This window comes from Phenylobacterium deserti (genome assembly GCF_003254705.1).
Classification (GTDB): domain Bacteria; phylum Pseudomonadota; class Alphaproteobacteria; order Caulobacterales; family Caulobacteraceae; genus Phenylobacterium; species Phenylobacterium deserti.
The window spans coordinates 111916-164789 of sequence record NZ_QFYR01000001.1 but is presented as its reverse complement, the minus strand read 5'-3'; the positions used below and the strand labels follow the sequence as shown (position 1 = coordinate 164789).

General features: G+C 68.2%; 66 protein-coding genes, 1 pseudogene and 1 riboswitch (2 of these 68 only partly in view). Of the genes and pseudogenes, 25 read left to right on the top strand and 42 right to left on the bottom strand.

Annotation, left to right across the window (positions count from 1 at the left end):
• From cuyB to DJ018_RS00805, 4 genes are all read right to left on the bottom strand, one after another.
• Positions 1 to 223 carry the 5' end (the start) of a cysteate racemase gene (gene cuyB / locus DJ018_RS00820; RefSeq protein ID WP_276309798.1) on the bottom strand. The gene continues 479 nt to the left of window position 1, outside the view, so only the first 223 of its 702 coding nucleotides appear in the window; it begins with the start codon at positions 221 to 223; the stop codon falls past the left edge of the window.
• On the bottom strand, positions 220 to 1236 hold the full coding sequence (gene cuyA / locus DJ018_RS00815) for a D-cysteate sulfo-lyase (protein WP_111512909.1): 1017 nt from the start codon (positions 1234 to 1236) through the stop codon (positions 220 to 222). The genes cuyB and cuyA overlap by 4 nt, the downstream gene beginning before the upstream one ends.
• Positions 1237 to 1307: 71 nt before the next feature.
• Positions 1308 to 2321 carry an SMP-30/gluconolactonase/LRE family protein gene (locus DJ018_RS00810; protein ID WP_111512908.1) on the bottom strand — a complete coding sequence of 338 codons (1014 nt, stop codon included), beginning with the start codon at positions 2319 to 2321 and terminating at the stop codon, positions 1308 to 1310.
• An 83-nt stretch (positions 2322 to 2404) separates the two neighbouring features.
• Positions 2405 to 2845 (bottom strand): hypothetical protein, encoded by a 441-nt coding sequence (locus DJ018_RS00805; RefSeq protein ID WP_111512907.1) that lies wholly within the window; start codon positions 2843 to 2845, stop codon positions 2405 to 2407.
• Positions 2846 to 2960: 115 nt separating this feature from the next.
• A riboswitch (TPP riboswitch) is annotated at positions 2961 to 3068 on the top strand.
• Positions 3069 to 3129: 61 nt separating this feature from the next.
• Between DJ018_RS00805 and thiC the strand changes: the two genes are divergently transcribed.
• The gene (gene thiC, locus DJ018_RS00800; protein ID WP_111512906.1) at positions 3130 to 4974 is read left to right on the top strand and encodes a phosphomethylpyrimidine synthase ThiC; all 1845 of its coding nucleotides are present in this window, start codon (positions 3130 to 3132) and stop codon (positions 4972 to 4974) included.
• Positions 4975 to 4985: 11 nt separating this feature from the next.
• Here thiC and DJ018_RS19055 read toward each other — a convergent pair whose 3' ends face one another.
• Together DJ018_RS19055 and DJ018_RS00795 are read right to left on the bottom strand one after the other, a co-directional pair.
• Complete coding sequence (locus tag DJ018_RS19055; RefSeq protein WP_165842760.1) at positions 4986 to 5129, bottom strand: hypothetical protein; 144 nt, start codon at positions 5127 to 5129, stop codon at positions 4986 to 4988.
• A gap of 8 nt (positions 5130 to 5137) precedes the next feature.
• Positions 5138 to 5539 carry a DUF805 domain-containing protein gene (locus DJ018_RS00795; protein ID WP_165842759.1) on the bottom strand — a complete coding sequence of 134 codons (402 nt, stop codon included), beginning with the start codon at positions 5537 to 5539 and terminating at the stop codon, positions 5138 to 5140.
• A gap of 182 nt (positions 5540 to 5721) precedes the next feature.
• Here DJ018_RS00795 and DJ018_RS00790 point away from each other — a divergent pair, with 182 nt between their 5' ends.
• Positions 5722 to 6930 carry an FAD-dependent oxidoreductase gene (locus DJ018_RS00790; protein WP_240609422.1) on the top strand — a complete coding sequence of 403 codons (1209 nt, stop codon included), beginning with the start codon at positions 5722 to 5724 and terminating at the stop codon, positions 6928 to 6930.
• Here DJ018_RS00790 and DJ018_RS00785 read toward each other — a convergent pair.
• The 6 genes from DJ018_RS00785 to DJ018_RS00760 all read right to left on the bottom strand — a co-directional run bounded on the left by DJ018_RS00785 (position 6915) and on the right by DJ018_RS00760 (position 11312).
• Complete coding sequence (locus tag DJ018_RS00785) at positions 6915 to 7577, bottom strand: DUF6766 family protein (protein ID WP_111512903.1); 663 nt, start codon at positions 7575 to 7577, stop codon at positions 6915 to 6917. The genes DJ018_RS00790 and DJ018_RS00785 overlap by 16 nt on opposite strands.
• 33 nt (positions 7578 to 7610) lie before the next feature.
• Positions 7611 to 8165 (bottom strand): GNAT family N-acetyltransferase, encoded by a 555-nt coding sequence (locus DJ018_RS00780; RefSeq protein ID WP_111512902.1) that lies wholly within the window; start codon positions 8163 to 8165, stop codon positions 7611 to 7613.
• A gap of 75 nt (positions 8166 to 8240) precedes the next feature.
• Entirely contained in the window at positions 8241 to 9317 is a 1077-nt protein-coding gene (locus DJ018_RS00775) for a nucleotidyltransferase family protein (protein ID WP_133254191.1), read from the bottom strand.
• Positions 9310 to 10344, bottom strand: coding sequence for a PqqD family peptide modification chaperone (locus DJ018_RS00770; protein ID WP_111512900.1), 1035 nt, complete (start codon positions 10342 to 10344; stop codon positions 9310 to 9312). The genes DJ018_RS00775 and DJ018_RS00770 overlap by 8 nt, the downstream gene beginning before the upstream one ends.
• A 163-nt stretch (positions 10345 to 10507) precedes the next feature.
• Positions 10508 to 10897, bottom strand: a complete 390-nt coding sequence (locus tag DJ018_RS00765; protein ID WP_133254189.1) for a hypothetical protein — start codon at positions 10895 to 10897, stop codon at positions 10508 to 10510.
• Between the two features lie 217 nt (positions 10898 to 11114).
• On the bottom strand, positions 11115 to 11312 hold the full coding sequence (locus DJ018_RS00760) for a hypothetical protein (RefSeq protein ID WP_111512898.1): 198 nt from the start codon (positions 11310 to 11312) through the stop codon (positions 11115 to 11117).
• A gap of 163 nt (positions 11313 to 11475) precedes the next feature.
• On the opposite strand from DJ018_RS00760, the gene DJ018_RS00755 reads away from it, so the two are divergent.
• Entirely contained in the window at positions 11476 to 12765 is a 1290-nt protein-coding gene (locus tag DJ018_RS00755) for an MFS transporter (RefSeq protein ID WP_111512897.1), read from the top strand.
• Here DJ018_RS00755 and DJ018_RS00750 read toward each other — a convergent pair.
• The 3 genes from DJ018_RS00750 to DJ018_RS00740 form a co-directional block, all read right to left on the bottom strand.
• Complete coding sequence (locus DJ018_RS00750) at positions 12762 to 12959, bottom strand: hypothetical protein (protein WP_111512896.1); 198 nt, start codon at positions 12957 to 12959, stop codon at positions 12762 to 12764. The genes DJ018_RS00755 and DJ018_RS00750 overlap by 4 nt on opposite strands.
• Positions 12960 to 13038: 79 nt before the next feature.
• Positions 13039 to 13227, bottom strand: coding sequence for a hypothetical protein (locus DJ018_RS19050; protein WP_111512895.1), 189 nt, complete (start codon positions 13225 to 13227; stop codon positions 13039 to 13041).
• A gap of 137 nt (positions 13228 to 13364) precedes the next feature.
• Entirely contained in the window at positions 13365 to 14093 is a 729-nt protein-coding gene (locus DJ018_RS00740; protein ID WP_111512894.1) for a hypothetical protein, read from the bottom strand.
• A 162-nt stretch (positions 14094 to 14255) separates the two neighbouring features.
• Here DJ018_RS00740 and DJ018_RS00735 point away from each other — a divergent pair, with 162 nt between their 5' ends.
• Positions 14256 to 15062: an SDR family NAD(P)-dependent oxidoreductase gene (locus DJ018_RS00735; RefSeq protein WP_111512893.1), complete on the top strand. Its 807-nt coding sequence runs from the start codon at positions 14256 to 14258 to the stop codon at positions 15060 to 15062.
• Positions 15063 to 15064: 2 nt separating this feature from the next.
• Positions 15065 to 15640, top strand: coding sequence for a YbhB/YbcL family Raf kinase inhibitor-like protein (locus tag DJ018_RS00730; RefSeq protein WP_111512892.1), 576 nt, complete (start codon positions 15065 to 15067; stop codon positions 15638 to 15640).
• 61 nt (positions 15641 to 15701) lie between these two features.
• Here the strand turns inward: DJ018_RS00730 and DJ018_RS00725 are convergent, their stop codons facing one another.
• A complete protein-coding gene (locus tag DJ018_RS00725) occupies positions 15702 to 16961 on the bottom strand; it encodes a Gfo/Idh/MocA family protein (RefSeq protein ID WP_205853689.1) in 1260 nt (419 codons plus the stop codon).
• A 231-nt stretch (positions 16962 to 17192) separates the two neighbouring features.
• Entirely contained in the window at positions 17193 to 17585 is a 393-nt protein-coding gene (locus DJ018_RS00720; protein WP_111512891.1) for a hypothetical protein, read from the bottom strand.
• A 123-nt stretch (positions 17586 to 17708) separates the two neighbouring features.
• On the opposite strand from DJ018_RS00720, the gene DJ018_RS00715 reads away from it, so the two are divergent.
• Positions 17709 to 18506, top strand: a complete 798-nt coding sequence (locus DJ018_RS00715) for a helix-turn-helix transcriptional regulator (protein ID WP_111512890.1) — start codon at positions 17709 to 17711, stop codon at positions 18504 to 18506.
• Here DJ018_RS00715 and DJ018_RS00710 read toward each other — a convergent pair.
• From DJ018_RS00710 to DJ018_RS00700, 3 genes are all read right to left on the bottom strand, one after another.
• Positions 18503 to 18883 carry a BlaI/MecI/CopY family transcriptional regulator gene (locus DJ018_RS00710; RefSeq protein WP_111512889.1) on the bottom strand — a complete coding sequence of 127 codons (381 nt, stop codon included), beginning with the start codon at positions 18881 to 18883 and terminating at the stop codon, positions 18503 to 18505. The two genes, DJ018_RS00715 and DJ018_RS00710, sit on opposite strands and share 4 nt — an antisense overlap.
• 4 nt (positions 18884 to 18887) lie before the next feature.
• Positions 18888 to 19376: a MotA/TolQ/ExbB proton channel family protein gene (locus tag DJ018_RS00705; RefSeq protein WP_111512888.1), complete on the bottom strand. Its 489-nt coding sequence runs from the start codon at positions 19374 to 19376 to the stop codon at positions 18888 to 18890.
• A 65-nt stretch (positions 19377 to 19441) separates the two neighbouring features.
• A complete protein-coding gene (locus DJ018_RS00700) occupies positions 19442 to 19852 on the bottom strand; it encodes a hypothetical protein (RefSeq protein WP_111512887.1) in 411 nt (136 codons plus the stop codon).
• A 123-nt stretch (positions 19853 to 19975) separates the two neighbouring features.
• On the opposite strand from DJ018_RS00700, the gene DJ018_RS00695 reads away from it, so the two are divergent.
• From DJ018_RS00695 to DJ018_RS00665, 7 genes are all read left to right on the top strand, one after another.
• Positions 19976 to 20890, top strand: coding sequence for a class I SAM-dependent methyltransferase (locus tag DJ018_RS00695; RefSeq protein WP_111512886.1), 915 nt, complete (start codon positions 19976 to 19978; stop codon positions 20888 to 20890).
• Positions 20887 to 21612 (top strand): 16S rRNA pseudouridine(516) synthase, encoded by a 726-nt coding sequence (locus DJ018_RS00690; RefSeq protein ID WP_276309797.1) that lies wholly within the window; start codon positions 20887 to 20889, stop codon positions 21610 to 21612. Before DJ018_RS00695 ends, DJ018_RS00690 begins: the two co-directional genes overlap by 4 nt.
• A complete protein-coding gene (locus tag DJ018_RS00685; RefSeq protein ID WP_111512885.1) occupies positions 21609 to 22301 on the top strand; it encodes a polyamine aminopropyltransferase in 693 nt (230 codons plus the stop codon). Before DJ018_RS00690 ends, DJ018_RS00685 begins: the two co-directional genes overlap by 4 nt.
• Positions 22302 to 22394: 93 nt before the next feature.
• Complete coding sequence (locus DJ018_RS00680) at positions 22395 to 22754, top strand: response regulator (RefSeq protein ID WP_111512884.1); 360 nt, start codon at positions 22395 to 22397, stop codon at positions 22752 to 22754.
• 95 nt (positions 22755 to 22849) lie between these two features.
• The gene (locus tag DJ018_RS00675) at positions 22850 to 23041 is read left to right on the top strand and encodes a hypothetical protein (protein ID WP_111512883.1); all 192 of its coding nucleotides are present in this window, start codon (positions 22850 to 22852) and stop codon (positions 23039 to 23041) included.
• A gap of 39 nt (positions 23042 to 23080) precedes the next feature.
• Positions 23081 to 23560, top strand: a complete 480-nt coding sequence (gene greA, locus DJ018_RS00670) for a transcription elongation factor GreA (protein WP_111512882.1) — start codon at positions 23081 to 23083, stop codon at positions 23558 to 23560.
• A 91-nt stretch (positions 23561 to 23651) separates the two neighbouring features.
• Positions 23652 to 24611, top strand: coding sequence for a CsgG/HfaB family protein (locus DJ018_RS00665; RefSeq protein ID WP_111512881.1), 960 nt, complete (start codon positions 23652 to 23654; stop codon positions 24609 to 24611).
• 70 nt (positions 24612 to 24681) lie between these two features.
• On the opposite strand, the gene sugE is transcribed toward DJ018_RS00665, so the two are convergent.
• From sugE to DJ018_RS19360, 5 genes and pseudogenes are all read right to left on the bottom strand, one after another.
• Positions 24682 to 24996 carry a quaternary ammonium compound efflux SMR transporter SugE gene (gene sugE, locus DJ018_RS00660; protein ID WP_111512880.1) on the bottom strand — a complete coding sequence of 105 codons (315 nt, stop codon included), beginning with the start codon at positions 24994 to 24996 and terminating at the stop codon, positions 24682 to 24684.
• 83 nt (positions 24997 to 25079) lie between these two features.
• On the bottom strand, positions 25080 to 25478 hold the full coding sequence (locus DJ018_RS00655) for a response regulator transcription factor (protein WP_111512879.1): 399 nt from the start codon (positions 25476 to 25478) through the stop codon (positions 25080 to 25082).
• A gap of 101 nt (positions 25479 to 25579) precedes the next feature.
• Positions 25580 to 27202: an EAL domain-containing protein gene (locus DJ018_RS00650; RefSeq protein ID WP_111512878.1), complete on the bottom strand. Its 1623-nt coding sequence runs from the start codon at positions 27200 to 27202 to the stop codon at positions 25580 to 25582.
• 170 nt (positions 27203 to 27372) lie between these two features.
• On the bottom strand, positions 27373 to 27594 hold the full coding sequence (locus DJ018_RS19365) for a cold-shock protein (RefSeq protein ID WP_240609489.1): 222 nt from the start codon (positions 27592 to 27594) through the stop codon (positions 27373 to 27375).
• Positions 27595 to 27771: 177 nt separating this feature from the next.
• A pseudogene (locus DJ018_RS19360) lies at positions 27772 to 27969 on the bottom strand (cold-shock protein); the annotation flags it as partial.
• A 188-nt stretch (positions 27970 to 28157) separates the two neighbouring features.
• Here DJ018_RS19360 and DJ018_RS00640 point away from each other — a divergent pair.
• Positions 28158 to 28745, top strand: a complete 588-nt coding sequence (locus DJ018_RS00640) for an LOG family protein (protein WP_111512876.1) — start codon at positions 28158 to 28160, stop codon at positions 28743 to 28745.
• A 28-nt stretch (positions 28746 to 28773) separates the two neighbouring features.
• Here DJ018_RS00640 and DJ018_RS00635 read toward each other — a convergent pair whose 3' ends face one another.
• Both DJ018_RS00635 and DJ018_RS00630 read right to left on the bottom strand, forming a co-directional pair.
• Positions 28774 to 29097: a hypothetical protein gene (locus tag DJ018_RS00635; protein ID WP_133254188.1), complete on the bottom strand. Its 324-nt coding sequence runs from the start codon at positions 29095 to 29097 to the stop codon at positions 28774 to 28776.
• A gap of 70 nt (positions 29098 to 29167) precedes the next feature.
• Positions 29168 to 30508, bottom strand: a complete 1341-nt coding sequence (locus DJ018_RS00630; protein WP_111512874.1) for an Nramp family divalent metal transporter — start codon at positions 30506 to 30508, stop codon at positions 29168 to 29170.
• Between the two features lie 109 nt (positions 30509 to 30617).
• Between DJ018_RS00630 and DJ018_RS00625 the strand changes: the two genes are divergently transcribed.
• Positions 30618 to 30983 (top strand): DUF6152 family protein, encoded by a 366-nt coding sequence (locus tag DJ018_RS00625; protein ID WP_111512873.1) that lies wholly within the window; start codon positions 30618 to 30620, stop codon positions 30981 to 30983.
• A gap of 1 nt (position 30984) precedes the next feature.
• Entirely contained in the window at positions 30985 to 31467 is a 483-nt protein-coding gene (locus DJ018_RS00620) for a hypothetical protein (protein WP_111512872.1), read from the top strand.
• On the opposite strand, the gene DJ018_RS00615 is transcribed toward DJ018_RS00620, so the two are convergent.
• The gene (locus DJ018_RS00615) at positions 31420 to 31995 is read right to left on the bottom strand and encodes a GNAT family N-acetyltransferase (RefSeq protein WP_111514606.1); all 576 of its coding nucleotides are present in this window, start codon (positions 31993 to 31995) and stop codon (positions 31420 to 31422) included. The genes DJ018_RS00620 and DJ018_RS00615 overlap by 48 nt on opposite strands.
• Positions 31996 to 32072: 77 nt before the next feature.
• Here DJ018_RS00615 and DJ018_RS00610 point away from each other — a divergent pair, with 77 nt between their 5' ends.
• Positions 32073 to 32861 carry a metal-dependent hydrolase gene (locus tag DJ018_RS00610; protein ID WP_111512871.1) on the top strand — a complete coding sequence of 263 codons (789 nt, stop codon included), beginning with the start codon at positions 32073 to 32075 and terminating at the stop codon, positions 32859 to 32861.
• Here DJ018_RS00610 and DJ018_RS00605 read toward each other — a convergent pair whose 3' ends face one another.
• Entirely contained in the window at positions 32862 to 34616 is a 1755-nt protein-coding gene (locus DJ018_RS00605) for an ATP-binding protein (RefSeq protein ID WP_111512870.1), read from the bottom strand.
• Positions 34617 to 34939: 323 nt separating this feature from the next.
• Here DJ018_RS00605 and recA point away from each other — a divergent pair, with 323 nt between their 5' ends.
• Together recA and alaS are read left to right on the top strand one after the other, a co-directional pair.
• Positions 34940 to 36007, top strand: a complete 1068-nt coding sequence (recA, locus tag DJ018_RS00600; RefSeq protein WP_111512869.1) for a recombinase RecA — start codon at positions 34940 to 34942, stop codon at positions 36005 to 36007.
• Between the two features lie 242 nt (positions 36008 to 36249).
• Positions 36250 to 38892 (top strand): alanine--tRNA ligase, encoded by a 2643-nt coding sequence (alaS, locus tag DJ018_RS00595; protein WP_111512868.1) that lies wholly within the window; start codon positions 36250 to 36252, stop codon positions 38890 to 38892.
• A 6-nt stretch (positions 38893 to 38898) separates the two neighbouring features.
• On the opposite strand, the gene DJ018_RS00590 is transcribed toward alaS, so the two are convergent.
• Positions 38899 to 39957 (bottom strand): SGNH/GDSL hydrolase family protein, encoded by a 1059-nt coding sequence (locus tag DJ018_RS00590; RefSeq protein ID WP_240609421.1) that lies wholly within the window; start codon positions 39955 to 39957, stop codon positions 38899 to 38901.
• 116 nt (positions 39958 to 40073) lie between these two features.
• Positions 40074 to 41294, bottom strand: a complete 1221-nt coding sequence (locus DJ018_RS00585) for an NADP-dependent isocitrate dehydrogenase (protein ID WP_111512867.1) — start codon at positions 41292 to 41294, stop codon at positions 40074 to 40076.
• A gap of 178 nt (positions 41295 to 41472) precedes the next feature.
• On the opposite strand from DJ018_RS00585, the gene DJ018_RS00580 reads away from it, so the two are divergent.
• A complete protein-coding gene (locus DJ018_RS00580; protein WP_111512866.1) occupies positions 41473 to 41904 on the top strand; it encodes a DUF1801 domain-containing protein in 432 nt (143 codons plus the stop codon).
• A 31-nt stretch (positions 41905 to 41935) separates the two neighbouring features.
• On the opposite strand, the gene bla is transcribed toward DJ018_RS00580, so the two are convergent.
• Positions 41936 to 42994 (bottom strand): class A beta-lactamase, encoded by a 1059-nt coding sequence (bla, locus tag DJ018_RS00575; RefSeq protein WP_111512865.1) that lies wholly within the window; start codon positions 42992 to 42994, stop codon positions 41936 to 41938.
• Here bla and DJ018_RS00570 point away from each other — a divergent pair.
• The 4 genes from DJ018_RS00570 to DJ018_RS00555 all read left to right on the top strand — a co-directional run bounded on the left by DJ018_RS00570 (position 42993) and on the right by DJ018_RS00555 (position 45560).
• Positions 42993 to 43790 carry an RNA methyltransferase gene (locus DJ018_RS00570; protein ID WP_111512864.1) on the top strand — a complete coding sequence of 266 codons (798 nt, stop codon included), beginning with the start codon at positions 42993 to 42995 and terminating at the stop codon, positions 43788 to 43790. The genes bla and DJ018_RS00570 overlap by 2 nt on opposite strands.
• Positions 43791 to 43859: 69 nt before the next feature.
• A complete protein-coding gene (locus DJ018_RS00565) occupies positions 43860 to 44333 on the top strand; it encodes a nuclear transport factor 2 family protein (protein ID WP_111512863.1) in 474 nt (157 codons plus the stop codon).
• A 152-nt stretch (positions 44334 to 44485) separates the two neighbouring features.
• The gene (gene rpsD, locus DJ018_RS00560) at positions 44486 to 45103 is read left to right on the top strand and encodes a 30S ribosomal protein S4 (RefSeq protein ID WP_111512862.1); all 618 of its coding nucleotides are present in this window, start codon (positions 44486 to 44488) and stop codon (positions 45101 to 45103) included.
• 85 nt (positions 45104 to 45188) lie between these two features.
• Positions 45189 to 45560, top strand: coding sequence for a hypothetical protein (locus tag DJ018_RS00555; protein WP_111512861.1), 372 nt, complete (start codon positions 45189 to 45191; stop codon positions 45558 to 45560).
• Here DJ018_RS00555 and DJ018_RS00550 read toward each other — a convergent pair.
• Together DJ018_RS00550 and grxD are read right to left on the bottom strand one after the other, a co-directional pair.
• The gene (locus DJ018_RS00550) at positions 45557 to 45976 is read right to left on the bottom strand and encodes an acyl-CoA thioesterase (RefSeq protein ID WP_111512860.1); all 420 of its coding nucleotides are present in this window, start codon (positions 45974 to 45976) and stop codon (positions 45557 to 45559) included. The genes DJ018_RS00555 and DJ018_RS00550 overlap by 4 nt on opposite strands.
• Positions 45973 to 46317, bottom strand: a complete 345-nt coding sequence (grxD, locus tag DJ018_RS00545; RefSeq protein WP_111512859.1) for a Grx4 family monothiol glutaredoxin — start codon at positions 46315 to 46317, stop codon at positions 45973 to 45975. The genes DJ018_RS00550 and grxD overlap by 4 nt, the downstream gene beginning before the upstream one ends.
• 180 nt (positions 46318 to 46497) lie before the next feature.
• Between grxD and DJ018_RS00540 the strand changes: the two genes are divergently transcribed.
• Positions 46498 to 46860, top strand: a complete 363-nt coding sequence (locus DJ018_RS00540) for a hypothetical protein (RefSeq protein WP_111512858.1) — start codon at positions 46498 to 46500, stop codon at positions 46858 to 46860.
• A 3-nt stretch (positions 46861 to 46863) separates the two neighbouring features.
• On the opposite strand, the gene DJ018_RS00535 is transcribed toward DJ018_RS00540, so the two are convergent.
• From DJ018_RS00535 to DJ018_RS00500, 8 genes are all read right to left on the bottom strand, one after another.
• Positions 46864 to 47097 (bottom strand): BolA family protein, encoded by a 234-nt coding sequence (locus DJ018_RS00535; RefSeq protein ID WP_111512857.1) that lies wholly within the window; start codon positions 47095 to 47097, stop codon positions 46864 to 46866.
• A gap of 58 nt (positions 47098 to 47155) precedes the next feature.
• Positions 47156 to 47557: a VOC family protein gene (locus tag DJ018_RS00530; RefSeq protein ID WP_111512856.1), complete on the bottom strand. Its 402-nt coding sequence runs from the start codon at positions 47555 to 47557 to the stop codon at positions 47156 to 47158.
• A gap of 9 nt (positions 47558 to 47566) precedes the next feature.
• On the bottom strand, positions 47567 to 48799 hold the full coding sequence (locus DJ018_RS00525) for a serine hydrolase domain-containing protein (protein ID WP_111512855.1): 1233 nt from the start codon (positions 48797 to 48799) through the stop codon (positions 47567 to 47569).
• Between the two features lie 62 nt (positions 48800 to 48861).
• Positions 48862 to 49698, bottom strand: a complete 837-nt coding sequence (locus DJ018_RS00520; protein ID WP_111512854.1) for a DUF3313 domain-containing protein — start codon at positions 49696 to 49698, stop codon at positions 48862 to 48864.
• A gap of 77 nt (positions 49699 to 49775) precedes the next feature.
• Positions 49776 to 51983, bottom strand: coding sequence for a phosphoribosylformylglycinamidine synthase subunit PurL (gene purL / locus DJ018_RS00515; RefSeq protein WP_111512853.1), 2208 nt, complete (start codon positions 51981 to 51983; stop codon positions 49776 to 49778).
• A 71-nt stretch (positions 51984 to 52054) separates the two neighbouring features.
• Positions 52055 to 52477 (bottom strand): VOC family protein, encoded by a 423-nt coding sequence (locus DJ018_RS00510; protein WP_111512852.1) that lies wholly within the window; start codon positions 52475 to 52477, stop codon positions 52055 to 52057.
• Positions 52478 to 52542: 65 nt separating this feature from the next.
• On the bottom strand, positions 52543 to 52731 hold the full coding sequence (locus DJ018_RS00505) for a hypothetical protein (RefSeq protein ID WP_111512851.1): 189 nt from the start codon (positions 52729 to 52731) through the stop codon (positions 52543 to 52545).
• A 123-nt stretch (positions 52732 to 52854) separates the two neighbouring features.
• A protein-coding gene (locus DJ018_RS00500) for a CocE/NonD family hydrolase (RefSeq protein WP_111512850.1) crosses the window boundary here: on the bottom strand, positions 52855 to 52874 show its 3' portion. 1909 nt of this gene lie beyond the right edge of the window; only the last 20 of its 1929 coding nucleotides appear in the window; its start codon lies off the right edge, out of view — the gene reads right to left on this strand; the stop codon is at positions 52855 to 52857.

Genomic DNA, 52874 nt, shown 5'->3' with positions numbered 1-52874 from the left:
CGGCGCCGGCGCCCGCAAGGGCGCCCGCCATCTCGGCCAGCACGTCGCCCGCGTCCGAACCGGGCGTGTTGCGGTCGGGCACCTTCGGGTTGATGTCGACCAGCACCCGGATGTGGTCCTGGTCGCGCTCGGCCGGCGTGTAGGCCTGGATCTTGGCGAGCAGGTCCAGCGTGGCGGCCGGACCCATGCCGCCCAGGACGCCGAGGGTCAGGCTCTCCCTCAAAGCTGTCCCTCCAGCTCCGACTGGTAGCCGAACAGGCCCTGGGAGCCGCCGGTGTGCAGGAAGAGAACCGTTTCGCCGTCGAACTCGCCTTTGCGAGACAGGTCGATCAGCCCCTTCATGGCCTTGCCGGTGTAGACCGGATCCAGCAGCAGGCCGTCCGTCCGGGCGGCCAGCTTCAGCGCGTCGATCACGCCCTCGTCGATCAGGCCGTACCCGGCGCCGACGTAGTCGCAGTTGGCGATCACCATCTCGCGCGTCACGCGCTCGCGATAGCCGAGCAGGTCGGCGGTGTCCTGCGCCAGCTTGAAGACGTTGGCTTCCTGCACGTCCTTGGGCGCGCGCACGCCAATGCCCAGCACCGGGATGTCCGCGCCCATGACCGCCAGGCCTGCGACCAGGCCGGCGTGCGTGCCGGCGCTGCCGGTGGCGGTGACGATGCGGTCGATCTCGATGCCTTCGGCGTTGGCCTGGGTCAGGATCTCCATGGCGCATTCCACATAGCCGAGCGCGCCGATGATGTTGGAGCCGCCGCCGGGGATCACGTAGGGCGTGCCGCCCGCGTCGGCGACCTCGGCCGCCACTTCCGCCAGCATGGCGTTCATGTCGGTTCCGCCCGGCACAGTGCGGATCTTGGCGCCGAGCAGCTCGTCCAGCAGGACGTTGCCGGAACGGTTGTAGTCCGTGGCCTTGGAGCAGGTGCGCTCCTCCAGAATGACCTCGCAGGCCATGCCGAACTTGGCGGCCGCGGCCGCGGTCTGGCGCACGTGGTTGGACTGCACCGCGCCTTGCGTGACCAGGGTGTCGGCGCCGTTGGCCAGCGCATCGCCCAGCAGGTACTCGAGCTTGCGGGTCTTGTTGCCGCCGCCGGCGAGGCCCGTGCAGTCGTCCCGCTTCACATAGAGCATGGGACCGCCGCCGCCGGGCGTCATCAGCGCCTCGCTCAGCCGCGGCAGCGGCTCGAACGGGGTAGGCAGATGGGCGAAGCGAACGGGATTGTAGCGGGCGAGGTGCATGTGGGAACTCCGTAGTCCCCCGACCTAGCGCCCCGCCGGCCACGCGGCAACCGCGCGGCCGGCCGTTGGCCTCAGCGCTTGGCGGCCGCCGGCAGGCGCGACTGCGCGCCGACCACCTTCACCGGCGCACGGCTGATCCGGTGATTGTTGCTGAAGTAGACATGGCCGTCCGCGCCGAAGGCGGCGTTGGAAACGGTGTCGTCTGTGTCGATCGAGCCGATCCGGCGGCCGTCCGGCGTGAAGATGATCAGGCTGCGGCCGCAGCTCGCCCAGACGTTGCCGTGCTGGTCCACTTCCAGGCCGTCGCCGCCGATGTTGTTGGTGGTCTTGCTGTCCACGAACACCCGCCGGCCGGTGGGCATGCCCTTGGCGTCCAGGTCGAAGGCGTACCAGCCGGAGGGATCGGTCGCGTAAAGCGTCTTGCCGTCCGGCGAGAGGCCCACGCCGTTGACCTTCAGCGTCTTGTCGATCAGCCGCACCGTCCCGTCCCGCTCCAGGCGGTAGAGGCCCCAGTAGTCGAGCTCACGCCAGGGCGAGTCGTCGACGCCTTTCAGGCCATACGGCGGATCGGTGAAGTAGATGGCGCCGTCCGGCGCCAGCACCAGGTCATTGGGGCTGTTCAGGCGCTTGCCTTCGAACCGGCTGGCCAGCACCCGGCGCGCCTTGGTCTTCAGGTCCACGGCGGCCACGATGCGGTTGCCGCTGTCGGCCATCAGCAGGCCGCCCCGGCCCAGGGCCATGCCGTTGCCGCCGGGCTCGCGCAGCATGGCGGTCGGCGGACCGGCGTATCCGGCGGGGTCCATGAACACCGTGTGCCCGTCGCGCTTGGACCAGCGGTGGGTCTTGTTCTGCGGCACGTCCGAGAACAGCAGGTAGCCGTCCTCGCCGCCCACCCACGCCGGGCCCTCGGTCCAGGTGAAGCCGTCCGCCACCTTCTCGACCCGCGCATCCGCAGAGATCAGCGCCTCGGCGGCGGGATCGGCGATGGTCACCTTGCCGACGACCGGCATCTCCTGGGCGAACGCGGGCGAAGCGGCGAGCGCGGCCGCGCCGGCGAGGACGGTGCGGCGGGATGGGGCGGTCATGCAGGGTCTCCAGAGGGTGAGCCGCGGCATGTTGCCCATTATTGCGCCAGACGCCAGAGCTGCGCCGCAGCTCCAGCCTCGCCTCAGGGGCGGATCTTGTCGGGCAGCGCCGCCGCCTGCTCCGGAGTCAGCCGTGCCAGGGAGTCCACGATGCACCGCGTGGCGAATCCGCCGCCGTTGCGGGCGATCGACAGATCCAGGTCAATGGGCCGGCAAACCAGCGCCGAGCCGGGCGGCTGCTGGGTGACGATCGGATCCGAGGAGATGGCGGCCGCCAGGCACGCGCCGCTCATCCCGATCCGGTAGACGCCCTTTCCGGCCACCTCGATGAACATGGTGCGGTCGTCGCCCACCGTGTGGGAGCGGATGTCCCGCGTGTAGAAGCAGTCGCTGCTGGCCAGCCGCGCACCCGAAGGCGGAGCAGGGCCCAGGTCCACGCTTGCCGCCGGTCCGCGCCCCGGGTTCGTGCAGGCGGCGGTCAGTGTCACGGCGGCGCCCAGGGCGGCGACGAATTCGAACTTCATCGAGGATCTCCTCCTGAGCCGAAAACCTATCATGGCAGGGCTCGTTCCAGACGCCTCGCATTTGATCGGAGCCCCGCAATTGCGGTTGGCGCGAACGCCGTTCGGGCGTAGCTTCCCGCTCTCCTCGGGGGGCCGCGCCTAGGCGGCTGAGAGGTGGGCGAGCCCACGACCCGTCGAACCTGATCCGGGTCATGCCGGCGAAGGGAAGGGATCTTGCGCCACACCTCCTATCGGCGCCCGCATTCCGTCCACGCCGGCCTGGCTGAACCCTGAAGGCCGCCGCGATGAACAAGCCGATCACCGACAAGCTCCAGCCCGCCGCCATCCCGACCGGGGAGCGTCCCGGCTCGCGCAAGGTCTACCAGTCCGGGACCCTCTGGCCGGACATCCGCGTGCCCTTCCGGGAGGTGGCGGTGCATCCGTCGGCGAACGAGCCGCCGCTGACCCTCTACGATCCGTCCGGCCCTTACACCGACCCGACGGTGCGGATCGACATCGAGCAGGGCCTGGCCCGCACCCGCGAGCCCTGGGTCGTCAGCCGCGGGGACGTGGAGATCGTCGAGAACCCCCGCGCCGTGAAGCCCGAGGACAACGGCTTCGCCAAGGGCGAGCACCTGGCGCCCGAGTTCACCGCGCCGCGCCGCGTCTACCGCGCCAAGCCCGGCGCCAACGTGACCCAACTCGAGTACGCCCGCCGGGGCATCATCACGCCCGAGATGGAGTACGTCTCGATCCGCGAGAATCAGCGGCGCGAGGCCGGGGCTAAGTTCATCCGCGATGGCGAGGATTTCGGCGCCGAGATCCCGGACATCTGCACGCCCGAGTTCGTTCGCGACGAGATCGCACGCGGCCGCGCCATCATCCCGGCCAACATCAACCACACCGAGCTCGAGCCGATGATCATCGGCCGCAACTTCCTGGTGAAGATCAACGCCAACATCGGCAACTCGGCCGTCCTCAGCCACGTGTCGGACGAAGTCGACAAGATGGTCTGGGCGATCCGCTGCGGCGCTGACACGGTCATGGACCTGTCCACCGGCCGCAACATCCACAACATCCGCGACTGGATCGTCCGCAACTCGCCGGTGCCGATCGGCACGGTGCCGATCTACCAGGCGCTGGAGAAGGTCGGCGGCGTCGCCGAGGACCTGAACTGGGAGGTGTTCCGCGACACCCTCATCGAACAGGCCGAACAGGGCGTCGACTACTTCACCATCCACGCCGGCGTGCGCCTGGCCTATGTGCCCCTGACCGCGGGCCGGGTGACCGGCATCGTCTCGCGCGGCGGCTCGATCATGGCCAAGTGGTGCCTCGCGCACCACAAGGAGAACTTCCTCTACGAGCACTTCGAAGAGATCTGCGAGATCATGAAGGCGTACGACGTGTCGTTCAGCCTGGGCGACGGCCTGCGCCCCGGCTCGATCGCCGACGCCAACGACGCCGCGCAGTTCGGCGAACTGGAGACCTTGGGCGAACTCACCCAGGTCGCCTGGAGGCACAATGTCCAGGTGATGATCGAGGGCCCCGGCCACGTGCCGATGCACAAGATCAAGGCCAACATGGACAAGCAGCTGAAGACCTGCGGCGAGGCGCCCTTCTACACCTTGGGCCCGCTCACCACCGACGTCGCGCCGGGCTACGATCACATCACCAGCGCCATCGGCGCGGCCATGATCGGTTGGTTCGGCACCGCCATGCTCTGCTACGTCACGCCCAAGGAGCACCTGGGCTTGCCGAACCGCGAGGACGTCAAGGTCGGGGTCATGACCTACAAGCTGGCGGCCCACGCGGCCGACCTCGCCAAGGGCCACCCCGGCGCGCGCCTGTGGGACGACGCCATCAGCCGCGCCCGGTTCGAGTTCCGCTGGGAAGACCAGTTCAATCTCGGCGTCGATCCCGAGACCGCGCGCGAGTACCACGACGAGACCCTGCCGAAGGAGGCGATGAAGACCGCCCACTTCTGCTCCATGTGCGGCCCGAAGTTCTGCTCAATGAAGATCAGCCAGGACATCCGCGACGCCGCGCGCCAGCAGAACGACGTCGATATCAACGCCGGCATGGCTGAGATGAGCCAGAAGTTCCGCGACACGGGCGGTGAAATCCTGGTCCCGGTGGAGCCCGCCGAATAGGCGGGCTCAGGTCAGCTCAGTCGGCCGATCAGGACCGGAGCGACATAGATCGCCACCAGGATCAGCAGGCCGATGACGAAGGCGCGTCCGATCAGCTTGGATCGGCGCTCCTCTTCCGGGGTGCGTTCGGGCGGCGGCGTGGGCGTTTCGGTCATGCCCTGGCTCATAGCACTCCGGGCGCGGGCTGGGAGGGCTGAGATGGGGCGGCAGTAGGATCGTCCTCGTCGCGACGACCCGGTATCAGCGACAGCACGAACCAAAACAGAAGCCAGCTGATGCCCGGCGCCAGCAGCAGAAAGGCCCAAAAACCGGACTGACCAATGTCCCGCAGCCGGCGAACGCTAGCTACGACGAATCCGGTGATGCAGTAGAGCAGGACGAACAGAACGGCGCCCAGCTGGATGCCTCGGATAATCGTCTGGCCCAGAGGCGAGCCGCTCAGGAAAGACAGCGGCAAGAAGAACAGGATCGCGTCGAGCAGCAGGAATGCGCTCATAAGCAGTCCGGTGACGGCATATTCACCGCGCCCGATGGTTTCGCGATCTCCAAAGAATATCGTCCGCACAATCGCATCCTCCGAGGCGCTCCATCTACGGTAGCAGCGCCAAGCGCGGCGCACCATCGGTGCGGCATCGGAGTGCCATAACTTCAGGCGCCCTGTGAGGCGGGCGCTGCGGTGCTGAGCGTCGTCTTGCGAACATGCCGCCGCCCGGGCCAGTCTGCACCTTCGGGCGGGGGAGTTTCAGAGTGAACAAGCCGGTTATTGCGCTGACGGAGCGCCGCGCATTTTTGCGGACCGCGGCGGCGGCGGGAGGGCTTTCCGCCCTGGGCCTTGCCGGCTGCGCCACGACCCAGGCTTCGCCGGCAGCGCCCGTGCTGGCCAAGCCCGGCTTCCGGCCCGTGCCTCCGCTCGGAGCGCTTCTGGCCAAGCCCGACCGCATCATGGGCATCACCGTCTGCCTACGCCCCTTCCGCGCCGCCGGTCCGCGTCTCGACACGGAAAAGGTCGGGGACAAGCTGGTGGTCCACAACTACGGCCACGGCGGCAGCGGTTGGTCCCTGTCGTGGGGGTCGGCCAACGTGGTGGTGAAGAAGGCGCTGTCTGGCGGCGAGAAGGACGTCGCCATCATCGGCTGCGGAGCCCTGGGTCTCACGGCAGCCATCACCGCTCAGCGCGCCGGCGCCCGGGTCACCATCTACGCCAAGGAACGGATGCCGGAGGTCCGATCGGCCCGGGCGACGGGCGTCTGGTCACCGGACAGCCGGATCGCGCTGGCCAGCGCTGCATCGCCCGACTTCCCGGCGCTCTGGGAAGAGATGTGCCGCGCTTCTTTCCGCACCTACCAGTCCTACCTGGGCCTGCCCGGCTCGCCCATCGAGTGGACCGACCGCTACATCCTCCGGGACAACCCGCCGCCGACGAGCCCCGCCACCGATCCCATGGGCTTCGCCCACTACGAGAGCCGCGTGCACGACCTGCTGCCCAGGTCCGAGACCCTGCCGCCGCAAGCCCACCCGTTCCCGGCGCCGTACGCGCGGCGGCTTTCCTTGCCGATGTTCAACGTCCAGGCGTTCGGCCGACTGCTGATGAGCGAGTTCCTGCTGGCTGGCGGCCGGATCGAAACGGTTGAGTTTAACGCGCCTGCCGACCTCGCGCGGCTGAAGGAGAAGGTCGTCATCAACTGCACCGGCTATGGCGCTCGCGCCCTTTGGAAGGATGAGACCGTGGTCCCCGTCCGTGGCCAGATCGCCTGGCTGATCCCGCAGGCCGAGGTGAACTACGGCCTCGTCTACAAGGGCGTGTCAATGCTGGGGCGTCGGGACGGGATCGTCATCCAGAAGAACGGCGCGGACGAGTCCTGGGGCTACAACGACGCCAACGAGACCCCGGACCGGGCCGAGGCCGAGGCGGCGTTGGCGACCATCGCCAGCCTCTATCCTCAGGTTCCCGTCTGACTGTGCGGCGCGGAGACCGGCTTGCTCTCAGGCGAGCCCTTCTCGCGCAGGAAGATCGCCAGGACCACCAACACCGCGGTCGACAGGAACTCGCTCTGCCAGTTCTGGAAGCTTTCGAACCAGAACTGCGCGCTGCTAAGGTGCTCCATCAGCCCCGGAACCGGCAAGTGATGCTCCAGCGCCTCCTCCTGCTCGTGTCGGGCGCTGTTGACGAAGTGCAGCACGAACGAAAGCACGAACAGGGTCAGCAGGGCCAAGCCCAGCGAATGGGAATAGAGGCGTAAGGCCAGGCCGCCTTTGCGGACGGGCGCCGGAGCGCTTGCCTTGTCCCCGTCGAGAGCGGGATCGCGATCCTGCGGCGCGTCTTCGTCCGGGTCCTTGGACTCAGGCGAACCGCGCTGGAACAGGTAGGCCGTCAGCATGACGTAAGCCCACATCTGCAGGAACTCGCTCTCCCAGTTCTCGAAGAGCGCGGACAGGAACGCGCCAGTCCGCAGATACTCGCCGAAATGCAGCAGGATCTGGCCGTGCTGGATCCGTTCTTCGTTCTCTTGCGCAAACCCTGTGACGGCCTGCCCGATCAGGCTGGCGAGGAAAAGGGTCACGAGCGCGACGGTCAGACCGTTGTCTCTGAGCCAAGTCTTCATGTCATTTGAAGGCTTGGCTGTGAGGTAAGTTCCTCAAGCCAACTGTTTGTAGAAGTAGACGGTGTCGCACAGGCCGCCGCCCGGCAGCAGGGCGTAGCCGGGGATGGTCCCCACCCGCGTCCACCCGCAGCGTTCGTAGAGCCGTTCGGCCGTCTCGCTTGCGGTGTCCAGGACCAGCAGCGTCTTGCCTGCGGTGGCAGCCGCCGAGTCGGCGGCTTCCATCAGCGCTTGGCCGACGCCACGGCTTCGGGCGCTTCGATGCACCAGCAGCTTCGAGATGTCCGCCCGATGGGGCTGGTTTGGCGGCTGCTCCAGCACGACCTGCACGGTCCCGATGGCCGCGCCGTCATGGCCGTCCAACGCGGCCAGCAGGATACGCTCGCCACGCCCGACGCTTTCCACCACGCCAGTCCAGTAGGCCTGCGCAGCCGATGCAGGGAAAGGCAGCATGAAGCTCACCGAAGCGCCGCCTTCGACGCAGTCGCACAGCACGGCGCTCAGCTCGTCCAAGTGCGCCTGCGCCGCCTCGGGCGACAAGGCTTCCACCACAACGGGGCCGCGGGTCGCGGTGAGCGCAAGCGTGTCCATGACCCTTGGCTAGGTCTCGCAAGGCCCCTCGTCCAGAGCTCGAACGTCGAGAAAGCCGGCTCCAGGGCTGCTCGCCTAGATCTTGCCCATCTCCGCCGTGAAGATCCGGCCGATGCGGTTGAGCCGGCTCTCCGGCGGCGCAGTGCGTTCACCGTCGCCCAGCACGCGTCGGCGGCCGCTGCGATTGTCCTGGCCGTGACGGCGAACGTCACGCCACTCGAGAGCCGCCGCCGCTGCGGCGAGAGGAAGACGCAAGGCAGGCCGGGCGTACTGAATGCGCCAGCGCCGATAGGTCCATCGCGCCCGGTGGGTATCGGCCCAGGCGGGCAGGGGCGCGCCGGCGAGCCTGGAGGCCGCCACCAGCTGCGCCGCCAGGGCCGCCCGCACGAGGGGCGTTCCACAGGCGTCCTGCAGCCAGGCCCAGTCCTCCGCGGAGAGCTGCGGCGCAAGCGCGGCGAGATCCGTCAGATGCCTCAGGTCGAAGCCGCCTCGCCAATAGTCGCCGTCGTGGAACTGGTCGTGCAGCACCAGATAGAGGATCTGGCTGGCGGCGTCCGGCGTCTGCGCCCATCCGCTGTCGAGGGCGATCGTTCTCCTACGCGCCGCAAGGGCGGGAGCGCCGGCCACACCCGGCGGCCCGGGCGGACGCTGGTGAAGGTCCAGGTATCCGACGTCGATTTCCGGCCGGCCGAATTCGGCCACCACATGCACGGCGGAGCCTTCATAGCGGTTCAGAACGGAGAAGCCGGCCGCCTGAAGAGCAGCCATGGCGGGCTGCACCTGCGCGGGCTCCACCAGGACGTCCACATCGCTGAGCAGTCGGTCGAACGTCGCGTCCCGCGGCAGGCCGGCCCAGCGGGCGGCGCCTTTCAGCAGCACGGGCATGATGCCGGCGCCATTGAGCGCGGCGACGCCGTCGTTCAGCTGGCGCCAGAGCCGCCGGTTGCGTTCGCGGTTGCGGCCCAGAACTTCGTCCAGAAAGCCGCCCACCTCCGCCGGCACAAGCTGGCGAACAGGCGCGAGGGCTATCGCGAGCTGCGGGGTGATCAGGCTGCGGTTCGCCAGCGACATGACCGCCGTCCAGTCGCAGTTGTGCGGCGGCCGGCCCGCCATGCAGGCGGCAAGATGATGCAGCGCCTGGAGTCTACCCACGGGTCAGTCCCTCGAGCGCGGACACGCCGTCGGCCAAGTCCGAATAGATCAGTCGCAGGCAGCGGGCGCCGTTCAGCTGCGCGGCGAACCGCTCCAGAACGTCGCCCTTGAGACGCCCGTCGCCGGCGAAGGCGCTGCCCAGCAGTTCGGTAAGCGCGAACAACGGCTCCACCGGCTCCAGCATCGCGCTCGCGGCGGGGCGCCGGGCCAGAAGGATGACCCACGACAGTTGCTCCACCTCGCCCGCACCGAAGCCGCTGACCGGCGCGTATCGCACCCGCTGCTGATCGCCGCGTACGTCGATCGGCAGGTCCGCCAGCATGGGCAGATAGGGTGCGGCCAGCTCCCAGGCTCCTGACTTGGAGGCTGGGCTGAAGGGCACGCCTTCCAGCCGCTCGCCATTGACCACGCGCACCACGTCGTCGGACCCATAACCCAGCCCCCGCGCAGCCAGGGCCAGCGTCAGGGTCGTCTTGCCGGCGCCGGGCGCGCCGGAGATCAGCAGGCCTTGCCGGTTTGCCGACAGCAGGGCGGCGTGGATCAGGAAGTCTCCGTCGCCCACCGATTTCGCCAGTCGGTCGGTGAGCACCGCCTTGATCTCCGGGACGATCCGCTCGGGCGCAAACACGCCCAGCGGGGCGCCGTCGGCCAGCAGCACATAGGCGCCAGCCTGTTCCACGATGTCGAAGCGCGGCGTGCCTGGCGAAGGGGGGGCAGCGAACTGTCCGAAAACGGCTTCGAGGCGGCTCGGAAGCGGATCGCCGGCCGGCGCATGGATCGCCACGGTGCACGCCAGGCCTGCGATGCGCAGATGCGATTCCCGTCCAGGGCTTTGCGCCTGCTCGACGATCTGCGCTGGGATCAGAAGGCCGGCGTGCAGCCATCCGGCGACGCACTCGGCCACAAAGGACTGCGCATCCTGCGCCGAAACTCCGAAGGTTTGGAGCTCCTTCGCCACCTGGCCCGGCGTGCCGCCGTCGGCCAGTCCACGCCAGATCAGGTCGGCGGTGGCGTTCAATTCGAACAACTGCTGGGCCCGTTCGCAGAACAGGGCTGCGCTGGCCCCAAGCGCCAGATGGCGAACGCTTGGGGCTGGCAGGAGCTGAGCGGCTTCCCACGCAGGCGTGGGGAGAACGCGGACGTGGTCCGCGGCTGGCCTTCCGGCCATTTGCGCCCCCAGGTTCGGAGTCTTAGCCGCGTTCGCCGCGACGAAGGATTGCCGGGCTCGCCGGCGGCACGACCGGGGCAGGCGGTGGTGCGGCCGCGGCCGGAGGCGGCGGCGCGATCACCGGGGCCGGAGCCGCCGGGGGCGGAACGGCCGCGATCGGCGGGGCCGCGCCAGGGCGGATGGCGCTGGCGCCGACGCCCAAGCCGAGCAAGGCGCCCAGACCTGCGAGCAGGTCGCCGCCGCCACCGCCGCCACCGCCGCCGCCGGACTGGGCGATCGCGGACGACGCCATGCTGGTGGACAGCAGCATCACCATGGCCGGCGGCACCGCGCCGGCGGCCTTGCCCAGAAACGCGCGACGGTCGCCGTCGACGTCGTTCTCGCTCGTCTTAGGAGCGTTGTCTTCGCTCATCATCCCACCCTCAGCCACACATCCAGGTGCTCCCCCGGGGTGCGTCCCACCGGTTTGGAGCAGTCAAGCTGGGTGGAAAATACCTCTCGGCAGTCAGGGTTCCCGACCGGCCTCGTCTTTCGTCAGGATTTCTGGTGGGGCGACAGGCACTTACGTCGCAATGAAAAAGGCCCGCGCGAGGCGGGGCTTGTCTACTCGGCAGGCGTGCAGGCGTTCTCTAGTCGGCCTTGACGGCCGTTTTGGCCGGCCAGACCCGCACGATCACCGCGACCGTGACCGAGCCCAGGACGGCGGCGGCCGCGCCCGCCCACTGCACCGGCGACATGCCGACGGAGGCGAAGTGGCCAGCCATTGCGCCGGACGTGAAGACCAGGATGGCGGAACCCCACTCGGCGGCTTCCTTGGTGGTGATCATGCGCGGCTCCCCGGCTCGACGTCTGCTGCAGTGCGATGATGTGCATCTGGATAGCCAATGGGGACTCGCTTGCGCCATGCGGCACGGGCGCGCATCGCAAAACCCTCTTCGCTGAAGCGCGTACCTCGGCCATGGTGCCGCGCACCAGAATGGGGGAAACCAGATGACGGCGAGCCATACGGCGGAGGACCTCGGTCCCGGCACCCTGCGGCGGGTGACGCGAAACCTCATGCCGCTGTTCTGCCTGATGTACCTGATCGCCTACATCGACCGGCAGAACGTCTCCTACGCCAAGCTCGAGATGGTGGGCGCTCTCGGCCTGTCCGAGGCCGCCTACGGCCTTGGCGCGTCGCTGTTCTTCCTCGGCTACTTCCTGTTCGAAGCGCCTTCCAACCTGATCCTCGCCCGGGTCGGCGCGCGTGTTTGGTTCACCCGGATCATGGGGACCTGGGGGCTGGTGACCATCGCCCTCGGTTTCACCCAGAACCCGGCGATGTTCTACATCCTGCGTTTCCTGCTGGGCGTCACGGAGGCGGGCTTCTTCCCCGGCGTCCTGTACGTCCTGACGCTTTGGTACCCGCACACCCACCGCGCGCGGATGGTCGGCGCCTTCATGATCGCCAGCGCGGTGGCCAACGCGGTGGGCTCCCTCATCGGCGGCGCGCTCCTGGACCTCGACGGCCTCATGGGTCTGGCTGGCTGGCAGTGGGTGTTCATCGCCACCGGTCTGCCCGCCGTGCTGCTCGCCCCCTATGTGCTCTGGAAGCTGCCCAGCGGCCCCGAGAGCGCCAAGTTCCTCAACGACGCCCAGCGCGGCTGGCTGGCCGAGACGCTGCGCACCGAGCCCAAGCAGGAAGCCGAAGGCTCGCCCTGGAAAGCGCTGACCGACCCGCGCGTGCTGATGCTGGCCGGCCTCTACATCGGCCTGCCGCTGGGGGCCTACGGCCTCAGCTACTGGCTGCCGACCATTGTGAAGGGCTTCGGCGCGTCCAACGTCGAGAACGGCTTCATCAACGTCATCCCATGGATCCTGGTGGGCCTGGCGCTCTGGTGGGTGCCGCGCCACGCGGCAAAGCACGGCGCCAATCGCTGGCACATCGCCGGCCCCGTGCTGATCGGCGCGGCCACGCTGGTCCTCAGCGTCATCGTCCCGGGCAACGCCGCGAAGTTCGCCTTCCTGTGCATCGCCGCGGCCGCCATCTTCTCGGGCCAGCCGGTGTTCTGGAGCGTGCCGCAGCGGATCCTAACCGGCGCTCATGCCGCCGCCGGGATCGCGGCGATCAACTCGGTGGGCAACCTCGGGGGCTTCATCGCGCAGAACGCGGTGCCGGCGATCTATGACGCCACCGGCAGCCAGCTGGCGCCGATGCTGTTCCTGGCTGCGTGCCTCGTGGCCTCGGGGCTAGGCTTCCTGGCGCTGGTGCCGCGGCTGATGCCGCGCGGGCCGCACTAGGCGGCGACCTCCTCGTCGGCGCAGGGGATCACCGCCAGGCGCGTGGCCCCCTGCCAGAGCTCGACTGCCGGCGTGGCGCTGTCGCACATTGCGTGCGCCAGCCGCTTGGCCTCCGCCAGGGTCTCGGCGTGCAGCCATTCGCCGGCCGCGATGCGGCCAGACGGGTTCAGCTTGTAAGCGCGATAGGTTTGCACGGCGGGGGAGGGCCTCTTCGGGCCCGCCCGTTTACGCGCATCGAGCGTCCTGGCCGATGCGGCAGGAGGAAGCTTCGCCTCAGCGATCGGAGCGCGAGCGCTCCTGCTTGGCCTTCTCCAGCTCCGCCGCCCGCGCCCTCAGCTCGCGCGCCTGCTGCTGGAGCCGCCGCTTGTCCGGTCCGTAGCTGACGACGGCGGCAAGCTGTTCTGCGGCCTCCGCTTCCTTGATGAGGTCTTCTTCCAGGCCCATGAACGCCGCAACCACCATTCAAAAGACAGGTTCCCAAAGTAGAGGCGCTGTCCACAGAACAACCTAGGGCCGCGTAGCTCGTCCATCCGGGGCGGCAACGGAAAAGCCCGCCGGCGCCAGGCGCCGACGGGCTTGCTCTCCAGAAGCTGTTTGGCTCAGGCCAGCCAGTCGGTCGCGCCGCTGACTGGACCCAGCACCAGGGCCGCGCCCGGCATGTCGCCATAGTCGTCCTCGAAGCCGGCGCCGTCCGAGCCCGCCTCCCAGGTGCCGCCCGCCGGGAACGGGAAGGGCAGGATGTGGTACTCCCCCTCTTCCACGACCCCGTCGCCGGGCATGGGGAAGGGCAGGATGTGGAACTCGCCGTCCTCGATCACGCCGTCGCCCGGCATCGGGAACGGCAGGATGTGGAACTCGCCTTCTTCCACCGGCACGCCGGAGCGGTCGAACACCGACAGGTCGGGCGCGGCGCCGGGCGCAAACACCGTCACCCAGGCGTCTTCCTTGCCGTCGCCGTCGATGTCGACGCCGATCCGGTCGCCGCCGTGCTCGCCGCCGCCGATCACCCGGTCCAGAAGCTGAGCCTTGTCGCCGAGCTGGCGCAGGTCGAGCTTGTCGCCCTCGGAGAAGTCGAGGATCACGCCCAGGCGCTCACCCGCGCCGGCTTCCAGCACAAAGACGTCGTTCCCGCCGCCGCCGGAGATGAAGGCGCCATGGCGCAGGTCCAGGCTTTCGTCGGCGTCCGTGCCGGTCAGCAGGAACAGGCGGCCGTTGCCGTGCGGCTCGCCCACGGCGATGCCGGGATTGTCGTGGCCGGCGACCATCGGCGTCTCTTGCGAAACGGGCGTCGCGGGGCGTTCCCAAAGGGTGCGGCTGAAGAGCAGCATCTGTGGCTCCAAACTCTACGGTAGGAGCCTCATAGCTCGTCTAGCGTCGGCGAGTCTAGTAATTACTGAACTCAATCTCACTGGGGCTTCAGGTCGCCGTCGCGGCGCGGAACTTGGGCGCCGCCGCAGGGTTGCACGGACAACCCAGCCTGGAGCCCCCAAATGGACAGCCAAGACATCCGCCCGCTCGCCGTGATCACCGGCGGCTCGAATGGCATCGGCTATGAACTCGCCAAGCAGTTCGCCGAGCACGACTACGACCTACTGATCGCCGCCGAAGACCCCGCCCACCTGGCGGAAGCCGCCCAGTCCCTGCAGGCCGCCGGCGCGCAAAGCGTGCAAACCTGCGCCGTCGATCTGGCTACCGAAGGCGGCGTCAAGCAGCTCTACCAGGACATCCAGGCCCTGGGCCGCCCCGTCGACGTGCTCTGCGTCAACGCCGGCGTCGGCCTGGGCGGCCCCTTCGTCGAGACCGACCTCGAGAAGGAGCTGCGGATGATCAACCTGAACATCACCGGCTCGGTGGCGCTCACCAAGTACGTGCTCAAGGACATGGTCCAGCGGGACAAGGGGAAGATCCTCTTCACCTCTTCCATCGCCGCCACCATGCCTGACCCGTTCGAGGCGGTGTACGGCGGCACCAAGGTCTTTCTGCGCTGGTTCGGCGAGGCCCTGCGCAACGAACTGAAGGACACCGGCGTCGGCGTCACGGTGCTCATGCCTTCGGTCACCGACACCAACTTCTTCGAACGCGCCGAGATGATGGACACCAAGGCCGGCCAGATGGAGAACAAGGACGACCCCGCCATGGTCGCCAAGGCCGCCTTCGACGGCCTCATGGCCGACAAGGACCGGGTGATCCCCAGCCTCAAGAACAAGGCCATGGCCGCCACCGCCGAGATGCTCAGCGACACCGCCGCCGCCCAGGTCCACCGCGGGCTGTCCGAGCCCGGCTCCGGAAAGCACTAGCCATGCTGGAGAAGATCCCCTCCGCGGTCGGCCGGGCGCTGCGCAGCGCCCGCGCCGGCTATGGCAAGGTCGTGAGCGAACAGCCGGCCTTCGTCGGGGCTCCGCAGTCGATCGACCTGGAAAGTCCGGAGTTCGAAGACGGCAGCTCGATCCCGCCAAGGTTCACCGCTGACGGCGACCAGATCTCGCCGCCGCTCGCCTGGCGCAGCTTGCCGGAAGAGACCCAGGGCCTCGTTCTGATCGTCGAGGACCCTGACGCCCCGGCCAACGATCCGCTGGTCCACCTGCTGGCCTGGGACCTGCCGCCGGAACTGGAGGTCCTGCCGGAAGGCGAGTTCAAGAGCCCCCGCCACGCGGGGCTGGACGAGGTGCTTGGCCGCAACTCGTACCTGCAGACCGCCTGGCTGCCGCCCGATCCCCCGCGCGGGCACGGGCCGCACCTCTATGTCTTCCAGCTCTTCGCCTTGGACCGGAAGCTTTCCTTCGACCACGCCCCCAGCCGCGGAGCGGTGGTGGAGGCGATGAGCGGCCACGTTCTGGCCAAGGGCGTCCTGGTCGCCACCTACGAGCGCACCTGAAACGAAAGCGGCCGCCGGGATCGCCCCGGCGGCCGCTGTTCTTTGAGCCTCCTTAAGACCCTTAGCCCGGCGGCTTGGGCTGCTCGTCCTTGTCGGCCTGGGCCGCGTCGATGCGGCGCTTGTAGGTCCAGTTGATCTTCACCGCCTGGCCGGTTCGCGCGCTCTCATAGATGGCGTGGATCAGGCGCACGTCCTGCATGCCTTCCTCGCCCGGCGTCTTCACCTCGGTGTTGTTGCGGACCGCCTTGGCCATGTGGTCGATCTCGCGGGCCATCTGGTTGACCTCCTGGATCGCCAGCTGCTGCTGCCCCTTCTGGTCCTTCACCATCACCCGATGGCCGTCGTACTCGGCGGCGGGGTCCATGGTCACCCGCGCCTTGGTCCCCAGGATCTCGAACCGGCTGGCGTCCTGGTAGCTGTAGGAGGTCGAGCCGTTGGCGATCAGCCCGCTGGGGAAGCGCAGCTGCCAGCAGGTCACGTCCTCCACTTCGCGGAAGCGCGGGTCGCCCTCGGGGCTGTCGATCCACCCGCGAACCTCCACAGGCTCCTCGCCGGACAGATAGCGTTGGGCGTTCAGGCCATAGATGCCGACGTCGGGCAGGGCGCCGCCGCCCGCCAGCGACTTCTGCAGCCGCCATTGGTCGGCGGGGTCCTTCGGGTCCGCATGTCGGCCGTTGTCCGTGGAGATGACCCGCAGGTCGCCCAACTCGCCCGCCCGGATGCGGCGCATGACTTCCAGGTTATGGGGCTCGTACTGCTCGCGGTAGGCGATCATCAGTTTCTTGCCCGCCCGGCGCCCGGCGTCGATCATCCGCTGGCATTCCTCCGGCGTGTTGGCCATCGGCTTCTCGCACAGCACGTGCTTGCCGGCCTGGAACGCCCGCGTGGTGAATTCCGGGTGCAGGGAGTTCGGCAGGATCACATAGACCACCTCGACTTTTGGGTTCTGGGCGATGCGGTCGAAGTTCGAATAGTCATAGATGCCGTCCGGCCCGATGCCATGCTGGGCGGCCACGCGCTGGGCCTTCTCCGGGCTGCCGCTGACCACCGCCACCAGCTTGGCGGCCTTGGACTCGCCGAAGGCCGGGATGATCTGGCCCATGGCGAACTTGCCCAAGCCGACGACGGCGAAGCCGACCTTGCGGTCTTCCGGCCAGGGCGGGCTTTCCTCCAGCTTCGGTTGCGGGCGGCCAACGGCCCGGTTGGGCAGTCCGCCCACGCCCTGGGCGACGGCGGCGCTGGCGGTCAGGGCTGCGCTTGCGCCCGCCGCAGTGGCGCTCAGCAAGGAACGCCGGGAAACGGCGGAAGATGACTCGGACACAGCAGCAGGCTCCTGGAGGGTGATGCCCGCCGAACCTGAAGCGCCTCAGGGTTGTTCCGCTCACCTGAAATAGAAAACGGGTTCCAGCAGGGTGAGCCGCGTCTAGCTGAACCGCTGACGAACGGGTTCCGCTGCGGAGGCGACCGGACCTGCTGAGGCGTCCGGCCGCTTCATGCAGCGGCCGGACCACCCGCAGGAGCTTCGCGCTCTGGCAGCTTCGCTGCGCCGACCTCAAACAGCTGCGGCCCGCCTGACCGGCAGCGCTCGCGCTTCCAGCCCGGCAAGGATCGCCACCGCTGCCGCTTGGCCCAGCACGAAAGCGTAGCCGAACGGGGTGGGGCTCTCGAGCGTCAGCACGACCAGGCTCGCCGCGACCCACGCGGCGTTGCCCAGAACCGCCAACCAGATCAGCCCGGACGGCACGCGGGCTTGCCGGCTCATCCAGCCGAACAGGGCCGCCACGGGGAAGAGGCTGAGGCCCGCGCCCATCAGCAGGGTGGGCGAAAGCCCTGTCCAGCCGGCGAGCGGCTGGGCTGCGCCTGCCATCAGGGCGCCGGCGGCCGCGCATGTGAGCGCGTCGAGGCCGAGAACGCGGCGAAGCTGGGTCTGGTCGGTGTGGGTCATGGCCGTCTCCTTGTTGGCGAGGAGAGGCTGCGCCCGCCGCTTTGGCGGGTCGATTACCCGGCAGGTAATGGCCGGGAGGTCGGCGACCGCCTAAGCCTTGGCCGTGAGGAGGAGGATCAGCCCATGAGCCTTGGAAAGCCTGGCGTCGGCGGCAAGCTGAGGGAATGGCGCGAGCGGCGCAGGCTCAGCCAGCTGGATCTCGCCCTGGACGCGGATATCTCCACTCGCCACCTCAGCTTCCTGGAGACCGGCCGCGCCCAGCCGAGCCGCGAGATGGTGCTGCGCTTGGCTGAACAGCTCGACGTGCCGCTGCGCGAACGCAACGCCCTGCTGGTTGCGGCGGGCTTTGCGCCCGTCTTCCCCGAGCGTCGACTGGACGATCCCGCGCTGGCGGCCGCACGGCGTGCGGTGGACGTCATCCTGGCGGGGCACGAGCCCTATCCGGCGCTCGCTGTGGACCGGCAGTGGAACCTTGTGGCCGCCAACCGCGCCGTCGCTCCACTGCTGGACGGCGTCGCGCCCGAGCTCCTGGCGCCGCCGCTCAACGTCCTGCGGCTCTCCCTCCATCCGCAGGGCCTCGCGCCGCACATTCTCAACCTCGCCGAATGGCGTGCTCACCTGCTGGAGCGGTTGCGCAGCGAGACTGTGCTCACTGCCGACCCGCAGGTCGAGGCGCTGCTCGCGGAGCTGGAATCTCTGCCGCGGCCACCTGCCTCGGACCGGCGCCACGAGGATTTTGGCGGTGTCGCCGTGCCTCTGCGAATGGAGCTCGGCGGCCGCGTGTTGTCCTTCATCAGCGCGACCACCGTCTTCGGCACCGCCGTGGACGTCACCTTGGCCGAGCTGACGCTGGAAACCTTCTTCCCGGCGGACGATGAGACGGCCGCGGCGCTCCGGGCCATGGCGCCGCGTCCGGCCTAATCCTCGGTGTCCATCTCCCGGATCAGGCGCTTCAGCTGCGCCATCTCCTCCGGCGACAACTGCTGTTGCCGCGCGAAGTGCGCCACCATGGGGGCCAGTCGGCCCCCGAACAGCCGGTCCAGAAGCCCCTGGCTTTCCTCCGTCAGGTAAGCCTCGCGGCTGATCAGCGGCCGATAGAGCGTCCGCCCCTCGGACCGCTCCGAGACCAGGGCCTTCTTCTTCAGCAGCCGGTTGATCAACGTCTTGACCGTCGCTTCACCCCAGCCCTGGGCTGGGGCGACCTGTCGGACGATCTCGTCGGCCGACAGGGGCCCCGAAGACCACAGCGCCTCCATGACCTGGCTTTCGCCGGCCGAGATCCTTGGCGTGTCGGTCATGACCTCAGGCGAACTGGGCGGCGGCCCGGCGCATCCGGCCTTCAAGGTGACGCTCGCACAGCACGGCCACCGTGGCGGCGAACAGGCCGATCCCCACCTCGAGCGTGGCTTCCGCATAGCCTGGCGCCAGCACGCTCATCGGCGGGGTGGGGCGGCTGTTGGCCAGGCCCATGAACCCGCCCAGCAGCGTGTAGCTGGCGCCCAGAAGGCCCAGCAGCGGTCCCACGCCCTTCAAGGCCCGGAAGTAGGTGAGACTGGAGCCGGTCACGTCCACCTTGCGGGTCAGCCGGATGGCCCACAGCACCACCGCCGCGACGGTGGCGATCAGCAGGCCCGCCATGATCGCCTGGTTCGCAGGCGCGGCGTCGGCGAAGACATCGGACATGGTCAGTCGTTCAGCGGGAGGGACAATGCGGTACGTCTCCTCCTGCGCCAGGGCGGGCGCCGCCATCGCGGCGGTCACGAACACGAGCAACGGCAGTCTGCAGCGCATGGCGCTCCTCCGAATTACATGTGTAGTCCAGTGAACTTACATGTGTAATCCGAGGAGTCAACGGCTCAGCCCTCGTCCTCTCCCGTCTCCTCGCCGGTGGCTCCGGCCACCAGCTCGCGCCACACCGGATCGCTGTCGTCGACAAGGTCGACGTCTTCCAGCAGGGCGACGGCGCCGCCTCCGTCCGGCAGGATCAGGCCAAGCACCTCCATGGTCTCGCCCTCGTCCGTGTCGTGCGCCTCGGCCTGGACGGCGACGGCGGCCTCCTGCCCGTCCTCGCTCCACCAGATCACCGGCTGGGGCAGTTCCATTTCGATCGGGCGCGCGTTCTCCGTCTCGTTCAGTGCAAAGACGGCCTTGCGGCTCTGGACGTCCTCCAGCGTCGCGATGACCCCGACGAAGGCGGGCAGCCGGGTCCAGTCGTCCACGTCGAAGCCGCCGTCCTCGAAGTCCGGCCCATCGGTGTCGTGTGTCATGTGCTGCTCCTCAACTTCGGACATGCTAGCCGCAGTCGCCCGCGGCGGCCCAGCGGGATCGCTTGCTGGACTTCTCCGCCACCCTGCCGCTAATCGCCCGCACCTTCTGCGAGATCCTTCGTCTTGAGCTCCAATCCTACCGCCATCGTCTACGGCGCGCCGCCCGCCGATCTGGCCGAGCTTCCGGCCGGCGCTGTCCAGGTCTCTCCCTTGATCCCGGGCGCTGCGGCGCTGGAGGCGCTGGAGCCGGGGAGCCTGTCTGGGGCGGTGATCCAGGCGCCGCCTGGCACGGTGGAGCGTCGCTATGTGCTGGCCCAGGCGCTTCGCGCACTGGCGCCCGGTGCGCCGCTGACTGCCCTGGCGCTCAAGGAGAAGGGCGGCTCGCGCCTTCGCAAGGAGCTGGAAGCCTTTGGCTGCGAGGTGATCGAGAGCGGCCGCCGTCACCACCGGATCTGCGAGACCCGCCGTCCCGAGGCGCCCACCGGCCTCGACCAGGCGATCGCGGACGGCGGGCCGCGGCTTTCCAGGGAACTCGGGCTCTGGACCCAGCCTGGCGTTTTCAGCTGGGATCGTCCCGATCCCGGCAGCCGCCTCCTGATGTCCCTTCTGCCTCATCTGTCCGGGCATGGCGCCGACCTCGGCTGCGGCACCGGCCTGCTGGCTCATACGGTGCTGGCCAACAGCGGCGTCACCGCCCTCGAGCTGGTCGACATCGACCGTCGGGCCGTCGAGGTGGCGCGGCGCAACGTCGATGACCCGCGCGTCCGTTTCCATTGGGCCGATGCGCGCCGGGCGCCGGACCTGGGCGGATTGGACTTCGTGGTGATGAACCCGCCCTTCCATGACACCGGCATCGAGGACAAGGGGCTGGGGCAGGGTTTCATTCGTCGGGCCCACCAGATCCTGCGGACCGGCGGGCGCGTGTGGCTCGTGGCCAACCGGCACCTGCCTTACGAGCAGGTGCTGTCCGATCTGTTCGCCCAGGTGACGCCGCGCGGCGATGCCGCCGGCTTCAAGGTCTATGAGGCGCGCAAGTGAGCACCGTCCGCGTCGACCGCCTGCTCGCCAACATGGGCTACGGCTCTCGCAAGGAGATCCAGCAACTCGCCCGCGCCGGCCAGATCGTGCTCGACGGCGCGCCGTTCACCGATGCGGAGAAGCGGATCGCGGTTACGCCGGATCTTCCCAGCCGCATGCGCGTGCAGGGGCGGGCGGTCGATCCGCCGCCCGGCATGGCGCTGATGATGCACAAGCCGCTGGGCGTCACCTGCTCGCACAAGGAAAGCGGGGCGCTGGTCTATGACCTGCTGCCGGGCCGCTGGCGCGATCGCGATCCGGCCCTCTCCACCGTCGGGCGGCTGGACAAGGACACTTCCGGCCTCCTGCTGTTCACCGACGACGGCGCCCTGCTGCACCGTATCATCTCGCCCAAGAAGCATGTGGCCAAGCGCTACGTCGCCACCCTGGCCCGCCCGCTCGCCGGCGACGAGGCTGCGCGCTTTGCGGCCGGCGACCTGATGCTGGAGGGCGAGGACAAACCCCTGCTGCCCGCCGAGCTCGAACCTCTCGATGAAACCACCGTCCGGCTGACGATCCACGAAGGCCGCTACCATCAGGTCCGCCGCATGTTCGCGGCGGTGGGCAATCACGTCGTAGCGCTGCACCGCGACCGCGTCGGCGGGCTGGACTTGCCGGCCGACCTCGAGCCGGGCGCCTGGCGGCTCATGACGGCCGAGGACATCGCGGCGGTGTTCGCATGATCCGCTGGGAGCATCTCGACACCGCCCAGGTGCCGGGCGGCGATGAGCTGAAGCTCATGCGCCGCGGCGCCGAGTACTCGATCATGGCCGGCCCCATCGAGCTGATGAACAGCCGCATGAGCGGCTCCGAACAGGCGCTCGCCACCTTGTCGTGCGAGCGGATCGCCGGCCGCAAGGCGCCCCGCCTGCTGATCGGGGGCCTCGGGATGGGCTTCACCCTGCGCGCCGCCCTGGCGCACGCGCCCGCCGATGCGCAGATCACCGTGGCCGAGCTCGTCCCGGCGGTGGTCGCCTGGGCCCGTGGGCCGCTGGCCCACATCTTCGAAGGCAGCCTGGAGGATCCGCGCGTCACCGTCTTCGAAGGCGATGTCGCCGAGGCCATCGGGCAGGGCGGCTGGGACGCCATCCTCCTGGATGTCGACAACGGCCCCGGCGGCCTCAGCCGGGAAGAGAACGACGGCCTTTACGACCCCCGCGGCCTCGGCGCAGCTAAGCGGGCCCTGCGCCTGGGCGGCGTACTGGCGGTGTGGTCCGCCGCGCCCGACGCCCCCTTCAGCCAGCGGTTGCGACGGGCCGGCTTCCAGGCCGACGAAGTGCGCGTCAACGCCCACCGGAAAGGCCGCGGCGCCCGCCACGTCGTGTGGCTCGCATCCGTCGGGCAGCCGACGAAAAATCGCGCATCACCTTAATTCCACAAAAGAAAACGCGGCCGTGGGACCTTTCCTTTCTCTCGTTTGTTAGAGGGCGGACGGAGAGCTGGCGGGTCTCAAAAGAGAAGCTTGATGGCGAGCGTGTTGGTTGTGGAAGACGAGCCGCTGATCGCCGAGATCGTGAAAGAAGCGATCAGCGATCAGGGTCATTCGGTGGTGACGGCGAGCTGCGCAAGGGAGGCCTACTCCCTGCTGGAGCCGGAAGCGCGCAGCTTTGCGGCGATCGTGACGGATGTGGATCTCGGCGCCGGGCCGAACGGCTTCGCCCTGGCGCGCCGCGCCCGCGAGCTGAACCCGGACATCCAGGTGGCCTACATGACGGGCTCCGCGGCCAACCTTAGGCACTTCGAGGCAGACAAGGCGCTGATGTTCCCCAAGCCCTTCAGCCCGACCGAAATGGCCGAGCAGCTGGACCTGCTGATCGGCAGCTGACGCTTACCTGCGCCAGTCTGCCCTAGGTAATTCCACTATATGGCGAGTTGGCCCCTGCGGGCGCACTTGAAGAGCCTCAGTTCACTAGGCTTGCCATGTACCAGCTCAAGGTCTTCCACGAAGGCTCGACGACGCCCACGGCGACGCTCGCCATCACCCGGGCGTCGGAGGTGCTGACCCGCATTCCCGAGGTGCTGGCCCAGCACGCCGACTGCGCGCGCATCGACGTGATCTACGATGGCCAGAAGCTGTTCGCGGTGGACTGCGAGGGCAATCACCTGTCCTGACGCCTTTCCCTGATGGGCCGGAGCGCCTAAGTCCGGGGCATGGCCGTCGCGTTCACCAAGGAAGAGGACTACGAGTCCCAAGCCGCAGACCTGCCGGACCGGCCGGTCTCGCCTCATCCCAACCTCGTCACCTCTTCGGGGCTGGCGGCCATCGAGGCTGAACTCGCCGCCGCACGCGCCGCCTATGCGGCCGCCCAGGCGCAAGGCGGCGTCAGCGCCGACCGCACCGCCATGGCCCGCGCCACCCGCGACCTGCGCTACTGGTCCCAGCGCCGCGCCTCGGCCCAGCTCACCGAGCCTGAGCCTCAGGCCGACGTCGCCCAATTCGGCCGCACCGTCGAGATCGAGCGCGAAGACGGCCGTCGCCAGGCTTTCCGCATCGTCGGCGAGGATGAGGCCGAGCCCGCCAAGGGCTCCATCTCCTACGTCTCGCCCCTGGCCGCGGCCCTGCTCGGCAAGTCCGTGGGCGACGTCGTCGAGGTCAACGGCAGCGAGATCGAGATCGTCGCCGTCCGCTAGGGCGCCCTCGCAAATCGACGATATGCGGGTTGATTTCGCTCTACGGTGAAGCTAGACGCCCCGGCTCGACGATTTTCCCCGGGGGGATTCTATGCGCAAACTCACCACCGCGGCCCTCGCCGGGCTCGCGCTTCTGGCTCTCGCCCAGCCCGCCGCCGCCCAGTACGGCATGGACAAGAAGGGCCCCAAGAACGCCGCCACGCCGGAGCTTCCGAAGTGCGACAAGCCGCTGGGCCGCGTCGCCATCCAGGAGCCGGAGAACCGCTGGTGGACCGAGCTTGGCCTGTCCAACCCTGAATCGCTGATCAAGCTGTTCGCCATGCGCTCCAACTGCCTCCGGGTGGTGGACCGCAATGCAGGCCTGGCGATGCGCAACGCCGAGGCCGAGCTCGGCGCCGGCGGCGATCTGCGCCGCGGCTCCAACATCGGCCGCGGCCAGGTGGCCGCCGCCGACTTCTTCATCGTGCCGGACCTGGCGAACTCCAACGCCAACAGCGGCGGCAACGCCATCGGCGCTGTGGCCGGCGCCTTCGGCTCGCGCCTGGGCGCGGCCGGCATGCTGGCCGGCGGCCTGCGCACCAAGAAGAGCGAAGCCCAGGCGCTGATCACCCTGGTGGACGCCCGCACCACCGAGCAGCTCTACATCGCCGAAGGCGTGTCCCAGAAGACCGACATCGGCTTCGACCTGTCCGGCGGCGGCTGGGGCGGCGGCGGCTTCGGCGGCGCGTCCGGCGGCGGCTATTCCAACACCGAAATCGGCAAGGTGGTCACGGCCGCCTACTTCAACGCCTTTGTGGACCTCGTCGGCTACCTGCAGCGCAACGCCCCCACGGGCGCGGAGGCCAGCCAGGCCGCCGGCATGCAGGCCTACAAGGTCAAGCAGGTGATCGTCATGCGCAAGACCGCCTCTCCGCAGGCCGCCAAGGTGCGCGACTTCGCGGTGGGCGACATGGTCTACCCGACCGGCCAGAAGAACGGCATCTGGTGGGAAGTGGACGACGAGAACGGCAACCGCGGCTGGGTGTCCTCGGCCATGATCGGCCCGGGCTAGGACGCCTCCTCCAACCCGAGAAGCGGCCCGGCGCACCCATGCGCCGGGCCTTTTTCGTTGCAGCCGGCCCTCAGGACGCGACCTTCATCAGCACCAGCCCGCCGACGATCAATGCCGCCGCCGCCACCCGCATCGGGCTCAGCGGCTCGCCCAGCAGCGCCGCGCCCACCACGAACGCGCCCACCGCCCCGATCCCCGTCCAGACCGAATAGGCTGTGCCCATGGGCAGGCTTCTCATCGACCAGGACAGCAGGCCGAAGCTGGCGAACATGGTGGCGAAGGTGATCAGGGTCGGCGTCAGCCGGGTGAAGCCGTGCGACTGCTTCATGAAGAACGCCCAGACGACTTCCAGCAGTCCGGCGATGAACAATGCGAACCAGGCCATGGGCCCTCCTGTTTCCAAAGGGGCCGGGCCGTCCCGGACATCGGCCCTGACGGATCAGGGGGAGGGCGTGGCCTCGCGGGCGGCTAGTTAGGCGGCGCGTCCTGCGGGGGCAAGTCCCGGGCGCCAATATCCAGAACCTGGACGGCGCGCTCGGCCAGTTCGGCCGGTCGGAACGGCTTGGGGAACATTTCGCCGCCGTCCACGCCGAAGCGGCCCATGTGGGCGGCGTGGCCGGTGATATAGATCACCCGAAGCGAGCCGTTCAGCTGCCGCGCTCGCCGGGCGACGTCGAACCCCGTGGTGCCCTCGCCAAGGTTGATATCGGTGATCAGCAGCTCGTATCCGCCGGCTTCGGCTTCCAGGATCTCGTAGGCGGCGCGGTCGGACGCCGCCGAGCGAAGCTCCAGACCGCGCTCCGCGAAGGCGTCTTCGATCAGTTCGCGGATGTCGGCCTCGTCCTCGACCAACAGAATTCGCGCCATTCCGTCCTCCGGAAGTGTCGCCTACCCGACAGCGGCGCGGATCGCAACATGGCTAACGCGGGTTCCACGCTCTTGGCGCATAGAAGGCCGTCTGGAGGCTCTCAGCGGCTCAGCGCAGGCCGCATCCGCGCCTTGAACGGGGCCCGTTCCAGTTGCGGCTTGGGCGCGTCGAGCGCAGCGCCATACAGCCAGCCTTGGGCGAAATCCACGCCGGCCCGCCGCACGGCGTCCTCCGCCGCGGTGGTCTCCACCATCTCTGCCAGGGTCCGCACGCCCAGTTCGCCACACATCTGGACCAGATGCTTCACGAAGGTGGCTTCCCGACCGCCGTGCTGCAGGTCGCGGATGTAGCGGCCGTCGATCTTCAGCACGTCGAGAGTCAGTTGCTGCAGGTAAGCCAGGCTTGCGGCGCCGGCGCCGAAGTCGTCCAGGCAGATCTCGCAGCCTTTCGCCCGCAGCGCCTGCAGGTGCCGGTCGGCAAGCGCCAGGTCGTCCAGCGCGGCGCTTTCGGTCAGCTCGAACATCAGCCGGCCCCGGCTCTTCGGGTAGGCGTCGATCAGGGCGCTGGCCTGCTCGATGAACCGTGCGCTGGCGATGGTCCGGCCGGAAACATTGACGGCCAGTTTGATGCCGCCTTCGCGGGCCAGGGTCTGAACCGCGCGCTCGAGGATGGCGAGGTCCAGCGCCTCGATCAGCTCCATCTCCTCGGCCATGCGGATCAGCGGGAAGGGGCTCTCCTCGTCGCCGAACCGTACCAGGGTCTCGTAGTGGTGCAGGGCGCCGTCAGCCAGCCGCACCACCGGCTGGTAGACCAGGCGAAACTGCTTGTCCCGGATCGCCGCGCCCAGGGCACCCACCTCGTCTAGGGTCTTCTGCATGGCCCGGCTCAGCGCCTCGCTGAGGGTCGAGGGGCCGCTGGCCCCGGGCCCGTCCCGCAGGAAGGTGTCCAGCGAGAAGCGGAGCGCCTTCATGGTGTGCCGCGATCCGCCCTCCGTCTCAGGGTCGCTGCGCAGGGGGATCACGTCGGCGCGCGGGCGGATCGGACGCTCCGGATCCACGTCCATCAGCTTCCCGACCCGCTTGACCAGGGTGTCGGCCCCTTCGCCCCGGGCGCGAACCAGGGCGAACCGCTCGCCGCCCAGTTCGGTGGCCGCCTGGCCCCCGTGGGCCTGGGCGCGCAGCACGCCCGCCAGGCGCGCTTCCAGCTTCCGGCGGCTCTCGCCTTCGGCGGCTTCACGCGCGGCCGCCAGTCCGGCCAACTCCACCAGCGCCAGCTCCAGGTCGGCGCCCGTCGCCTTGGCCGTCTGCAGCAGTGCGGTGGTCAGGTCTTCGAACGCCTGCCGGTCGTGCATCTCGCCGGGCGGCGGCGCGCGTTCCGGGGCTGCGAACGAAAAGGCGCAGGACAGGGCGTCCCCATTCTCGGGGACACGGAAGGCGGACAGCACCGCAGCGCGGGGCGTTCCGTCGTCGGCGCGAAGGCGCGCCAGGATGGGACCGCCACGCTGGCCAGTTTCCAGGCCGTCGAACAGCGCTTCCAGCATCGGCCAGTCAGCTTCTTCGACCATGGCGCGCCAGGGGCGGCCGATCAGGTCGTCTTCGTGGCTTCCGGAAACAGCTTCGCTGGCGCCCAGCGCATAGGTGATCACACCGCTCGGCGAAATCTCGATGAGCAGGTCGGCGCTCGCAAACGCGAAGCCGAGCAGCCGGTGTGACCCGATGGTCAAGAAAGGGGCTCCTGTCAGCCTTGGCTGAGGAGCTTAAGCAGCACGGCCTTAACCCGGGGTTTCAGCCAGCTGCACGCGCGGCGATCGCAACGCGCGAGATCGTCCCGTCGCAACGGGCGGCCTCAAAAGGAAAGGGCCTCTTCCGCCTGGCGGAAGAGGCCCCGAAGCCTTTAGCCCTGAACCCGAAGGTTGGTGGCCGAGGTCTTGCCGCTGCGGCGGTCTTGTTCGAGGTCGAACGAGACCGACTGGCCTTCGTTGAGGCCGCGCAGGCCAGCCTGCTCGACGGCCGAGATGTGGACGAAGATGTCCTGGCCGCCGTCTTCCGGCTGGATGAAGCCGAAGCCCTTGGTGGGGTTGAACCACTTCACCGTGCCCGAGCCCGAGCCGGCGATTTGGCCGGCCGGACGACCGCCGCCGCCGCCGCCGCCGAAGCCGCCACGGCTGCCGCCGCCGAAGCCGCCACGATCGCCGCCGTAGCCGCCGCGGTCACCGCCGCCGAAGCCGCCGCGATCGCCGAAGCCGCCGCTGCGCGGAGCACGCGCCGGAGCCGCGCCTTGGCCGGTGACGACCAGCGCGCCAGCGGAGAGCTTGCCGGACCGGCGGTCCTGCTCAAGCTCGTACGAAACCTGATCGCCTTCGTTGAGGCCACGCAGGCCCGCTTGCTCGACTGCCGAAATGTGGACGAAGACGTCGGAGCCGCCGTCATCCGGTTGAATAAAGCCAAAGCCCTTAGCGGTGTTGAACCACTTGACCGTGCCGCTCGCCATTCGCGTGACCTAACCGAGATAGAAGTCTGCGCCGTTTCCTTAACGACGCCCGGCCATCGAGTGTGAGGGCCGTGGAAGGATATGTAGCTGGCGAATGGGCGCGAGGCCAGCCACACAGTGACTCAACAGCGCAATCGGCCTATCAGAGCGCCCCTTTTCGCCCTCAGCTTGGTCACAGAAGGCCTTTCGTGAACAGCATCTGCATCTACTGCGGGTCCGCCGCCGGGACCGATCCGGCCTTTCTGGAAGAAGCCGTCACCGCCGGAACCCTGATCGCCCGCCAGGGGCTCACCCTCGTCTACGGCGGCGGGCGCGTCGGTCTGATGGGCGCTGTGGCTGACGCCGCCCTGGCTGCTGGCGGCAAGGTGGTGGGGGTGATGCCCGAGGACCTGGTCAACCAGGAGATCGGCCACACCGGTCTTTCCGAGCTGCATGTGGTCAGCTCGATGCACGAGCGGAAATGGAAGATGGCCGAGCTTTCGGACGGCTTCCTGTGCCTGCCGGGCGGGCCTGGCACCTTCGAGGAAATCTTCGAGCAGTGGACCTGGGCCCTGCTCGGCTTCCACAACAAGCCCTGCGGCTTCGTCAACGTGAACGGCTACTACGAGCCGCTGCGCGCCGCGATCGACAACATGGTCGAGAAGGGCTTCCTGGCGAAGCCCTACGGCGACATGCTGATCTACGAGAACAGCACCGAGGCGGCGATTGAGCGCTTCCGCGCCTACACCCCGCCGCCGCCGAAATGGGGCGTGAAGCCGGTGGAGCAGCGGTACTAGAGCCCGCCGCCCGCACCGAAGCCTCGCGTCAGGGCGCGGCGCTGCCGGTCGCGCCGGCGCTGGTCTGGGCCGCCATGCCGCCCTCGGGGGCGGTGGTGGTCGCAGGCGCGCCTGCGCCCGTCGCGCTGTTCGCCGGCGCCTGGGCGGTCACCTCAGGCGAGTCCAGCTTGTCGGTGTCGGCCCCGATCGGGGTCACCTGGCCATTGGGCGTGTAGGCGGCGGTGCCCACCGCATTTTCGGCGGTCGTGCCGTCGCCGTTTTGAGCCGACTTGTCGCAAGCGGCCAGAAGGCCGGAGCTCGCCAACAGCGCGCCGGCGGCCAACCAGGCCGCGCTCTTCGATCGCATAAGCATCCAAGTTCTCCGTGCGGCGGACGCGCATCGCCCGCACGGGCCAAACCGGCGCTCGCCGCCGGGGTTCCGCTCAGGCCAGCAGGCCGCCGCCGATCTTCGCCACCAGCCAGATATCCGCTGCGGTCAGCAGGCTGAACAGGCCCCACGCCAGCAGCCTGAAAGCGGCCGGCGTCACGAACCGCCCCATCAGCTGCTTGTCCGAGGTCAGCCGCACCAGCGGATAAAGGGCGAACGGCAATTGGGCCGCCAGGATCACCTGGGTGAACACCAGCAGGCGACCGACCGAGCCTTCTCCCAGGATCAGCACGCCCGCCAGGGCGGGGACCACCGCCAGCACTCGGGTGATCACCCTTCGCTGCCAGCAGGGGATCTTCAGGTTCAGGAAGCCCTCCAGAACCACCTGGCCCGCGATTGTGCCGGTGAAGGTTGAACTCTGGCCCGACGCCAGCAGCGCCAGGGCGAAGGCGACGCCGGCCAGCGCCGCGCCCGTGATCGGCTCCAGCAGCCGGTGGGCGTCCTCGATGTCGGCGATCTCGGTGTGCCCGTTGGCGTGGAAGGCGGTGGCCGCCAGCAGCAGGATCGACCCGTTCACCAGCATCGCCAGCAGCAGGGACACCACTGTGTCCGCTGTGGCCAGCCGCACCGCTTGTCCCGTCTGCTCCGCACCCACCCGACGCGTCTGCACGATCGAAGAATGGAGGTAGAGGTTGTGGGGCATGATCGTCGCGCCCACGATGCCGATCGCAAGATAGAGCGCGTGCGGCTGCTCCAGCCGCCGCAGGTCCGGGATCATGCCGTGGGCCACGGCCGCAGCGTCTGGCCGCGCGAGGATCAGCTCCAGGAGGAAGCATCCGCCGATGGTCGCCACCAGCGCCAGGATGATCGCCTCCACCTTGCGGAAGCCCACGCCCTGCAGGCCGAGCACGAAAAGCAGGTCGAGCGCCGTCAGCAGCACGCCGCCCCACAGGGGCAGGCCTAGCAGCAGCTTGAACGCCAGGGCCGCGCCCAGCACCTCGGCCACGTCGGTGGCGATGATCGCGATCTCCGCCAGCACCCACAGGAAGATCCGCGTCGCGCCGGCATAGCGGTCGGCGCAGGCCTGGGCGAGGTCACGCCCGGTCACCAGCCCCAGCCGCAGCGCCAGGCACTGGAACAGGATGGCCCCCAGGCTCGACAGCCCGATGATGAACAGCAGGTCCGTGCCCAGCCGTGAGCCGGCCTCGATGTCCGTCGCCCAGTTGCCGGGGTCCATGTAACCTACGGCCACCAGCAGGCCGGGTCCGGCGAAGGTGGCGATCCGCTTCCAAAGGTTTGCGCCCTCCGGCGTCGCGATCACGCCCCGCACCTCGCTGGGACAGAACGGCGCCGTGGCGGTGGTGGGCAGGCGGAAGAGGTCGTTGATGCGGGACATCAGGCCTGTTTTGCGTGAGCTGGGCGCCAGGCTCCAGCGCTTTCACACCGGCGTGATCTGAACCGCCGCGCTTCGGCGCTAAGATGGATCATCACAAGGAGGACCGTTCATGCTGAAAGCTCTTGGTCTCACCGCCCCCGTGGCCGCCGCTGTCGCGGTCATGCTGGCGCCTGCCGCCGCCGTCGCGCACCACGGTTGGGGCTCCTACGACGCGGAGAAGACGATCCGGGTGACCGCGCCGCTTTCGGACGTCGCCTGGCGCAATCCCCACGGTACAGCCAAGGTAGCTTATCAGGGCAAGACCTGGGACGTGGTGCTGGCGCCTGTAGCTCGCATGGAAGCCCGAGGTCTCACACCCGCCATGCTGGCGCCCGGCAAGGCCGTGACGCTGGAGGGCTATCCCCGGCGTGACGGCACGGCCGAGATGCGGATCGAGCGGGTGACGGCGGGCGGCAAGACGGTCGAACTTCGCTGACATGGAGGCGCTCTCGGCGCTGGCCGCCGGTCTGGAGGCTTCGCCGCTGGGCGCCTGGGTGCGGGGCTCCGCCATCGGCTACCCGCTGGCCAACCTCCTGCACCTTCTGGGGCTGATCCTGCTGCTCGGCGGCATCGGGCTGATGGACCTGCGGCTGGCCGGCCTGTTTCGCCGGCTGCCCGTCGCCGCCCTGTCGCAGGTGCTGATCCCGGCCGCGATGCTGGGCTTGGCCCTGCTGGTCGCGAGCGGAACCATGATGTTCGCCGCCGACGCCCAGCCGCTGCTTCGCTCGACCGTGTTCCGTTGGAAGCTGCTGGCCATCGGCCTGGCCTTGCTGAACGTCGCAGCCTTTCACGCCCTCTGGGGCCGCCGCTTCGAGGACTGGGATCGCCGGGCCGGGATTCTGGCCCGCTTCATGGCCGCCGGCTCTCTTCTTTTATGGCTTTCGGCCGCCACCCTTGGCTGCCTGATCGCTTACGCCTGAGGGCCCGAGCGGCTTCTCCAAGACGACGAAGTGCAGGTCGTCGCGCAGCGGCAGGCCGAACCTGGCGTCTCCGTAGGGGAACGGCTCTGTTTCGCCGGTCGGCTGGTAGCCGCGCCGCAGGTACCAAGCGATCAGGGTCTCGCGTAGATTGATGACGGTCATGCGGAGCCGCCGGGCTCCCCGCTCCAGCGCCGCGCCTTCCACCGCTTCGAGCAGGCCGCGCCCAAGTCCTCGATCCTGCAGCTCCGGCCGCACGGTCAGCATGCCGACGTACCAGGTCTCGCCTTCCGCCGGCTGCAGCCAGGCCGTGCCAAGCGCCGGCCCGGCGGCGGTCTCCCGCAGGACCAGCAGCGCCGCGCCTGGCTCTGCTGCAAGATCACGCGCCAGGGTCTGCGGATCGGTGCGTTGCCCGCCCAGCAGGTCGGCTTCGGTGGTCCAGCCCTGTCGCGAGCTGTCTCCGCGGTAGGCGGAGTTCACCAGCGTGGCGACATCCGTCAGGTCGGCCGGGGTGGCGGGAAACAGCGGCATGAGTTCCCAAAGCCACATCCAAGCGGACTTCGCCAGTCCGCTACCATTCCTTCAGCCTGCGCGGCGACATTGGCGTCATGCTGACAGTTCGTGACCGCCGCTTCGACATCGACGCCGCCGCCGTAGGCGAGTGGCGGAGCTGTGAGCCGGTCGCGGCGGCCTTCTACGACAGCCTGTCGGCGTTGTTTCCCCAGGGCGAACGGTTCTTCATGGACAGCGTCCGCCGCTACCGTGACGCCGTCGGCGGCGAGCTGGCCGGCCAGGTCCGCCAGTTCATCGCCCAGGAAGCGCTGCACACCCGCGAGCACCTGGCCTTCAACGCCCAAGTCGAGGCCTCCGGCCACGACATCGCCCCGCTCGAGACGCGCACCCGGCGCGAGCTGGACCGCGTCCGCGTTCGCAGCGACGTGGCGCAGCTTGCCACCACCGTGGCCCTTGAACACTTCACCGCCGTGCTGGCCCATCACCTGATCGCTCATCCGGAGCACCTTGCGGCGGCGCCTCTGGAGACCCGCCGCCTTTGGCTGTGGCATGCGGCCGAGGAGATCGAGCACAAGGCCGTGGCGTTTGACGTGCTGGCGGCGGTCACCTCCGGCTGGTCGCCGCTGCGCCGCTGGGCCTTCCGCAGCTGGCGCTATCTCGACACCCTGTGGCGGCTCCTGCGCGTCATGGTTCCGAACTTCGTCGAGCTGCGCCGCCAGCACGATCCCGGCGCCCGCCCCCTCGCTGAACTCGCCCTTTTCCTGCTGGGTCGGCCGGGGCTGCTGCGACGCATGGCGCCCGAACTCGCCAAGTTCTTCGCCCCTGGCTTCCATCCCTGGGCGCTCGAGGACGCCGCCCTGGCCGAGGCGGCCCTGGCGGCCTGATCAGGCCGCGCGCCGGCCTTGCGCCGTCAGCGCTTCGGCGGCTGAAAGAACCGCCATCAGCGCGCTGGTCTCAATGGGCTTGGCCAGGTGCAGGTCGGCCCCGGCGATCCGCTGCGCCTGAACCTGCTCGTGCAGGGCGTCGGCGGTCAGCGCCACGATGGCGGTCCGCCCCCGCCCGTGCGCCTTCTCTTCGGCTCGGATCTCGCGGATGGCGGTCATCCCGTCCATCACCGGCATGCGCATGTCCATCAGCACCACGTCCCACTCGCCGCCGCGCCAGAGCTCCAGCGCCTCCTGGCCGTTGGCCGCCATGGTCGGATCGCACCCCAGTTCCGCCAGCAAGGTGCGCAACACAAGCTGGTTGATAGGATTGTCTTCTGCACACAGCACACGCATCGGTCGGAGCGCCTGGATCTGCGCCTCCTCGCGATGCGGAACCGCCGCCTCCCGCAGGTAGGCGAGGGGCAGTCGAACGACGAAGGTCGAGCCTTCGCCCAGCTTGCTCTCCGCCCGGATGTCGCCGCCCATCAGCCCGCAAAGCTCCCGGCAGATCGCCAGGCCCAGGCCCGTGCCGCCGAAGCGCCGCGTGATCGACCCATCGGCCTGGGTGAAGCGCTCGAACAGTTCGGCCAGCTTGTCCGGAGCGACACCGATCCCGGTGTCCGACACCCTCAGCTCCACCCCCTCGGCCGTACGCTGCGCCCGGATCGTCACCTCGCCTTCCGAGGTGAACTTCACAGCGTTTGAGACCAGGTTCGAAAGGATCTGCCGCACCCGCGCCGGATCGCCCAGGTACAGGCCCTGCGCCCAAGCCAACTCCGTCCGCAGAACCACATCCTTCTCGGCGGCGCTGGCGGCGAACAGGGTGGCGATGTCCTTCACCGCAGCGACGAGGTCGAACTCGGCCGCCTGGATGTCCAGCCGCCCGGCCTCGATCTTCGACAGATCAAGGACGTCGTTGAGGATGGCGAGCAGGGCCTTGCCCGAGCTGCGGATCACCTGCACCTGCTCGGCGCTGCGGGGATCGAGCTGGGCGTGCGACAGGGCTTCCGCCATGCCCAACACGCCGTTCAGCGGGGTGCGGATCTCATGGCTCATCGTCGCGAGGAAGGTGCTCTTGGCCGCGTTGGCGTCCTGCGCCGACAATAGAGCGTCGTGCAGGTCTTCCGTCGTCCGCTCCGCCTTGAGACGGCTTTCCACCAGATCGCGGAACGTGTCGGCGCTGGCGTGGTGCAGGTTGCGCGCGTTCGCCAAAAGCGCGGCAGCCATAGCCACGACGGCGACAGCATGCGCGGGCGGTGCGAAGGCCAGGATGCTCAGGACCACGCCGGCAGCCGGCACGGGCGCCGAAGTGTAGAACATTAGCCGCGTCAGGTTGTGCTGGGCGCAGATCACCAGCAGCACCGCCGTGCAGATCGCCAGGGCAACCGCTCCGCCCATGCTGCCTTCTTGGAAGATCATCATGGGCGGGGCCGCGTAGAGCGCGGCCAGAACGGCGGCCCAGATGGTCAAGTCACGCATGGCGCGACGGGCGATCGCCGGCTCGTTCAGCCGGTGAAGCACTGTCCGGCCCCAGAGCCTGAGGCCGATCTCAGCCGAGCCAAGCAGGCCCGCCCAGACGGCGGTGCTCGTCGCAGGCAGCAGGCCGGAGCTGATCAGCGCGTAGCAGATGACCGCCAATCCGAGGGCTCGGAGCACGACGTGATCGCGCACCGCCCGCTGGAAGAAGAGTTCGATGGCGATCTGTTCGAACAAGAGCGGGTTCCGGAGCTCCCCCTCGCGGGGCTCGCCGTCGTTCTACCGAGCTATGATTTCCGAGTGGTTGAGCAGGGGGAAAAACCTCAGCAAATCCTTCAACTAAGCAGCCGTTCTGCCGAGCGTAGAGCAAGGGGATCGGCCCGCCGCAGGTTTGTCCCGGCAGGCCCAAGCGTTGGTGCAACTAGCGGATGCGCCGCGGCCCGATCCAAAAGAGAACATCTTGCGAACGTAGAACAAACGGCGTACATGTGAGTCCTCGGCCGCGGCGAGGCGCCCAACAGCCGGGTTGGCGGAATCGTGGGATAAGAGGGCTCGGATAAATGACCCAATCGGCGTTGAGGCTCGTGGCAAAAGAAGAAGGTGATAAGCAGCGCGCTCTGGAAGCGGCGCTGTCGCAAATTGATCGGGCCTTCGGCAAAGGCTCGGTGATGAAGCTCGGGAACAAGGGCAAGATCGTCGAGATCGAGTCCGTGTCGACCGGCTCGCTCGGCCTGGACATGGCGCTCGGCATTGGCGGCCTGCCTAAAGGCCGGATCGTCGAGATTTACGGTCCGGAGTCTTCCGGTAAGACGACGCTCGCACTCCATGTGGTGGCGGAAGTGCAGAAGGCCGGCGGCACCGCCGCCTTCGTTGACGCCGAGCACGCCCTGGATCCGTCCTACGCCCACAAGCTGGGCGTGAACCTGGACGACCTGCTGGTCTCCCAGCCGGACACCGGCGAGCAGGCGCTCGAGATCACCGACACCCTGGTGCGCTCCGGCGCCATCGACGTGATCGTGGTCGACTCCGTGGCGGCCTTGACCCCCCGGGCGGAAATCGAAGGCGAGATGGGCGACCAACTCCCCGGCTTGCAGGCCCGCCTGATGAGCCAGGCGCTGCGCAAGCTGACCGGCTCGATCTCCAAGTCCAAGACCCTGGTCATCTTCATCAACCAGATCCGGATGAAGATCGGGGTCATGTACGGCTCGCCCGAGACGACCACGGGCGGTAACGCCCTGAAGTTCTACGCCTCGGTCCGCCTCGACATCCGCCGCACCGGTTCGGTGAAGCAGCGTGACGAGATCGTCGGCAACAACGTCCGCGTGAAGGTGGTGAAGAACAAGGTGGCCCCGCCGTTCCGCGAGGTCGAGTTCGACATCATGTACGGCGAGGGCATCTCCAAGCTGGGCGAGATCATCGACCTCGGCGTCAAGGCGGGCGTCATCGACAAGTCCGGCTCGTGGTTCTCCTACGGCAGCCAGCGGATCGGCCAGGGCCGCGACAATGTTCGCGAGTTCCTCAAGAACAACCCGGACATCGCTGCTGACATCGAGAAGGCCGTGCGCGGCGCCAAGGATGCGGTGGAAGAGAAGCTGCTCGTCGGCCCCTCCGAAGAGGACGACGTCTAAAGAGACCTCTCTCGCGGGCTCTTGCGGCGACCGAGGCGAGCTCACCCGCCAACCCGGCCCGTCTCGACCCCCACCCTGCACGCAAGACGCCGCCGAGAGGCCAGGACGTCTGGAGCCCCACGCTCCAGGCGTCCTTTTCTTGCGTGCTTTTCCTTTGGCAGGGGGCGCCGTAAACGGTCGCCCGTCCTTAAGTTTGTGCGGCGCGGTCTTTCCGCGCCCCAGTCCGGTTAAGAAACGACGCCATGGCGAGCCTGAACGAGATCCGCAGCCACTTCCTCGACTACTTCCGGCGTGGCGACCACGCCGTGGTCCCGTCGGCTCCGCTCGTCCCGCAGAACGATCCCACCCTGCTGTTCGTCAACGCCGGGATGGTGCCGTTCAAGAACTACTTCACCGGGGCTGAGACCGCGCCGTTCCCGCGCGCCACCTCGTCCCAGAAGTGCGTCCGCGCCGGGGGCAAGCACAACGACCTCGACAACGTCGGCTACACGGCGCGCCACCACACCTTCTTCGAGATGCTGGGGAATTTCTCCTTCGGCGACTACTTCAAGGCCGGAGCGATCGAAGCGGCCTGGGGCCTGATCGGCAAGGAGTTCGGCCTAGCCAAGGACCGGCTGCTGGTCACCGTCTACCACACGGACGACGAGGCGGCGGAGCTCTGGAAGAAGATCGCGGGCTTCTCCGACGACCGGATCATCCGCATCGCCACGTCCGACAACTTCTGGTCCATGGGCGACACTGGCCCCTGTGGACCTTGCTCCGAGATCTTCTTCGACCACGGCGATCACATCCCTGGCGGCCCGCCCGGCAGCCCGGACGAGGATGGGGATCGCTTCGTCGAGATCTGGAACCTGGTGTTCATGCAGTACGAGCAGTTCGCCAACGGCGAGCGCACCAGCCTTCCCAAGCCCTCCATCGACACGGGAGCCGGGCTGGAGCGCGTCGCCGCCGTGCTGCAGGGCGTGCACGACAACTATGACGTCGACCTCTTCAAGACGCTGATCGCCGCGAGCGTCGAGGCGACCGGGGTGAAGGCGGAAGGACAGGCCCAGCCGTCGCACCGCGTCATCGCCGACCACCTGCGTTCGTCCAGCTTCTTGATCGCGGACGGCGTCACGCCCTCCAACGAAGGTCGCGGCTATGTCCTGCGCCGGATCATGCGTCGGGCGATGCGTCATGCGCACCTGCTGGGCGCGAGCGAGCCGCTGATGCACCGCCTAGCGCCGACCCTCGTCGAGCAGATGGGCGAGGCCTATCCGGAACTGAAGCGCGCCGAGCCGGCGATCATCGACACCCTGCGCCAGGAAGAAGAGCGGTTCCGCCGCACCCTCGGCCGCGGCATGACCCTGCTCGACGAAGCCACCGCCGGCCTGGTGGAAGGCGACGTCCTCCCGGGCGAGACCGCCTTCAAGCTGTACGACACCTACGGCTTCCCGCTCGACCTGACCCAAGACGCGGTCCGCGCCCGCGGGCTGACGGTCGACACGGACGGCTTCGACAAGGCGATGGAACGCCAGCGCGAGCAGGCCCGCGAGAACTGGGTCGGCTCCGGTCAGGTCAGCGCGGCCGGCGAATGGTTCGCCATCCGCGATCGTCTGGGGCCCACTGACTTCATCGGCTACGACACCGTGGAGACCACGGCCGAGTTGCTCACCCTCGTGGTGGACGGCCAGGAAGTCGACCAGGGTCATTCCGGGCAGCGCGTCCAGGCGCTGTTCGACCGCACGCCATTCTACGCCGAGAGCGGCGGCCAAGCGGGCGATCAAGGAGAGGTCGAATGGGACGGCGGCAAGGGCCGCATCCACGACACCAGCAAGCAGGCGGGCGACCTCCACGTCCACGATCTGGAGATCGTTGCCGGCACGCTGAGCGCCGGCGCCCGCGTGCGCCTGGCTGTCGACGCCGATCGCCGCGCCACGACCCGCTCCAATCACTCCGCCACCCACCTGCTGCACGCGGCCTTGCGCAATGTGCTTGGCCGGCACGTCACCCAGAAGGGCCAGATGGTGGACGGCGAGCGCATCCGCTTCGACTTCAGCCACGGGCAACCCGTCACGCCTGAGGAGATCGATCGGATCGAGGCGGAGGTGAACGCGGTGGTCCGCCAGAACCTGCCCGCCGAGACCAAGATGATGGCCGCCCAGGAAGCCATCCAGGCCGGCGCCATGGCTCTGTTCGGCGAGAAGTACGGCGACACCGTCCGGGTCCTCACCCTCGGCAAGGCGCTGGCTGGCGAGGGCGACTACTCCGTCGAGCTGTGCGGCGGCACCCACGTGGCCCGCACCGGCGATATCGCCCTGTTCAAGATCGTCTCGGAAAGCGGCGTCGCCGCCGGCGTGCGCCGGATCGAGGCTCTGACCGGAGAGGCCGCCCGCCGTTGGCTGCTGGAGCAGGCGGCGGTCGCCAAGACGCTGGCCGAGCAGTTCAAGGTTCCGGTCGCTGAGGTCGGTGCGCGCGTGGAGGCCCTTGAGGCTCAGCGTCGCAAGCTCGAAAAAGAACTCGCCGACGCCAAGCGCCAGCTCGCCATGGGCGGCGGCGGCGCGGCGTCCGGGCCTGAGGACATCGGCGGGGTCCAGGTGATCGCGCGCGTCATGGAGGGCGTCGGCGGCAAGGACCTGCGACCGATCGCTGAGGAGTTCAAGAAGCAGCTGCCCAGCGGCGTCATCGCCTTGATCGGCGTGGCGGAAGGCAAGGGCGCCGTCACCGTCGCCCTCACTGGCGAGGCGGCCGGACGCTTCAACGCCGCTGAACTGGCCAAGGCGGCCGTGATCGCCATGGGCGGCCAGGGCGCGGGCGGCCGGCCCGACTTCGCCCAGGGCGGGGCGCCGGATGGCTCTAAGGCCGCCGACGGCCTCGCCGCGGTCAAGGCCGCGCTGGCCGGCTAGGGCAGCTCAGCGAGCCCAGAGCTCCGGCCCGAACAGGCCGGCCGTCATCACTAGCTGCTCAGCCAGTGCGGCATGGTCGTTCAGGCTTGGGTGGTAGTCGCAGGCTGTAAGCTCCAGGCCGCTGAAGCCCAGAACACGGACCCGACCAGGAAGGCGGCGGCTCACCTGCGAGGCCACATCCTCCACCTCGCCGCGCCAGTCGGCATTGGCCATCAGGATGAATCGCGCCTGCGGCTGCCGCTTGGCGAGTTCCTGGACGAAGGCGACGTACTGCGCCCGGTAATCGGCTCGCAGCTCTTTCTGGTCGGACCAGCGCTCGCCCGTGTGCAGCGGTGTCGAAAAATCGTTCGTACCCAGGCCGATAACGATGAGCTGCGGCTTCCAATCGGGCGAGTTGGGCGCTTGCCCCATAGAATCCGCCGGTATCACTCTTGGATAAACCTTCAGCGCCGACAGCTCGGGCGAGACCCCGTTGTAATTGCGCACCACGCCGAAGCCGGACCAGGCTTCGACCCCGTAGTCAGCGTCAAGCTTCTCGGCGAAAAGGGGCCCGAACGCCTTACGGGTGTCGGTCGTGTCGTGGATCTCGGTCTGGCTGCAGGTGCGGCTGCCCGACGTGTTCGCATAGCCGACGGTATAGCTGTCGCCGATGAATTCGATTTGCCGGGAGAGTGGCGCGGCGGGCAGGGGGCTGGTCGCCTTTCCGGGGAAGAAGCCCAGGAACCGCGCGCGGCTGTTCCGATCCTCGGTCGTCTTCTGCAGCCGGATCGTGTGTTCGCCCGGTCCGAGATCCGAGAAGGTCAGTCGCGTTGGGCCGGGCTCACGCACGATGGCCCGCTCTTGTCCGTCAATGATCACCGCCAGGTGCTCGCCCTGGGTTTCGGCCGCAACACTGACCTCCGGCCCTTTGAAGCGGCTCTCGAAGTAGACCCCCGGCCAGCCGAACTCGTGTGCGCCGCCTGGCAGAGGCGTCGTTCGTCCGCCTATGTTGACCGGCAGGGGCTCGGCCGCCACGGCCGCTGTGGCCAGCAACCCAGCCACCAAGCCCGCGATATTCCCCACCACGCGCAACGCCTCCGAAGATCCTGCTTCATCGTAGCCCAGCATCAGGCTGGTGCATGCGCAAACAAAAAAGGCCGCCCGAAGGGGCGGCCTTTCCGTGATTAGATCACGAGGAGACCTTAGGCGGCTTCAGCCAACGCCTTCTCGAGGTTCTCGGCCACGCGGTCGATGAAGCCTTCGGTGGTCAGCCAGCCTTGGGTATCGCCCACCAGCAGGGCCAGGTCCTTGGTCATGGCGCCGCTTTCGACGGTGTCCACGCAGACCTTCTCCAGTGTCTTGGCGAACCGGTCGAGCTCGGCGTTGCCGTCGAGCTTGGCGCGGTGCTGCAAGCCGCGGGTCCAGGCGAAGATGGAGGCGATCGAGTTGGTCGAGGTCGCTTCGCCGCGCTGGTGCTGGCGGAAGTGGCGGGTCACCGTGCCGTGGGCGGCTTCGGCTTCCATGGTCTTGCCGTCCGGCGTGACCAGCACCGAAGTCATGAGACCGAGCGAGCCGAAGCCTTGGGCGACCTGATCCGACTGCACGTCGCCGTCGTAGTTCTTGCACGCCCAGACGAAGCCGCCGGACCACTTCAGGGCCGAGGCGACCATGTCGTCGATCAGGCGGTGTTCGTAGACGATGTTCGCTTCCTTGAACTTGTCGGCGAACTCAGCCTCGTAGACTTCCTGGAAGATGTCCTTGAAGCGCCCGTCATAGGCCTTGAGGATGGTGTTCTTGGTCGACAGGTAGACCGGGTAACCGCGTTGCAGGCCGTAGTTCAACGACGCGCGGGCGAACTCGCGGATCGACTCGTCGAGGTTGTACATGCCCATGGCGACGCCGCCGCCGGGGAACTGGAACACCTCGTGCTCGATGACTTGGCCGTCCTCGCCCTCGAACTTGATCGTCAGGCGACCGGGGCCCGGCACCTTAAAGTCGGTGGCTTTATATTGGTCGCCGAAGGCGTGACGGCCGACGATGATCGGCTGGGTCCAGCCCGGGATCAGGCGCGGCACGTTCTTGCAGATGATCGGTTCGCGGAAGACCACGCCGCCCAGGATGTTGCGGATGGTGCCGTTCGGCGACTTCCACATCTTCTTGAGGTCGAACTCCTTCACCCGCGCTTCGTCCGGGGTGATGGTGGCGCACTTGACGCCGACGCCGTGCCGCTTGATCGCCTCGGCCGCCTCGACCGTCACCTTGTCGTCGGTGGCGTCGCGGTTCTCCATGCCCAGGTCGTAGTAGTCGAGCTCGAGATCCAGGTACGGGAAGATCAGCTTGTCCTTGATGAGCTTCCAGATGATCCGGGTCATCTCGTCGCCGTCGATGTCGACGACCGGGTTGGCGACTTTGATCTTGGCCATGTGGCGCGGCGCTCCAAGGGGAATTGTCGTTGCGGCGCGTGATAGCGGACGCGGGCGCGGACGCAAAGGCCGCGCAGGGGCCGGGCGGCGCGGGCGGCCTGATCGATGCTCTCGGCTTGACCTCGCCGGCGGCTCAAGCGCCTGCTGTGGTTCGGTTGCACAACGCGTCGGAGGACCCATGGGCGAGACGTCGGAAGCGAACAAGGCCGCGCCGCGACTTCTAACCGGCGGCAACCCGCAAATCCCGAAGGGCGACGGCGAGGAGCCTGTCCAGGCCTACATCGCGGCTATGCCTGGCTGGAAACGCGCTGTTGGGCAGCAATTGGATGCGCTGGTCACAGGCGCGGTCCCGGACCTGCGCAAGGCGGTGAAGTGGAACACGCCGCTCTATGGCGGGGCGGCCGGCGGCTGGTTCCTCGCCTTCAACTGCACCAGCCGCTACGTGAAGGTCGCGTTTCTGAACGGCGCTGAGCTCACACCGCTGCCGCCTGTGGAGTCGAAAGCCCCGAACACCCGTTACCTGCACCTCCACGAACAGGACAGGTTGGACGAGGCGCAGTTCCTTCAGTGGCTGGAGCAGGCGAGCGCCAGGCCTGGCGCTCGGATGTAATCAATCGGGCTGGTCGGGGTTCAGCCGAGTGTCAGCCTGCGGCTCGGACCGCAGCCCGCGCGATCTCGGCGATGATCTGATCAAGCGCGACGCCGTCCAGAGACGTGCCAGAGAGAAACACCGCGATCGCGTAGCTGCGGTTGTTCGGTAGGGTGAAGACGCCCACGTCGTTGGTCGCCGGGTTCACGCCCTGGATGGTTCGTGACGTTCCACTCTTGTGAAACAGGCTGGCGTTGGGCGGGAGGCCGGCGCGCAGGCGCGTAGCGCCGGCCGTGTTCTGCTTGAGCAATGTGAGAAGCAGTTGGGCCGACGCAGGGGAGACCAGCTGGCCGCTATCCAACTTCTGCAGGAAGTTGAGCATACCGCGGGGCGTCGCTGTGTCCTGTGGATCGGCCATGTAGCGAGCGGTGGCCGCCTGCTGCTGGGCAGGTGGAACCGCCGTGATGGCCTGGAGATAGGCCGCCTCGCCACGCCAGGCGGAGCGGAACGGCATCAGGCCTACGCTTTGCGGCTGGAGCTCGCGCGCATAGCGATCCAGTCGCACCTCCTCGATGCGCTCGCTCACCAGCCAGGCCGTGATGGCGCCCGGCCCGCCCACGCGACGCATCAGCAGGTCGGCGGCGGTGTTGTCGCTTTGGCCCACCGCCTCCGCCAACAGCTCGCGCACGGTCCACTGCGTCCGCTGCGGCCAAGCATCCGCCACGGGAGAGAAGGGAGGGGACAGGTCCGTCTCCTGAACTTGCACCACTTCGTCGAGACGCAGGTGTCCCGCTTCCATCTCGGCGAGGACAGCGGCTCCCAAGGGCAGCTTCGCGACGCTCTGCATGGGGAACGGCCGCTCCCCGTTGAGCAGCCACGTCTCCAGGTTCTCCAGGTTCATGAGCCCGACGCCGAGCACGCCAGGCCGGCAGCGATCCGCAATCCGGCCGACCTCCGCTTCCAGAGCATCGAGCTTCATGGGGCGGCTGTCCGACGCCGTCAGCGGCGCGTTGTTCTGGCAGGCCGCGGCGGCGAGGGCCAAGCCGCCGATCAGCAAATTGCGGCGCGGAAGGCTTGCGTCCGCGCCCACTCGCGAACCAAAACGCCCCATGAGCTCAGATCCCGGCATGCCCGAAGCGCGTCCTCCCGTCGTCATCCTGTCCACCCCTCAGCTGGCCGAGAACATCGGCGCCGTGGCCCGGGTGATGGCCAACTTCGGACTTTCGGAACTGCGGCTGGTCAACCCACGCGACGGCTGGCCCCAGGATCGGGCTTGGGCCTCGGCCTCCGGCGCCAACTGGCCGCTGGAAGGGGCCACGGTGTTCGAGCGGGTGGAGGACGCCATTGCGGACCTTCAGCTTGTCTATGCCACTACAGCGCGGCCACGTGAGCTTCAGTTGCCGATCTTGACCCCACGTCAGGCAGCGGGGGAGCTGTCGAGCGCTGCAGGCGAGGGGCTCCGGACAGGCTTGTTGTTCGGCGGCGAGCGTGCAGGGCTTGAGACAGCGGACGTGGCGCTATGTTCGGCGGTCGTGACCATTCCGATCGATCCGAAGTTCCGGTCGCTGAACCTGGCGCAGGCGGTCGCGCTGAACGCCTATGAGTGGCGGATGACCGTGACTGACGCGCCGCCGCCCAACTTCCGCGAGGGGGCGCCTCCTGCCGACGGCGCCGCGATGTTGGGGCTGTTCGGGCATTTGGAGCGCGAACTGGAGGAAAGCGGCTTCTTCCATCCGCCGGAGAAGACGCCCAACATGGTGCAGAACCTTCGGGCCATGCTGTCGCGGGCGCGGTTCACCGACCAGGAAGTCCGCACTCTGCGCGGGGTCATCACCGCCCTGTCGCGCGGTCGGGGCAAGGTTCTGGAGAAGATCGCCGGTCGCAAGACGGGCGAGGACGAGGGTTAGACTCTTGTCCGGGCTTGAGCGTTGAAGAGATAAGAAGCCGCTGGTTTCGCGGCGACAGGGAGAGTTTCGATGGGCGCCACCACCCGTATGCTTGCCGCCGGCGCGGCCCTGCTGCTGATCCTCGGCCTTGGCCCGTCGGCCAACGCCCCGCCGCAGAAGGACGCCGAGCGCGGGGTGCGGCGGGCGCTGATCCGGCTGAACCAGCTGCTCGGCAGCCGCGACATGGCGCTGCTGGACGAGTTCGTGGACGCCGACGACGCGATGCTGATCGGCACAGAGGCTGGGGAGGTGGCCCGCGGCCGCTCGGCCATTGAGACCTACCTGCAAAACATCTTCGCGCGACCGGAGAGCTTCGCCTTCTCTTGGCGTGAGGTGCAGGTTTCGGTGCGTGGGACGACGGCCTGGCTGTTCGCTGAAGGCACGCGCGTCTTCAGGGGCGAGACCGGAGACGTGAAGGAGCCGTACCGCCTCACCGGGGTATTGGAACTCCACAACGGCAGGTGGGCTTGGCGCCAGTTCCACGGCTCCCAGCCGGTGGCTTGACTCCAGGGCTCCGCGTCGGCATACACCGCGCCTTCTCGCCGACGGGCATGCTCGTGCGGTGCAGAGACCTATGACGGGTGATGCGAAGGCCGCCGTTGCGATTGCGCTGCCACTCTCGGAAGCGCCGGCTCGCGTCGTGTAAGTGAGACACCATGTCCAAGCGCCATAGCGCCAAGTACAAGCTCGACCGCCGTATGGGCGAGAACATCTGGGGCCGCCCGAAGTCCCCGATCAACTCGCGCGCCTACGGCCCCGGCCAGCATGGCCAACGCCGCAAGTCCAAGGTTTCCGACTTCGGCCTGCAGCTCCGCGCCAAGCAGAAGCTGAAGGGCTACTACGGCAACCTGACTGAGAAGCAGTTCAGCAAGATCTACGAAGAGGCTGCGCGCCGTAAGGGCAACACCTCCGAGAACCTGATCGCCCTGCTCGAATCCCGCCTGGACGCCATCGTCTATCGCGCCAAGTTCGTGCCGACCCCGTTCGCCGCCCGCCAGTTCGTCAACCACGGCCATGTGCTGGTGAATGGCAAGCGCGTGAACATCCCGTCCTACCGCGTGAAGGCGGGCGACGTGGTGACCGTGCGCGAGCGTTCGCGCAACATGGCGCTGGTGCTGGAAGCGCTGAGCTCGGCCGAACGTGACACCCCGGACTACATCACCGTGGACGCGAAGGGCATGAGCGCCACCTTCGTCCGCGCGCCGGAACTGGCCGAAGTGCCGTACCCGGTAAAGATGGAGCCGAACCTGGTTGTCGAATTCTACGCGTCCTAATCGACGCCGAATTCAGACCTTTGCGAAGGCCCCGGAGCGATCCGGGGCCTTTTGCTTTGATCACGGCTGTGGCGGAGTGAAAGCGATGAACCGCAGGATCTTCCTGATCGCCGCGGCGGCCGCCCTGTCGGGGTGCGCGACGACGCCGCCGACTATTCTGCCGCCTCCGGGCGCGCCTCTGGCTGAGCTGGAGCCGCTCTACGCTGTCGCCGCCAGCCGCGATGGGCTGACCATCACCGTGTCTTCCAACGGCTGCACCAGGAAGGACGACTTCGCCTTCTACCTGGACCGACGGGCGACGGGGCCGACCCTGTCGTTCGGCCGCAAGCGCCTAGATCCCTGCCGCGCGTTCGCCGCAGCCAAGGCGGATCTCATGTTCAACTGGGACGAGCTCGGTCTCGAGCGGGGTCGGCCGGTGTTCCTGATGAATCCGGTGACAGCCTGGGCCGGGCCTTAAGCGAAGGTCCGCAGCATCTCTTCCGGCACCCGCTTGGGCCGGCGGGTGGCGATGTCGATCAGGCACCAGGTGGTGACCGCCTGCGCGCACATAGCGCCATCAGGACCGTCGATGCGGACATAGCGGTCGAAACGCGGGCCGTCCGTCTGGTCGGCCACCCAGGTTCGCGCGTGCGCCGTCTCACCGAGGACCAGCGGTCGGCGGTAGTCGACCTCGTGGCGCAGCACGATCCAAGCCCAGGCGGCTTGCTGGTCGGCGGGCGCCAAGGCCCGCCAGTGCGCGGTGGCGATCTGTTGCGCCCAATCGAGATAGACCACGTTGTTGACGTGGCCGTTCTCGTCGATGTGCGAGGCTTCGGGCTCGAACGCCTGCTGGAAGACCTGTCGGCCCTCGGGCGGTTCGAGCAGCCGGCTCACGCTTGCAGGACGCCTTGCTGCTCCAGGAAGGTCTTGAGCTCGCCCGTTTGGAACATCTCGCGAACGATGTCGGCGCCGCCGACGAATTCGCCCTTCACGTACAGCTGCGGGATGGTCGGCCAGTCGGTGTAGGTCTTGATGCCTTCGCGCAGCGGCTCGCTTTGCAGCACGTCCACACCCACGAAGTCGGCGCCGAGATGGTCGAGGATCTGAACCACCACGCCGGAGAAGCCGCAGCGCGGCTGCTCAGGTTCACCCTTCATGAACAGAACGACCGGGTGTTCTTGCACCGTCTTGGCGATGAAGTCGTGGACGGGATTGGCGGTCGCGGTGTCGGTCATCTGGGGCGCCCTTCCGGCGGAAAACTGTTGGGCCACAGCTAGGTAGAGAGCTCGCCGGGGTCAAGGCGGCCGGTGACCGCGCTGTCGAACATAACCGTTGCCGAGAACGGCGTTCTAGCTTGGCGTGCGTCTTGCAAGCTGAACGGGCGGCCTCAGAAGGCCGCTAGCCGGGAGCTGGTCATGGCCGTTGGGAGCGTGGGCGCTGCGAGCTACTTCGCGCACGGCGCCGGAAGCGGGAAGCCGTCTCAGAAGGCGGAGGCGCCGACACAGACTGCTCCGCCCGCGAAGGAGGGCTTCATCGACCGTCTGCGCGAGTCACGGCTCGGCGACACCCAGGCGAAGCTGCGCCAGGCGATCGCCGAGCAGCTCAGGGAGAAGCTGGAGAAGGGTGAGCTCACTCCCGAAGAGGAGGAGAAGCTGCGGAAGGCTATCGCTGGCGAAGTGGCCCGACAGTTCCGCAGCGTGCTGGACGACGAAGTGCGGGCGCAGGGCGTCGCAGAGGGCCAGACCCCGCCGCCCATGCTGTTCGACGTAAAGGTCTGAGCCCTAAGAAGGCGTCGCGGTCTCCAGCGCAAGGGCATGCAGTTCGCCGCCCATCTTGCCTTTCAGGGCGGCGTAGACGAGCTGGTGCTGCTTGACGCGCGGCAGGCCTGCAAAGGCGGTGGACACGATCCGCGCGCGGTAGTGATCGCCGTCGCCCGCCAGGTCGTCGACGCGGATCTCGGCGTCAGGGAAAGCTTCGCGAAGTTCGGCTTCGAGGACTTCGAGGGGCATCGGCATGGGGCAACTCCTAAGACGCCCGCAGCCATAGGCGCACGGCCCCAGAGGCTGCAAGGGGTCAGGCCGGGCGAGCGATCTCGTCGTAGCCTCGGCCCTTGAACTCTACGAGGCAGAACCCGTGTCCAAAGGGATCTGCCAAGGTGACGATCCGACCCCAAACGGAGTCCCTGATCTCGGTTTCAGCCTCCGCACCGGCCGTCAACGCCCGCGCCAGAGCGCTCTCGAGGTCTTCGACCACAACGTCCAGGTGGATCGGCGACCAGTGCCGCTCATACCGGCGCCGGTCGTAGCCTGCTCCCACGGTGTGCGGCTCCGCTTCGAGCAGATAGATCTTCACCGGCAGACCAGAGAGTTCGACCACGCGGCCGAAACGGCGGCTCGGTCGAAGGCCGAAGGCGGCGACATAGAAGCCTTCAGCTGCTTCCAGATCGGGCACGTCGATGTTGACCAGAAGGTCCACGGACGCCCCTCAATCGACGATCGAAGCGTAGACGATGCTCTTCAGCTGGCCGCGGACATTGAACACCCAGGAGGGCATCAGCTGGGTCATGAAGATGACCACCAGCTCCTCCCGCGGATCCACCCAGAAGATGGTCGAGGCCGCGCCGCCCCAATAGTAGTCGCTTTGGCTCAGGGTCGCTGTGGCGGTTTGATCGACGGTCATGGCGAAGCCCAGACCGAAGCCGACCCCTTCATAGGCGGTCTCAGAGAAGCCTCCGACGGCTGTGCTCGCCAGGTCCCTGCCGCCGGGAAGGAAGTTGAGCCGCATCAGCTCGAGCGTCCGCGGGCCGATGATCCGCCGCCCGTCCAACTCGCCGCCACGCCGGAGCATTTCGCAGAAGCGCAGGTAGTCAGCGCTTGTCCCAACAAGGCCGCCGCCGCCGGACTTGAATGCCGGCTCCGTCAGAAACGGACTGTTCTGCGGATCATCGATCAGCTTCAAGGTCTTGTCCGGCAGTCGCTGGTAGTTGGCGGCCAGGCGGGAGGCCTTGTCGGCAGGCACATGGAAGCCGGTATCCACCATGCCGAGTGGGTCGAAGATGACCTCCTGAAGGTACTGCGCCAGCGGTTTGCCTGAGATCACCTCGACGAGGGCGCCGCAAACGTCGGTTGCGATGGAGTACATCCACGACGTACCCGGCTGGTAGCGCAGGGGAATGCGTCCAAGCTTGTCGAGGAACTCGGCCGCGCTGTCCGTTCCGCCGCGGGTCTTGATGCCCAGCGCCAGATAGGCGTTGTCCACGGGATGCTGAACGCCGACGCCTGGGAGGCCGCCGCCATAGGTCAGGCCGGCCTGGTGGCTCAGGAGATCGCGGAAGGTGACCGGGCGCGCCGGCCGCTCCGTGACCATCTCCTCGCCCTCGCCGGATACCCAGACGCGCTGATTGCGCCAGGAGGGTACGAAGCGGCTGACCGGGTCGTTCAGCTGGAAGAAGCCCTGCTCGAACAGCGTCATCAACGCGACGGACGTGATCGGCTTCGTCATCGAGTAGATGCGCCAGATCGTGTCGTCGGCGACGGGCCGGCCACGCTCCCGATCCATCAGTCCGAAGCTGCGGGAGTAGGCCAGATGGCCATGCCGCGCGACGGTCACCTGACAGCCGGCGATCTTGCCAGGCCCGACGTAGCTGCGCTCCAGATGCGCGCCGATCCGCTCGAGACGTTCGGGATCAAGGCCCGTCCATTGGGTATGGGCGTCCATGGCGCGCCTCCGTCAAACAACCGTTGGGCGGCATGTTGCCGGGCGAGGCGCCCGGCGCAAGCCTAGTTCGGCGCGGGAGCGGACGAGGCCGCCGGGGGCGCGGCCTCGGGTTCGAGACCCTCTTCGTCCTCGTCGCGGGCGCCGCTCAGCTCCGGCATGTACAGGCCGGTCGCGAACTTGGCGGCGAACCCCTCTGGACGGAAGCGCGGCCCGAAGCGGGCGCAGGGATCAGCATTCGCTTCGATCTTCCGCCGCGGCGCACCGGGCGGAGCGAAGGCGCGCGCCGCAGCGCCTGCGAAAGCGCCGGTGTACTGCAAGGCGTCGCCGATCCGAGAAAGGGAAGGGGTGTCGGTGCCGACGGGATTGGCTTGCCGGCTCCAGGTCACGGCGGCAAGCTGGCGGCCGGAAGCGGCGTCCACCATCTCGGCCTCTGCGCCAAGCGCGCCCAGTCCGACCGGAGTCCGCACGCCGATCGGTCCGGGAATGAAGAAGCCGGCGGCCGCCGAAAGCGCCGAGCCTGCGCGTCCAGTCGGCCGGACCAGCGTCACCGCCGCACGAACCTTGGCGTCCGCGGAGCTGGGCTCGGCGGCCACCTCGAAGCGCCGCGAGAGTGCGAAGCACATCCGCGCGTCCATCTGGTTCAGCAGCAGGTCGCGCTCTTCAGCCGTCATCCAGCCAAGGTCTGCGCCCGGTGCGATCACCGAGGGCTCCAAGGCGACGCGTCGGACCGCCTGAACCGCGGCGTCTTCCCGCTTCTCCGAAACCTTCGCCCTCACCACATCGGTGCGCGGCTTCAGACCGTCATACGTCGACAGGTAGCCCGACCGGGTCTGGGGCGCAGTGGCGCATGCCGTGAGCAGCAGCGTGGTCGCGGCGAATAGCAGGGCATGCCGAAGCATTGCGCGGATCCTCTCGGGCGGCGGTCTCCTCGCTATACGCGCAGACGCAACTGAAGGATGCGCTCAAGGCCAAGCTTTTAGGCCGCGTCACCCATCAACGCGGGCATCCAGCCTTCCCAAGCCTGCTCCAGCTGCCCGCACGACACCTCGAACAGGCCAGGCGCTGCGACGCTCTCGCCGCTGATCTGCCCGACCACGGCCGCGGGAACGCTGGCGGCTTCGGCGGCCGCCACCAGGGATTGCGCGTCATCTACCGCGATGAGGTAGCGCGCCTGATCTTCGCCGAAGAGGAAGGCATGGGCCGGGACGTCGTCTGCGAGCCGGAGCTGCACGCCGACCTTCGAGGCCAGAGCAAGCTCGATTGCGGCTGCGGCGAGCCCGCCATCGGCCAGGTCGTGGACCACCGTCAGGCGGCCCGCCTCGATCTCTCGGCGCACGAACTCGCCGTTGCGGCGCTCCACGCCCAGATCCACGGGCGGCGGGGCGCCGTCCTCGCGGCCGACGATCTCGCGCAGGTACATCGACGCGCCTAGCTCGCCACGGGTCTCGCCCAGCAGCACCAGGCTTTGACCAACCTTCGCGCCGGAGAAGCGGGCGCGCTTGGCGTAGTCACGCAGCAGGCCGACGCCGCCGACGGTCGGGGTTGGCGGAATGGCTGCGCCATTGGTCTCATTGTAGAGGCTGACGTTGCCGCTCACGACGGGGAAGTCGAGTTCGCGGCAGGCCTCGGCCATGCCGTCGATGGCGCGGACGATCTGCCCCATGATCTCCGGCCGCTCAGGGTTGCCGAAGTTCAGGTTGTCGGTGATGGCGATAGGCTCGGCGCCGACGGCCGTCAGGTTGCGCCAGGCTTCCGCCACCGCCTGCTTGCCGCCTTCATAAGGATCGTTCTGGACGTAGCGGGGAGTGACGTCCGAGGTGACTGCCAGGGCCTTTCGGGTGCCGTGGACACGGATGATGCCGCCATCGGCCCCGGTAGCGCTGTCTTCAAGAGTGTCGGCCATGACGTGGCGGTCGTACTGCTCCCAGATCCAGCGCTTGGAAGCCATGTCCGGCGCGCGCATGAGCTTGAGCAACGCTTCGTTCCAGTCGCTGGGCGCCGGAACATCGGCCGGCGACAGCCGCGGCTGCGGCTGCGGCGCGACCCAAGGACGATCATACAGCGGAGCGTCGTCGAACAGCGGCGCGAGCGGCACGTCGCAGACCACCTCGCCTTTGTGCTTCAGCACCATGCGGCCGGTCTCGGTGGTCCAGCCGATGGTGGCGGCGTCCAGGCCCCACTTCTCGAAGATGCGCTGGCCGTCCGCCTCGCGGCCGGGCTTCAGGATCGCCAGCATGCGCTCCTGGCTTTCCGACAGCATCATTTCGTAGGCGCTCATGCCCTCTTCACGTTGGGGCACGGCGTCCAGGTCGAGCTCAATGCCCACGCCGCCCTTGCCGGCCATCTCGACGGAGGACGAGGTGAGGCCAGCCGCGCCCATGTCCTGGATCGCGGCGACAGCGCCCGAAGCCATCAGTTCCAGGGTGGCCTCGATCAGCAGCTTCTCGGCGAAGGGGTCGCCAACCTGCACGGTCGGGCGCTTCTCTTCCGAAGCGTCGTCGAACTCCTGGCTGGCCATGGTCGCCCCATGGATGCCGTCGCGACCCGTCTTGGAGCCGAAGTAGACCACGGGCAAACCCGGGGCCGGCGCAGCCGAGTAGAAGATCTTGTCGGCGTCGGCCAGGCCCACGCACATGGCGTTGACCAGGATGTTGCCGTCATAGCCGCGGTGGAAGTTGGTTTCGCCTGCGACCGTGGGCACGCCTACGCAGTTACCGTAGCCGCCAATCCCAGACACCACGCCGCTGACCAGGCGCTTCGTCTTCGGGTGGCTCGGATCGCCGAACCTCAGGGCGTTCAGCAGGGCCACCGGGCGCGCGCCCATGGTGAAGACGTCACGCATGATGCCGCCAACGCCCGTCGCCGCGCCCTGGTAAGGCTCGATGTAGGACGGGTGGTTGTGGCTCTCCATCTTGAAGACGCAGGCTTGGCCGTCGTCGATGTCGATGACGCCAGCGTTCTCGCCCGGTCCCTGGATGACTCGCGGCCCCTTGGTGGGGAACTTGCCCAGGTGCTTGCGGCTGGATTTGTACGAGCAGTGCTCGCTCCACATGACCGAGAAGACGCCCAGTTCGACCAGGTTCGGCTCCCGGTCCAGGCGTTTGACGATCAGCTCGTATTCCTCGGGCTTCAGGCCGAACTCGGCGGCCTTCTGGGCCATGGTCTTGGAAGGGGCGGCGCTCATGGCCGCCTTCTAGCGGGACTCTGATGCGCCCGGAACCCCCGCTCCGTCCGCTGCCTCACCGGGTGGGGGGCTCAGAGCCTGAACGTGACATGGCCGTTTTCGTCGATCGGCCAACTCGGGTTCCAGGCGACTTCCCAGGCATGGTTGTCCGGGTCGGCGACGTAGCCTCTGAACCCGCCGTGCGGCGGCGCATCGGGCGCGCGCAGCAGCTCGCCCCCCGCTTGGACCAGGCGCTCCAAAGTCTGTGAGACCAGCTCAGCGCTGGCGACGTTATGGGCCAGGGTCATGGCCGCAGAACCCGTGCCCACGGGGCGCTGCATGTCGGCTTCAAGCGCGGCCTTCAGCCAGGTGCCGAGGATCAGCCCGTTCATCTGGTAGAACAGGATCTCCTCGTTCTCGAAGACAGGCGTCCATCCGAAACCATCGACGTAGAAGCGTCTGGAGCGAACGAGATCCTCTACACCCAAGGTCACGACGGCGATCTGTTGCTGCACAGGGGCGTCCTTCCACATGCCGGCGCCGTGCCGGTGGTGTAGATGGGATCAGCCGGCGAAGAAGCTCAAGCTGACGGACGCATCGCGCCCATGTCGCCGGCCGATGCGGTGTCAGCCGCCGCGCCCGCGCAGCTCAGCCACTGCTCCGAGAGATCGAAGAAGGACTGACGCAGATCGGGCCGCGTGCAGCTCTCTGCGATTTCGGCGGCGGCGAGAGCGCGGAGTACGAACTCGCGAGACGTCAGAGCTTCCATGTGTCCTCCCAGCTTTTGTTGATCACCAAATGCTGGGATGGGATTCCGCGTTCCACGACGACGTGCAGCAGGATCGAAGCCGCCCTGGACCGCGCACGCAGGCATCAGGGCGCTGCCGCAAGACTACTTCGCGCCGACCACCG

Bases quoted from the DNA above. Each gene is read 5' to 3' on its own strand.
- DJ018_RS00805 (WP_111512907.1), bottom strand. From the start codon at position 2,845: ATGAAGTTCGAATTCGTCGCCGCCCTGGGCGCCGCCGTGACACTGACC.
- DJ018_RS19050 (WP_111512895.1), bottom strand. From the start codon at position 13,227: ATGGTGGTTGCGGCGTTCATGGGCCTGGAAGAAGACCTCATCAAGGAA.
- DJ018_RS00615 (WP_111514606.1), bottom strand. From the start codon at position 31,995: ATGCCGCTGTTTCCCGCCACCCCGGCCGACCTGACGGATGTCGCCACG.
- DJ018_RS00675 (WP_111512883.1), top strand. From the start codon at position 22,850: ATGTACCAGCTCAAGGTCTTCCACGAAGGCTCGACGACGCCCACGGCG.
- DJ018_RS00520 (WP_111512854.1), bottom strand. From the start codon at position 49,698: ATGCTTCGGCATGCCCTGCTATTCGCCGCGACCACGCTGCTGCTCACG.
- rpsD (WP_111512862.1), top strand. From the start codon at position 44,486: ATGTCCAAGCGCCATAGCGCCAAGTACAAGCTCGACCGCCGTATGGGC.
- DJ018_RS00705 (WP_111512888.1), bottom strand. From the start codon at position 19,376: ATGCGCTGCAGACTGCCGTTGCTCGTGTTCGTGACCGCCGCGATGGCG.
- DJ018_RS00535 (WP_111512857.1), bottom strand. From the start codon at position 47,097: ATGCCGATGCCCCTCGAAGTCCTCGAAGCCGAACTTCGCGAAGCTTTC.
- DJ018_RS00665 (WP_111512881.1), top strand. From the start codon at position 23,652: ATGCGCAAACTCACCACCGCGGCCCTCGCCGGGCTCGCGCTTCTGGCT.
- sugE (WP_111512880.1), bottom strand. From the start codon at position 24,996: ATGGCCTGGTTCGCATTGTTCATCGCCGGACTGCTGGAAGTCGTCTGG.
- DJ018_RS00785 (WP_111512903.1), bottom strand. From the start codon at position 7,577: ATGAAGACTTGGCTCAGAGACAACGGTCTGACCGTCGCGCTCGTGACC.
- DJ018_RS00505 (WP_111512851.1), bottom strand. From the start codon at position 52,731: ATGGAAGCTCTGACGTCTCGCGAGTTCGTACTCCGCGCTCTCGCCGCC.
- DJ018_RS00720 (WP_111512891.1), bottom strand. From the start codon at position 17,585: ATGACCCACACCGACCAGACCCAGCTTCGCCGCGTTCTCGGCCTCGAC.
- DJ018_RS00710 (WP_111512889.1), bottom strand. From the start codon at position 18,883: ATGACCGACACGCCAAGGATCTCGGCCGGCGAAAGCCAGGTCATGGAG.
- DJ018_RS00610 (WP_111512871.1), top strand. From the start codon at position 32,073: ATGCTGACAGTTCGTGACCGCCGCTTCGACATCGACGCCGCCGCCGTA.
- DJ018_RS00620 (WP_111512872.1), top strand. From the start codon at position 30,985: ATGGAGGCGCTCTCGGCGCTGGCCGCCGGTCTGGAGGCTTCGCCGCTG.
- DJ018_RS00810 (WP_111512908.1), bottom strand. From the start codon at position 2,321: ATGACCGCCCCATCCCGCCGCACCGTCCTCGCCGGCGCGGCCGCGCTC.
- alaS (WP_111512868.1), top strand. From the start codon at position 36,250: ATGGCGAGCCTGAACGAGATCCGCAGCCACTTCCTCGACTACTTCCGG.
- DJ018_RS00700 (WP_111512887.1), bottom strand. From the start codon at position 19,852: ATGACACACGACACCGATGGGCCGGACTTCGAGGACGGCGGCTTCGAC.
- DJ018_RS00755 (WP_111512897.1), top strand. From the start codon at position 11,476: ATGACGGCGAGCCATACGGCGGAGGACCTCGGTCCCGGCACCCTGCGG.
- DJ018_RS00680 (WP_111512884.1), top strand. From the start codon at position 22,395: ATGGCGAGCGTGTTGGTTGTGGAAGACGAGCCGCTGATCGCCGAGATC.
- DJ018_RS00555 (WP_111512861.1), top strand. From the start codon at position 45,189: ATGAACCGCAGGATCTTCCTGATCGCCGCGGCGGCCGCCCTGTCGGGG.
- DJ018_RS00565 (WP_111512863.1), top strand. From the start codon at position 43,860: ATGGGCGCCACCACCCGTATGCTTGCCGCCGGCGCGGCCCTGCTGCTG.
- DJ018_RS00635 (WP_133254188.1), bottom strand. From the start codon at position 29,097: ATGCTTATGCGATCGAAGAGCGCGGCCTGGTTGGCCGCCGGCGCGCTG.
- DJ018_RS00540 (WP_111512858.1), top strand. From the start codon at position 46,498: ATGGCCGTTGGGAGCGTGGGCGCTGCGAGCTACTTCGCGCACGGCGCC.
- DJ018_RS19055 (WP_165842760.1), bottom strand. From the start codon at position 5,129: ATGACCGAAACGCCCACGCCGCCGCCCGAACGCACCCCGGAAGAGGAG.
- DJ018_RS00655 (WP_111512879.1), bottom strand. From the start codon at position 25,478: ATGGCGCGAATTCTGTTGGTCGAGGACGAGGCCGACATCCGCGAACTG.
- cuyA (WP_111512909.1), bottom strand. From the start codon at position 1,236: ATGCACCTCGCCCGCTACAATCCCGTTCGCTTCGCCCATCTGCCTACC.
- DJ018_RS00735 (WP_111512893.1), top strand. From the start codon at position 14,256: ATGGACAGCCAAGACATCCGCCCGCTCGCCGTGATCACCGGCGGCTCG.
- DJ018_RS00740 (WP_111512894.1), bottom strand. From the start codon at position 14,093: ATGCTGCTCTTCAGCCGCACCCTTTGGGAACGCCCCGCGACGCCCGTT.
- DJ018_RS00715 (WP_111512890.1), top strand. From the start codon at position 17,709: ATGAGCCTTGGAAAGCCTGGCGTCGGCGGCAAGCTGAGGGAATGGCGC.
- DJ018_RS00570 (WP_111512864.1), top strand. From the start codon at position 42,993: ATGAGCTCAGATCCCGGCATGCCCGAAGCGCGTCCTCCCGTCGTCATC.
- DJ018_RS00730 (WP_111512892.1), top strand. From the start codon at position 15,065: ATGCTGGAGAAGATCCCCTCCGCGGTCGGCCGGGCGCTGCGCAGCGCC.
- DJ018_RS00525 (WP_111512855.1), bottom strand. From the start codon at position 48,799: ATGGACGCCCATACCCAATGGACGGGCCTTGATCCCGAACGTCTCGAG.
- DJ018_RS00585 (WP_111512867.1), bottom strand. From the start codon at position 41,294: ATGGCCAAGATCAAAGTCGCCAACCCGGTCGTCGACATCGACGGCGAC.
- bla (WP_111512865.1), bottom strand. From the start codon at position 42,994: ATGGGGCGTTTTGGTTCGCGAGTGGGCGCGGACGCAAGCCTTCCGCGC.
- purL (WP_111512853.1), bottom strand. From the start codon at position 51,983: ATGAGCGCCGCCCCTTCCAAGACCATGGCCCAGAAGGCCGCCGAGTTC.
- thiC (WP_111512906.1), top strand. From the start codon at position 3,130: ATGAACAAGCCGATCACCGACAAGCTCCAGCCCGCCGCCATCCCGACC.
- DJ018_RS00685 (WP_111512885.1), top strand. From the start codon at position 21,609: ATGATCCGCTGGGAGCATCTCGACACCGCCCAGGTGCCGGGCGGCGAT.
- DJ018_RS00625 (WP_111512873.1), top strand. From the start codon at position 30,618: ATGCTGAAAGCTCTTGGTCTCACCGCCCCCGTGGCCGCCGCTGTCGCG.
- recA (WP_111512869.1), top strand. From the start codon at position 34,940: ATGACCCAATCGGCGTTGAGGCTCGTGGCAAAAGAAGAAGGTGATAAG.
- grxD (WP_111512859.1), bottom strand. From the start codon at position 46,317: ATGACCGACACCGCGACCGCCAATCCCGTCCACGACTTCATCGCCAAG.
- DJ018_RS00760 (WP_111512898.1), bottom strand. From the start codon at position 11,312: ATGATCACCACCAAGGAAGCCGCCGAGTGGGGTTCCGCCATCCTGGTC.
- DJ018_RS00630 (WP_111512874.1), bottom strand. From the start codon at position 30,508: ATGTCCCGCATCAACGACCTCTTCCGCCTGCCCACCACCGCCACGGCG.
- DJ018_RS00780 (WP_111512902.1), bottom strand. From the start codon at position 8,165: ATGGACACGCTTGCGCTCACCGCGACCCGCGGCCCCGTTGTGGTGGAA.
- greA (WP_111512882.1), top strand. From the start codon at position 23,081: ATGGCCGTCGCGTTCACCAAGGAAGAGGACTACGAGTCCCAAGCCGCA.
- DJ018_RS00580 (WP_111512866.1), top strand. From the start codon at position 41,473: ATGGGCGAGACGTCGGAAGCGAACAAGGCCGCGCCGCGACTTCTAACC.
- DJ018_RS00765 (WP_133254189.1), bottom strand. From the start codon at position 10,897: ATGAGCGAAGACAACGCTCCTAAGACGAGCGAGAACGACGTCGACGGC.